Source organism: Burkholderia sp. WAC0059 (assembly GCF_002870125.1).
Taxonomy (GTDB): domain Bacteria; phylum Pseudomonadota; class Gammaproteobacteria; order Burkholderiales; family Burkholderiaceae; genus Paraburkholderia.
This window is the reverse complement of record NZ_PNEO01000002.1, coordinates 57238-114908: the sequence shown is the minus strand read 5'-3', so window position 1 is coordinate 114908 and position 57671 is coordinate 57238. Positions and strand designations below refer to the sequence as shown.

General features: G+C 69.7%; 47 protein-coding genes, 1 pseudogene and 1 riboswitch (1 of these 49 running past the window's edge). Of the genes and pseudogenes, 20 read left to right on the top strand and 28 right to left on the bottom strand.

What is annotated here, in order from left to right; translation table 11 throughout:
• Positions 1-228: 228 nt before the first annotated feature.
• The 14 genes and pseudogenes from CY652_RS02490 to CY652_RS02430 form a co-directional block, all read right to left on the bottom strand.
• The gene (locus CY652_RS02490) at positions 229-717 is read right to left on the bottom strand and encodes a cell wall hydrolase (protein ID WP_180970374.1); all 489 of its coding nucleotides are present in this window, start codon (positions 715-717) and stop codon (positions 229-231) included.
• Positions 718-742: 25 nt separating this feature from the next.
• Positions 743-1303, bottom strand: a complete 561-nt coding sequence (locus tag CY652_RS02485) for a PAAR domain-containing protein (protein WP_102129111.1) — start codon at positions 1301-1303, stop codon at positions 743-745.
• Positions 1304-1317: 14 nt separating this feature from the next.
• Entirely contained in the window at positions 1318-1596 is a 279-nt protein-coding gene (locus tag CY652_RS02480; RefSeq protein WP_102129110.1) for a hypothetical protein, read from the bottom strand.
• Positions 1593-1793 (bottom strand): hypothetical protein, encoded by a 201-nt coding sequence (locus tag CY652_RS24340; RefSeq protein WP_102129109.1) that lies wholly within the window; start codon positions 1791-1793, stop codon positions 1593-1595. Before CY652_RS24340 ends, CY652_RS02480 begins: the two co-directional genes overlap by 4 nt.
• Before the next feature lie 218 nt (positions 1794-2011).
• Positions 2012-2198: pseudogene (locus CY652_RS02470) on the bottom strand (transposase); the annotation flags it as partial.
• Positions 2199-2244: 46 nt separating this feature from the next.
• On the bottom strand, positions 2245-3120 hold the full coding sequence (locus tag CY652_RS02465) for a lipid A biosynthesis lauroyl acyltransferase (protein WP_102129108.1): 876 nt from the start codon (positions 3118-3120) through the stop codon (positions 2245-2247).
• Positions 3121-3557: 437 nt separating this feature from the next.
• Entirely contained in the window at positions 3558-4445 is an 888-nt protein-coding gene (locus CY652_RS02460) for a transglutaminase family protein (RefSeq protein WP_102129107.1), read from the bottom strand.
• The gene (locus tag CY652_RS02455; RefSeq protein ID WP_102129106.1) at positions 4442-7201 is read right to left on the bottom strand and encodes a circularly permuted type 2 ATP-grasp protein; all 2760 of its coding nucleotides are present in this window, start codon (positions 7199-7201) and stop codon (positions 4442-4444) included. Before CY652_RS02455 ends, CY652_RS02460 begins: the two co-directional genes overlap by 4 nt.
• Positions 7202-7223: 22 nt before the next feature.
• Positions 7224-10691, bottom strand: a complete 3468-nt coding sequence (locus CY652_RS02450) for a transglutaminase family protein (RefSeq protein ID WP_102129105.1) — start codon at positions 10689-10691, stop codon at positions 7224-7226.
• A gap of 297 nt (positions 10692-10988) precedes the next feature.
• Positions 10989-11951 carry an alpha-E domain-containing protein gene (locus CY652_RS02445; RefSeq protein ID WP_102129104.1) on the bottom strand — a complete coding sequence of 321 codons (963 nt, stop codon included), beginning with the start codon at positions 11949-11951 and terminating at the stop codon, positions 10989-10991.
• Between the two features lie 131 nt (positions 11952-12082).
• The gene (locus tag CY652_RS02440; RefSeq protein WP_102129103.1) at positions 12083-13555 is read right to left on the bottom strand and encodes a circularly permuted type 2 ATP-grasp protein; all 1473 of its coding nucleotides are present in this window, start codon (positions 13553-13555) and stop codon (positions 12083-12085) included.
• A gap of 275 nt (positions 13556-13830) precedes the next feature.
• On the bottom strand, positions 13831-14055 hold the full coding sequence (locus tag CY652_RS23745; protein ID WP_146010003.1) for a hypothetical protein: 225 nt from the start codon (positions 14053-14055) through the stop codon (positions 13831-13833).
• Between the two features lie 253 nt (positions 14056-14308).
• A complete protein-coding gene (locus CY652_RS02435) occupies positions 14309-15487 on the bottom strand; it encodes an amidase (RefSeq protein WP_102129102.1) in 1179 nt (392 codons plus the stop codon).
• 118 nt (positions 15488-15605) lie between these two features.
• Positions 15606-16259 (bottom strand): FadR/GntR family transcriptional regulator, encoded by a 654-nt coding sequence (locus CY652_RS02430; RefSeq protein ID WP_258002178.1) that lies wholly within the window; start codon positions 16257-16259, stop codon positions 15606-15608.
• Positions 16260-16626: 367 nt separating this feature from the next.
• Between CY652_RS02430 and CY652_RS02425 the strand changes: the two genes are divergently transcribed.
• Positions 16627-17991 carry a YihY/virulence factor BrkB family protein gene (locus CY652_RS02425; RefSeq protein WP_102129333.1) on the top strand — a complete coding sequence of 455 codons (1365 nt, stop codon included), beginning with the start codon at positions 16627-16629 and terminating at the stop codon, positions 17989-17991.
• 123 nt (positions 17992-18114) lie between these two features.
• Here CY652_RS02425 and CY652_RS02420 read toward each other — a convergent pair whose 3' ends face one another.
• Positions 18115-18558, bottom strand: coding sequence for an HU family DNA-binding protein (locus CY652_RS02420; RefSeq protein ID WP_102129100.1), 444 nt, complete (start codon positions 18556-18558; stop codon positions 18115-18117).
• A 707-nt stretch (positions 18559-19265) separates the two neighbouring features.
• Here CY652_RS02420 and CY652_RS02410 point away from each other — a divergent pair.
• The 5 genes from CY652_RS02410 to CY652_RS02390 all read left to right on the top strand — a co-directional run bounded on the left by CY652_RS02410 (position 19266) and on the right by CY652_RS02390 (position 27355).
• Positions 19266-20774 carry a DASS family sodium-coupled anion symporter gene (locus tag CY652_RS02410; protein ID WP_102129099.1) on the top strand — a complete coding sequence of 503 codons (1509 nt, stop codon included), beginning with the start codon at positions 19266-19268 and terminating at the stop codon, positions 20772-20774.
• Between the two features lie 46 nt (positions 20775-20820).
• The gene (locus tag CY652_RS02405; RefSeq protein WP_102129098.1) at positions 20821-21873 is read left to right on the top strand and encodes an Ldh family oxidoreductase; all 1053 of its coding nucleotides are present in this window, start codon (positions 20821-20823) and stop codon (positions 21871-21873) included.
• A gap of 372 nt (positions 21874-22245) precedes the next feature.
• Entirely contained in the window at positions 22246-24111 is a 1866-nt protein-coding gene (treF, locus tag CY652_RS02400; protein WP_258002161.1) for an alpha,alpha-trehalase TreF, read from the top strand.
• Between the two features lie 154 nt (positions 24112-24265).
• Positions 24266-25222, top strand: coding sequence for a glycosyltransferase (locus CY652_RS02395; RefSeq protein WP_180970372.1), 957 nt, complete (start codon positions 24266-24268; stop codon positions 25220-25222).
• Between the two features lie 165 nt (positions 25223-25387).
• Positions 25388-27355 (top strand): PAS domain-containing hybrid sensor histidine kinase/response regulator, encoded by a 1968-nt coding sequence (locus CY652_RS02390; protein WP_102129095.1) that lies wholly within the window; start codon positions 25388-25390, stop codon positions 27353-27355.
• Positions 27356-27391: 36 nt separating this feature from the next.
• Here CY652_RS02390 and CY652_RS02385 read toward each other — a convergent pair whose 3' ends face one another.
• On the bottom strand, positions 27392-28132 hold the full coding sequence (locus tag CY652_RS02385) for a MarC family protein (RefSeq protein WP_102129094.1): 741 nt from the start codon (positions 28130-28132) through the stop codon (positions 27392-27394).
• A gap of 365 nt (positions 28133-28497) precedes the next feature.
• Between CY652_RS02385 and CY652_RS02380 the strand changes: the two genes are divergently transcribed.
• Together CY652_RS02380 and CY652_RS02375 are read left to right on the top strand one after the other, a co-directional pair.
• Positions 28498-28725: a DUF3311 domain-containing protein gene (locus CY652_RS02380; RefSeq protein WP_102129093.1), complete on the top strand. Its 228-nt coding sequence runs from the start codon at positions 28498-28500 to the stop codon at positions 28723-28725.
• Complete coding sequence (locus tag CY652_RS02375; protein ID WP_102129092.1) at positions 28722-30200, top strand: sodium:solute symporter family protein; 1479 nt, start codon at positions 28722-28724, stop codon at positions 30198-30200. Before CY652_RS02380 ends, CY652_RS02375 begins: the two co-directional genes overlap by 4 nt.
• 94 nt (positions 30201-30294) lie before the next feature.
• Here the strand turns inward: CY652_RS02375 and cobM are convergent, their stop codons facing one another.
• The 3 genes from cobM to cbiE all read right to left on the bottom strand — a co-directional run bounded on the left by cobM (position 30295) and on the right by cbiE (position 33204).
• A complete protein-coding gene (gene cobM, locus CY652_RS02370; protein ID WP_102129091.1) occupies positions 30295-31035 on the bottom strand; it encodes a precorrin-4 C(11)-methyltransferase in 741 nt (246 codons plus the stop codon).
• A 116-nt stretch (positions 31036-31151) separates the two neighbouring features.
• Positions 31152-31904 carry a cobalt-precorrin-6A reductase gene (locus tag CY652_RS02365; RefSeq protein WP_102129090.1) on the bottom strand — a complete coding sequence of 251 codons (753 nt, stop codon included), beginning with the start codon at positions 31902-31904 and terminating at the stop codon, positions 31152-31154.
• Between the two features lie 55 nt (positions 31905-31959).
• The gene (gene cbiE / locus CY652_RS02360) at positions 31960-33204 is read right to left on the bottom strand and encodes a precorrin-6y C5,15-methyltransferase (decarboxylating) subunit CbiE (protein ID WP_102129332.1); all 1245 of its coding nucleotides are present in this window, start codon (positions 33202-33204) and stop codon (positions 31960-31962) included.
• A 301-nt stretch (positions 33205-33505) separates the two neighbouring features.
• On the opposite strand from cbiE, the gene cobG reads away from it, so the two are divergent.
• The 4 genes from cobG to cobJ are packed head-to-tail and all read left to right on the top strand — an operon-like array spanning position 33506 to position 38029.
• Positions 33506-34924, top strand: coding sequence for a precorrin-3B synthase (gene cobG / locus CY652_RS02355; RefSeq protein WP_102129089.1), 1419 nt, complete (start codon positions 33506-33508; stop codon positions 34922-34924).
• Positions 34917-35543 (top strand): precorrin-8X methylmutase, encoded by a 627-nt coding sequence (locus CY652_RS02350; protein ID WP_102129088.1) that lies wholly within the window; start codon positions 34917-34919, stop codon positions 35541-35543. The genes cobG and CY652_RS02350 overlap by 8 nt, the downstream gene beginning before the upstream one ends.
• Positions 35544-36275, top strand: a complete 732-nt coding sequence (locus CY652_RS02345; protein WP_102129087.1) for a precorrin-2 C(20)-methyltransferase — start codon at positions 35544-35546, stop codon at positions 36273-36275.
• On the top strand, positions 36272-38029 hold the full coding sequence (cobJ, locus tag CY652_RS02340) for a precorrin-3B C(17)-methyltransferase (RefSeq protein ID WP_102129086.1): 1758 nt from the start codon (positions 36272-36274) through the stop codon (positions 38027-38029). Before CY652_RS02345 ends, cobJ begins: the two co-directional genes overlap by 4 nt.
• Positions 38030-38136: 107 nt before the next feature.
• Here cobJ and CY652_RS02335 read toward each other — a convergent pair whose 3' ends face one another.
• From CY652_RS02335 to cobW, 4 genes are read right to left on the bottom strand one after another with little or no spacing between them, the layout of a single operon-like run.
• Positions 38137-38823 (bottom strand): vWA domain-containing protein, encoded by a 687-nt coding sequence (locus tag CY652_RS02335; RefSeq protein WP_146010002.1) that lies wholly within the window; start codon positions 38821-38823, stop codon positions 38137-38139.
• 26 nt (positions 38824-38849) lie between these two features.
• A complete protein-coding gene (locus CY652_RS02330; protein ID WP_102129085.1) occupies positions 38850-39917 on the bottom strand; it encodes an ATP-binding protein in 1068 nt (355 codons plus the stop codon).
• Entirely contained in the window at positions 39914-43720 is a 3807-nt protein-coding gene (gene cobN / locus CY652_RS02325; protein WP_102129084.1) for a cobaltochelatase subunit CobN, read from the bottom strand. Before cobN ends, CY652_RS02330 begins: the two co-directional genes overlap by 4 nt.
• A 25-nt stretch (positions 43721-43745) precedes the next feature.
• Complete coding sequence (cobW, locus tag CY652_RS02320) at positions 43746-44864, bottom strand: cobalamin biosynthesis protein CobW (protein ID WP_102129083.1); 1119 nt, start codon at positions 44862-44864, stop codon at positions 43746-43748.
• Between the two features lie 299 nt (positions 44865-45163).
• Positions 45164-45444: riboswitch (cobalamin riboswitch) on the bottom strand.
• Positions 45445-45638: 194 nt separating this feature from the next.
• Between cobW and CY652_RS02310 the strand changes: the two genes are divergently transcribed.
• The 4 genes from CY652_RS02310 (at position 45639) to bluB (ending at position 48766) form a co-directional block, all read left to right on the top strand.
• On the top strand, positions 45639-46106 hold the full coding sequence (locus tag CY652_RS02310) for a cobalamin biosynthesis protein (RefSeq protein ID WP_102129081.1): 468 nt from the start codon (positions 45639-45641) through the stop codon (positions 46104-46106).
• 115 nt (positions 46107-46221) lie between these two features.
• Positions 46222-46824, top strand: coding sequence for a cob(I)yrinic acid a,c-diamide adenosyltransferase (gene cobO, locus CY652_RS02305; protein ID WP_102129080.1), 603 nt, complete (start codon positions 46222-46224; stop codon positions 46822-46824).
• 3 nt (positions 46825-46827) lie between these two features.
• Positions 46828-48126 carry a cobyrinate a,c-diamide synthase gene (locus tag CY652_RS02300; protein WP_102129079.1) on the top strand — a complete coding sequence of 433 codons (1299 nt, stop codon included), beginning with the start codon at positions 46828-46830 and terminating at the stop codon, positions 48124-48126.
• Positions 48110-48766, top strand: coding sequence for a 5,6-dimethylbenzimidazole synthase (gene bluB / locus CY652_RS02295; protein WP_102129078.1), 657 nt, complete (start codon positions 48110-48112; stop codon positions 48764-48766). Before CY652_RS02300 ends, bluB begins: the two co-directional genes overlap by 17 nt.
• An 88-nt stretch (positions 48767-48854) precedes the next feature.
• Here bluB and CY652_RS02290 read toward each other — a convergent pair whose 3' ends face one another.
• Together CY652_RS02290 and ribA are read right to left on the bottom strand one after the other, a co-directional pair.
• Positions 48855-49580: a response regulator transcription factor gene (locus CY652_RS02290; protein ID WP_102129077.1), complete on the bottom strand. Its 726-nt coding sequence runs from the start codon at positions 49578-49580 to the stop codon at positions 48855-48857.
• 318 nt (positions 49581-49898) lie between these two features.
• A complete protein-coding gene (gene ribA / locus CY652_RS02285) occupies positions 49899-50549 on the bottom strand; it encodes a GTP cyclohydrolase II (RefSeq protein WP_102129076.1) in 651 nt (216 codons plus the stop codon).
• A gap of 254 nt (positions 50550-50803) precedes the next feature.
• Here ribA and CY652_RS02280 point away from each other — a divergent pair, with 254 nt between their 5' ends.
• Positions 50804-51235, top strand: coding sequence for a CBS domain-containing protein (locus CY652_RS02280; RefSeq protein ID WP_102129075.1), 432 nt, complete (start codon positions 50804-50806; stop codon positions 51233-51235).
• 321 nt (positions 51236-51556) lie between these two features.
• Here the strand turns inward: CY652_RS02280 and CY652_RS02275 are convergent, their stop codons facing one another.
• Entirely contained in the window at positions 51557-51883 is a 327-nt protein-coding gene (locus tag CY652_RS02275) for a DUF4148 domain-containing protein (protein ID WP_102129074.1), read from the bottom strand.
• Positions 51884-52302: 419 nt separating this feature from the next.
• On the opposite strand from CY652_RS02275, the gene CY652_RS02270 reads away from it, so the two are divergent.
• A complete protein-coding gene (locus CY652_RS02270; RefSeq protein ID WP_102129073.1) occupies positions 52303-52698 on the top strand; it encodes a hypothetical protein in 396 nt (131 codons plus the stop codon).
• 120 nt (positions 52699-52818) lie between these two features.
• Here CY652_RS02270 and CY652_RS02265 read toward each other — a convergent pair whose 3' ends face one another.
• Positions 52819-53673, bottom strand: coding sequence for a peptidoglycan DD-metalloendopeptidase family protein (locus tag CY652_RS02265; protein ID WP_258002160.1), 855 nt, complete (start codon positions 53671-53673; stop codon positions 52819-52821).
• Between the two features lie 541 nt (positions 53674-54214).
• Positions 54215-55279 (bottom strand): AI-2E family transporter, encoded by a 1065-nt coding sequence (locus tag CY652_RS02260; protein WP_102129071.1) that lies wholly within the window; start codon positions 55277-55279, stop codon positions 54215-54217.
• Positions 55280-55674: 395 nt separating this feature from the next.
• Here CY652_RS02260 and CY652_RS02255 point away from each other — a divergent pair, with 395 nt between their 5' ends.
• Positions 55675-55962: a DUF3331 domain-containing protein gene (locus CY652_RS02255; RefSeq protein WP_102129070.1), complete on the top strand. Its 288-nt coding sequence runs from the start codon at positions 55675-55677 to the stop codon at positions 55960-55962.
• A gap of 279 nt (positions 55963-56241) precedes the next feature.
• On the top strand, positions 56242-57671 hold the 5' portion of the coding sequence (locus CY652_RS02250) for an adenosylcobalamin-dependent ribonucleoside-diphosphate reductase (RefSeq protein ID WP_102129069.1). Its footprint extends 1126 nt past the window's final position; the window shows 1430 of its 2556 coding nt (coding positions 1-1430); it begins with the start codon at positions 56242-56244; its stop codon lies beyond the right edge, outside the window.

Below are 57671 nucleotides of genomic sequence, written 5' to 3'. Positions count from 1 at the left end.
TGCCACTGAACCTCCGGCAAGACGGGGCCTTTGAAAATCGAAAGAGTTGACCGCCCGTTTTTGAGCGCGGAAACCTCGCAGTCGTCGTTAGTTCCTGCCCCCTTACATTTGACTGCGACCGCCCAACCATTCGGACCTGGATAGACGTGATTTACCGGGTCGTCAGGCCCGTATGGAACAGTAGGCGCAGCGTATCCGGAACCTGCGCCAAAGAGGATCAGAGCCAGACTAGCGAACGTTCTTGTAAAACCGGAAATCATCTTCATCCACATTTGCGGGATTCGGAACCCGTTGGGCGTCTGGGGTAATAAAACTGGGTACAGCCGGATACGTTCCTGGGTATTGGTTGTGCAATGCTTTCTGGCTATTTGGGCTGTAATAGTGCGTGGCACCCGGAACCGGATTGGAAGCAGCGTTGCCATAATAGACGTCTCGTGCAGCCTGAAGGCTATCTTGCCAGGCTTTCTTGTCACCAGGGTGCTGCACTTCCCGGTAATTTGGATCGTGCTTCATCCACGCGTCATATTGACCCCGAGCGGTCACTACTTGACTGTATGTGCTCGCACCATGAAATTTCTGGTCTACGCGGTTACGAATAGTCCAACCCACAGCCACTTTAGATTCGTAATTTTGTCCTCTCGCCTCTCCGTAAATGGTCTTGGCGAGATAGATCAGTTGGGGTGGGTCTGCCTTAATGGTCACGTTCGACTTCGGCATTGTGTTTGTCGTTACTGTTGCCAGATTATTCCCAGCCATCGTTTTCTCCGACGGTGTGATCCAAATCAAGGTTGGTTGCATCGCTCGTGCCAATGCGTATCGTTCGGCCATCAATCCCGGTCCTACCTTTTGCTAACGTCCCATCGTCGCCGCGAAATTGGTAAGGGAAATCAGCCAGGGGCTGACCGGTTTTTCGATCCACGAGAGTGACCTGCTCGTCGAACGCGCCATGAATCGCCGTTTCATCTTTGGGCAAGGGACTTCCGTCCGGTCGTAAGCCCATGGCCGCAAGTTTGCGGGACTCGAAGGACATCGACGCATTGTTCTGCGATGCGATCAATCGGGGCGGCGGGTTGCACTTGCAGATGCAGATGTCGTTTTCAAGCGCAATCTGCTTGCCCTTCAACGTCATGGGCCGATACGGTGGAACGTTGCAGATGTAGCCCACGGTCTTGCATGCAGGGCAGGAAATCCTGGCACCGTGGTATGCCAATGGTTTCCCATGATTCCGCCACGACTCGTCACCCTGAATCACCACGCCGCCGGCCGTTGTCCTGTCGCCCAGCAGAATAAAGTAACGCTTCATGTTGAGCGCTCCTATCAATAAGTCTGTTTGTAGCCGAAATGGACAGCAATATTTCGCGCGCCGTTTGTCTGGTAACGTGCCGTGCGCCCTTCTGAATCGGTCGTGCCGTGCCTCAGTTCGGCGGACGGCAACCTGATCGTGTAATAGGTGTTGTCCAGTTCGTTCCCGCTACCGCCCTTGAGGAGGAACCGCTCATCGAAGATTGATTCTTCAGGGCAAGTCGGCGCGATAGCAACACTGCCCGCACCGTCATCGTTAACAGTCATGACGCTGCGCCCGTATAACGAAATCATCTGACCACATCGAGCGGACCGAGATAGGTGCAGATGAAGCGCTCGCGAGCCGAGCGATGGCTGAGCAACTGCATATCGCCACAATACGTCGTGCCGGCAGGCCTCGATGGCGTGTCGAGGGGCATACGCACCATCGCGTAAAGCCTTAGCGACGAATGAAGAAAATACGGGCAAGCGTCGTGAGTCTCTTCGCTCATGGCCAGGGACGGATGGTTTAAAACGCCATCGTATCGGGACACGAGCCATCAGAATTCGAGTTTCACCATATTTCACTTTTCGCCCGTGGCGAGATGTGAACCTAATCAAGTGATTTGCTCGATCTAGTGTTCTCTTCCAGAAATGACGGTGTATAACCGGGCCACTTTCTGGAGAACGCAATCGGCCGTCGCGGTCCGGATGAACTGGCGATTGGCTGGTCCCGAGGAAAGTCAGCTATGGTCTTGAAGTCCGGTGCCAGACGGTCCGTGAGCCAAATCAACTCGATATTGCGCTGGCATTCGCATTCCAGACGACGACTCGACTGAATCCGGTTGGAAGTAGACGTAGATGTATATCTTCAACAGCACGGCCGGATGCCAGGAGGGGCGACCTGTCTTCGATGGAATAGAACCCGACCACAAACGTCAACCTTTCGTCGAGCCTCCCCCCTCAATACACCGAAGCCACCCCCGGCGGCCGGTGCTTGAAGCGTCGGTGCACCCAGTAATACTGCTCCGGAATCCTGACAATCTGCTCCTCGAGGAACGTATTCATGCGCTGTGCGTCGATCTCGTCGCTGCGCGACGGGAAATCCGCGAGCGGTTCGAAGATCGTCAGCTTATATCCCTGATAATCCGGGAGCACTTCGGTCACGAACGGAACCACCCGCGCGCGTCCCAGCCTCGCGAGACGCGAAATGGAAGTGAGCGTGCAGGCGGGAACGCCGAAAAACGGAACAAAAACGGAGTTCTCGACGCCATGGTCCATATCCGCCGCGAGCATGACGGGTGTGCCGGACCGCAACAACCCTATGATCTTTTTGGCGCTGGTCGCGCGCTCGATCATCTCCGCGCCGAATCTGCCGCGCTGCCGCCTGGCCAGATCGCATAGACCCGTGTTCGACATCCGCGTATACAGCGATGCGACGGGGAGATGCGACGAGTACAGCATGCAGCCGACCTCGATCCCCACAAAGTGGAAACCCATAAAGATGGTGGGCGGGGCCGACGCGTCGTCGAGATCGATTTTGCTGTCGATCTGCACGATATCCTGGATCACCTGCGCACTGCCGAACCACTGGATGCCGCGTTCGAGATAGCTGCGAACCACATGGCCGAAGTGCGCTTTGGCGAGCTGCTGATGGCCATGGCTGGTTTTCTCGGGAAAGCAAAGACGCAAGTTCACCAGAACGATACGCTTGCGGCGGCTCGGAAGCGCGTATAACGCAGTGCCGATCACGGTCCCGAGCCTGGCGACGAATTTGTAGGGAAGTACCGAAAGCGTACGTAGCAACGCCACGATGAGAGCAAGGCTGAGGCGTTTCACAGGGGATTCCCTTGATTTGAGGGTGAGGCTTGGAATGCGAACCATACAGGTCAAGCGTGTCTTCGGGGTTACCGGGACTGCACGCAAAGTTACCGAGTGTAACGGGGGAGCGGCACGCCGAGTGATAATTGCCCGAAATTGAGACGTCGAAGAGACATGGGCCGTGACTAGGGCACGGCGGCCTTACGTTCTCGCCCCATTGCGCGAGATGCCCAGCTTTCTTGAGCTGGCGTTCCCGGATATTTCACGTCACCAGTCCGTAAGAACCCCGAAAAAAACGAATCGCCGCTGTCTGAGCAGCTATGGCATGGGAGAAATGGCGAAAGCGATCGAGGATCGCCGGCATGAACTACGAAATACGCACGAAAGCACGAAGTACGTGCGAAATCCGGATACCCAGGAAAAACGGCAGGAAACCGAAGCAGACGGCAGCCCGCTCAGCGCGCGGCCACGCTCACGCTCACCTCGACCTGGTGCGCCCCGCCGCCGAGTATCGTGCCGCGCAGCAGCGACACATCGCTGTAGTCGCGCCCCGTGGCGAGCGTGATGTGGTCGAGGTCGGCCAGCACGTCGTTGGTCGGATCGAGATCGATCCAGCCGCTGTCCGGACAGCGCACCGAAACCCAGGCGTGCGAGGCGTCGGCGCCGATCAGCTTCGGCTGCCCCGGCGGCGGATCGTTGCGCAGATAGCCGCTCACGTAGCGCGCCGGCAGGCCGAGCGAGCGCAGGCAGCCGATCATCACCTGCGCGAAGTCCTGGCACACGCCGCGGCGCAGCGCAAAGGCCTCGGCCGCCGGTGTATCGAACGCCGTCGTCGCGGACCGGTACTCGAAGTCGGCGTGAATGCGGTGCATCAGGTCGATCGCGCCGGCGACGAGCGGCGTGCCCGGCTCGAAGCTCCGCAGCGCGTAGTCGCGCAACGCGGCCGACGGCACGATGTAGGGCGAGGCAAAGCAGAACTCCACCTCGGGCCTGAAGCCGCCGCCGGCCCGAAAGCGCAGCGCCTGCGCGACCGTCTCCCAGGCCGGCGTCGCGAACGGATCGAGCGCGGCCCAGCGCGGCGCAAGCTCCACGGTCGTCTCGCTCGTCATCTCCAGGCTGTCGTGCGGCGTGTCGAGCGCGAAATAGAGAACGTCGTTGCCGAACGCGTCGAGGCGGCTCGTCAGATACGACGGCGCCGGCGCGATGCGCTCGCTGTGCGCGACGACGCGCTGCCAGTCGCAGCCGAGCGGCCGGATCGTCGCGAGGTGCTTCGCCGTCTCCACCGGCGTCGAGTAGCGGTAGGTCGTCTGGTGCGATACCGACAGCACGATCTTCTCGCTCATGGCGCCCCCCAGGCAGTCGGCGCGCTCGCGTGGCTGAAGTAGCGCGCGCTGATTTCGTTCGAGGCCGCCGCGACGTAAGCGCCGAGCTGCTGGCAAACGTTGGCGAGGCCGGCGTAATGACCGTCCCCGTCGGTCGCGCAAAGTCCCGCGAGATTCGGCAGCGCACTCACGGGCGGCATCAGCTCCGCGAACGGCTTGCGGGACGGATGGCCGGCCGCCTCGCCGATTTCGTCGAGCTTCGCGCGCATACGCGCATAGACGCCGTAGAGGCCGCGCGGATTCGCCGGCTCGATCACGAGCAGGTCGAGCAGCGCCGGCACTTCGAACCGGCCCGGATAGAGCGAGCGATAGGTCAGCGTGCTGTCGAACAGTTCGAGCAGCACGTCGAAGAACGCGGGTTGGCCGAGCTGCCCCTGCGCGGTCACGACGCCGAGGAGCATCGTCATCGTGGAGACCCGCTCGATGTGGCGGCCGACGAACAAGAGCCGCCAGGCCTCGTCGCGCGTCATGCGGTCTCCTTGTGCGCCGCTGATGGCCGAGAGCTGCGTCGCGAGCGTTTCGAGCGCGTCCATCAGCGCGACGCGGTCGTAGCGGCCGCCGTTGCCGACGAGGCGCGAGAGCGCGTCGCGGAAGTCGTTGCGCGCGGCGAGCACGGTGCGCCAGTGGTCGTTCGAGAGGCGCGCGCGAATCTCGCCGCAGGCGTAGGCCTGGCTCGCGAGATTCTGGCCGATGCTCGTGTCGAGGCCGCCCCGCGGGTTCGCGAGGTCATCGCCCGGGTCTGTCCGGTCTGTCCGGTCTGTCCGGTCTGCCTGGTCTGCCTGGTCTGCCTGGTCTGCCTGGTCTGCCTGGTCTGCCTGGTCTGCCTGGTCTGCCTGGTCTGCCTGGTCTGCCTGGTCTGCCTGGTCTGCCTGGTCCGCCGGGCCCCTGAGGCCCGTCAGGCCTGCGATCAGCGCGCGCTCGAACGCGCGCGGCGTGCTGCGCGCGAGCTCGTCGCCCGCGTCGATGAGGCCGCTGCGCGCGGCCAGCTCGGCGAGCGTCGCGAACATCTCCTCGCTGTCGTTGCTTTCGAGCGAGCCGAGAATCAGCCGGCACAGCCGTACGTTGTTCTCGGCGCGCTCGCCGTAGCGGCCGGCCCAGAACAGGTTTTCGGCCGCGCGGCTCGACACGGTCCGGGTGCGGCGCTCGAGGAGGTCGCCCGGCTGCATCGGCGAAGGCAGGAGCGAGAACGACGAGCCGGGCCCGCTCGACAGCACCCAGGTGTCGACGCTGCTGCCTCCGAACTGCATCGAGACCGTCGCCTGGCGCTCGGCCGCGAGACGCGTGAAGCCGCCCGGCATCACGCTCCAGCCGCCGTCGAGCCCGGCGAACGCGTAGACGCGCAACACCGACGGCCGCGAGCCGATCGCGCCGCCGTCGTAGCGCGGCGAACACGAGAACGGCAGCGGCGCCTGGATCGTGAAGCTATCCGGCGCGAGCGCCACGCGCTCGCGCCAGGCGGCAAGCCGCTGCGCGCCGCCCGGCATGCCGGGCGGCCCGTCCTCGCGCGCGACGGGCCAGGTCGGCAGCAGGAACGCGCTGTCGAGCTGCGCGAAGGCCTCCTCGCGCGCCGCGTCCTCGCCGCACCACCAGGTCGCGACAGTCGGCAAGGCGAGCGGCTCGCCGAGCAGCGACTCGGCGATGCCGGGCAGAAAGCCGTGCAGCGCCGGCGATTCGGCGAAGCCCGTGCCGGGCACGTTCGACACCATCACGTTGCCCGCGCGCATGACCTGCAACAGGCCCGGCACGCCGATGGTCGAGTCGGCACGCAGTTCGACGGGATCGCAGAACGCGTCGTCGAGCCGGCGCAGCACCACGTGCACGCGTTCGAGCCCGGCGAGCGTCTTCAGGTAGAGCTTGTCGTCGCGCACCGTCAGATCCTTGCTCTCGGCGAGCGTGATGCCGAGATAGCGCGCGAGGAACACGTGCTCGAAATAGGTCTCGCTGAACGGGCCCGGCGTCAGCAGCGCCATGTGCGGCGCGCCGTGAGCCTCGCCGTCCGATTCGCGCATCGTCGCGCGGGCCGCCTGGGCGAGCGTGCCGATCAGTTGCGAGTACGACGGCGCGAGCCGCGAGACGTGCAGTTCGCGGAACGGCTCGGCGAACAGGCTCGAGACGATGAGCCGGTTTTCGAGCGCGTAGCCGAGCCCCGACGGCGCGTCGGTGCGATGCGCCATGACCGTCCAGGCGCCGTCGGGCGCGCGCGCGAGGTCGACGGCGACGATCTGCAGATACTGGTCCGCGAACGGCCGGAAGCCCTTCACGGGGCGCAGGTAGCCGGGGTGGCCGAACACCAGCGCGGGCGGCAGCAGGCCGTTCTCGAGCAGCGTCTGCGGTCCGTAGACGTCCGCGACGACGGCATTCAGCAAACGCGCGCGCTGGGCGACGCCCTCAGAGATGGCCGCCCACTCGTCCTCGGCGATCAGGAACGGCAGCAGGTCGAGCGACCAGGGCCGCGGCTCGCCCTTGTCGGCATAGACGTTGTAGGTGATGTCGTTGTCGCGCACGCGCCGCGCGACCGACGCCATGCCGTGCCCTAGCTGCGCTACGCCGTCCTCGCCGAGCAGTTCGAAGAAGCGGCGCCACGCCTCGCGCGGCGCGCCCGAGGCCCCGCGCAGCTCGTCCCAGTGCCCCCTGGGCGCGGCCTGCACGGGCAGCAGCGCGAAGACGTCGGCCGGCGAGGCGGCGGGCTCGAAAGGCAGGGTCGACTGGAAAGCCAAGATGAATCGTCTCTGTAAAGGGTCATCGGCGGCGCAAGTCCAGCGTGAACGGGAACTCCAGGCTGCGCTCGGGCGCTTCCGGCACGACCCGCCCCGGCGTGTGGCCGATCGTGAAGAAGCGCGCGCGGCGCCGGCTTTCGGCTTCGTACGCGTTGACCGGGAACGTCTGGTAATTGCGGCCGCCCGGATGCGCAACATGATACTGGCATCCGCCGACCGACCGGCCGCTCCAGGTATCGACGACGTCGAACGTGAGCGGCGCGTGCGCGCCGATGCTCGGATGCAGCGCGCTCGGCTGCTGCCAGGCGCGGAAGCGCACGCCGGCCACGTGCTCGCTCACGCGCCCGGTCGGCTGCAGCGGCAGCGGCACGCCGTTGACCGTCACGACGTGGCGGTTGCCGTTCAGCCCGAGCACGCGGACCTCGAGCCGCTCGACCGACGAATCGACGTAGCGCACGGTGCCGCCGACGGCGCCCTCCTCGCCCATCACGTGCCACGGTTCGAGCGCGTTGCGCACGGTGAGCGAGATGCCGCTCGTGTCGAGCTCGCCGACGAGCGGAAAGCGGAACTCGAAGTGCGGCGCGAACCACTCGCGCTCGAACGCGTAGCCCGCTTCGGCGAGTTCGGCGAGCACGTCGTCGAAATCCATCTGCACGAAGGTGCCGAGCATGAAGCGGTCGTGCAGCTCGGTGCCCCAGCGCGTGAGGCGCGTCGTGTACGGCGTGCGCCAGAAACGCGCCACGAGCGCGCGCAGCAGCAGTTGCTGCACGAGGCTCATGCGCGCGTGCGGCGGCATCTCGAAGCCGCGCAGCTCCAGCAGCCCGAGGCGGCCCGTCGGGCCGTCCGGCGAGTAGAGCTTGTCGATGCAGAACTCGGCGCGGTGCGTGTTGCCCGTCACGTCGATGAGGATGTTGCGCAGCGTGCGGTCGACGAGCCACGGCGGCAACGCGCCCCCTTCGCGCGAGCCGAGCCGGTCGAGTTGATGCTGCAATTCGTCGAACGCGATTTCGAGCTCGTAGACCTGGTCGTTGCGCGCCTCGTCCACGCGCGGCGCCTGGCTCGTCGGCCCGATGAAGAGGCCCGAGAACAGGTACGAGAGCGACGGATGATTGTGCCAGTAGGCGACGAGGCTCGCGAGCAGGTCCGGGCGGCGCAGGAACGGGCTGTCGGCCGGCGTCGCGCCGCCGAGCACGAAGTGGTTGCCGCCGCCCGTACCCGTGTGGCGGCCGTCGAGCATGAACTTCTCGGTGGACAGGTAGCGCTCGTGCGCGGACTGGTAGAGGTACTCGGTGTGATCGACGAGTTCGTCCCAGCTCGAGGCCGGGTGAATGTTCACCTCGATCACGCCGGGGTCGGGCGTGACCTGCAGCATCTTCAGGCGCGCGTCGCGCGGCGGCGGATAGCCCTCGACGACGATCTTCACGCCGAGCTCGGCCGCCGTCGCCTCGACGGCGGCGAGCAGGTCGAGATAGTCGTCCAGCTCGGCGAGCGGCGGCATGAACACGTGCAACAGGCGCCGGCCGCTGCCGAACGCGTCGGCTTCGGCCTTCGGGCCCGCCGCGCGCGCCGGGTCGCGCGCCTCGACGCAGACCGCCGTGCGCGTGATCCAGGCCGCCGATTCGCCGCGCGCCGGCAGGCGCGTCCCGGGCGCGGCGGACGCGTCCGCGTTGCCGCCACGCTGCGCGGACCCGGCCGCGGCACCCGCCCGGCCGGCTTCGTCCGCCGCGCTCGCCGGGCGCAGCGCGTTGGCCGCGCCCTCGCTCGCGTACTGCATGCGCAACTGCGCGGCATGGCGCAGCGGCTGCGGCGGCGCGAACGGATCGTGCTCGTGCAGCCACGGGTAGTCGCCGGCCGAGACCCACGGCAACGAGTCGAGCGGCAGCCGATAACCCATCGGAGAATCGCCGGGAAGAAGGTACATCCGCTCGTCGCGGAAAAACCACGGGCCGCTGACCCAGCGCCCCGACTGCACCGGCACGTCGCGCGCGCGGGAGAGCGGCAGTACGTAGCCCGTCACCGACGAGAGCCCCGCGTCGAACACGCGGCGCAGCCGCGCGCGTTCGAGCTCGTCGTCGAGGCGCGAATCGAACGGATCGACGTTCACGGGCAGGCGCCGCTCGCGCCACAGGTAGTACCAGGTATCCTCGTAGCCGGGCTCGATGTGGTCGGTGTCGAGCGCGAGCTTGCCCGCGAGCCGCTCGATGAAGCGCTTCGCGTCGTCGGACGTGTAGTACGCGTCCTCGCGTTCGTCCGCGAAGAGCGCGGGGTCGTGCCAGCACGGCTCGCCGTCGGCGCGCCAGTAGAGCGAGAGCGCCCAGCGCGGCAACTGCTCGCCCGGATACCACTTGCCCTGGCCGACGTGCAGGAAGCCGTTCGCACCGTAGCGCGCGCGCAGCTTGTCCATCAGCGCGATCGCGTAGCTGCGCTTGGTCGGCCCGAGCGCCTCGGTGTTCCATTCGGGCGCGTCGCGGTCGCGCACCGACACGAAGGTCGGCTCGCCGCCCATCGTGAGCCGCACGTCCTGCGCCGCGAGCTCGGCGTCGACGCGCCGTCCCATCTCGACCACGCGCGACCACGCGTCCTCGGTGTAGGGCTTCGTCACGCGCGGCGTCTCCAGCACGCGCTCGATCGTCATCTCGTGCGAGAACTCGACCTCGCACTCGTCCACGTCCCCCGAGATGGGCGCCGCGCTGCCCGGCTCCGGCGTGCAGGCGACGGGGATGTGCCCTTCGCCCGCGAACAGCCCCGAGGTCGGGTCGAGCCCGATCCAGCCCGCGCCGGGCAGATAGACCTCGCACCAGGCGTGGAGATCGGTGAAGTCGACCTCGGTGCCGCTCGGCCCGTCGATGGCCCGGGTGTCCGGCGTCAGTTGCAGCAGGTAGCCCGACACGAAGCGCGCGGCGAGCCCGAGCTGGCGCAGCGTCTCGACGAGCAGCCAGCCCGAGTCGCGGCACGAGCCCGAGGCGTTGGCGAGCGTTTCCTCCGGCGTCTGCACGCCGGGCTCCATGCGGATCAGATAGCGGATGTCGCGCTGCAGCCGCTGGTTCAGGTCGACGAGAAAATCGGCGGTGGCGCGCGGCGAGCGGTCGATGCTCGCCACGAACTGCGCGAAGCGCGGCGTCGGCTTGCGCTTCACGAGGTAGGGCGCCAGCTCGGCCGCGAGTTCGGGCGCGTAGGCGAACGGGAATTTCTCGGCCGACGGCTCGAGGAAGAAGTCGAACGGGTTGTAGACGGCCATCTCGGCGACGAGATCGACCGTCACCTTGAACTCGCGCGTCGGCTGCGGGATCACGATCCGCGCCTGGTAGTTCGCGAACGCGTCCTGCTGCCAGTTGATGAAGTGCTCCGCCGGCTCGACGCGCAGCGAATAGGACACGATCGGCGTACGGCAATGGGGCGCCGGCCGCAGCCTCACGACCTGCGGGGAAAGCCCGACCAGCCGGTCGTAGCGGTAATGCGTGACATGGTTCAATGCGACGCGAATGGACACACCGGACTCCTCGTTATATTGAATGACGATGCTGCAAGCTACCGCTTCCCGCGCTCCGGGCGCAGGCCGCGCGTCGCGCGGCCTGCGCCCTCTTCCGTTCCATCGGCCGTCCCGTCGCCGCCTTTGACGGCGCTTCGCTGACACTTTGCCGGCGCTTTTCCGCCGATCGGCCTCCGCCCTGCGCCGCCCGATCGCTGACCCTACCGCCCCGCCCTGCCCAGCGTTACCGATCCTGCACCGCTCGCGGGGCAGGCGCATGACGCGCGAATCGCACGCGTCATGCCCGTCGCGGCCCGGCTACGCGCCGGCCGGTCCGGCCAGCGGCACGAGAAAATCGCGGCTCACGCGTAGCGCCAGATCGTTCACGCGCGCGAGAAAATCGGTCAGGAAGGCATGCAGCCCGCCCTTCAGGATGTCGCGAATGCGGCCTTCGCGCAGGTCCGCCCAGAGCTGCGCGGCGAGCTGCTCGGTTTCGACCGAACGCTCGGTGCGCACCTTCGCGATCAACTGCTGCACTTCTTCGAGGCTGGCCGCGAGCGAGCGCGGCCAGTCGCCGTGGAGAATCAGCAGGCCGGCCACGCGCTCGGGCGTGATGACGTCGCGATACACCTTGCGGTAAACCTCGAAGCCCGACACCGAACGCAGCACCGCCGACCAGTGGTAATAGTCGAGCGCGTTCGCGGACGCGCCCTCGCGCTGCTGCTCCAGCATCTCGAACTTCACGTCGAGAATGCGCGCCGTGTTGTCCGCGCGTTCGAGGAACGTGCCGAGCCGCATGAAGTTGAACGACGCGTCCTTGACCATCGTGCCGGCCTGCACGCCGCGCGAGAGGTGCGAGCGGAACTTGACCCACTCGAAGAACTGGCCCGGGTCGCGCTCGAGAATGCCGTCGGCGAGCAACCGCTGGCCGTCGAGCCAGGTCGTGTTGATCGTCTCCCAGAGCTCGGTCGTGATCGCGCCGCGCACGGCTCGCGCGTTCTCGCGCGCGGCCTGCAGGCAGCTCACGATCGACGACAGGTTGGTCGCGTCGCGCGACATGAAGCTGATCACCTCGTCGCTCTTCATGCCCTCGTGCTGCGCGGCATAGAGGCCGCTCAGTTCCGAAATGGCCAGCATCGCGCGCCAGCCCGACTCCGCGTAGGCGTCCGACTGCGGCAGCAGCGACATCTGATAGTTGGCATCGAGCATCCGCGCGGTGTTTTCGGCGCGCTCGGTGTAGCGCGCCATCCAGTAGAGATGATCGGCGGTGCGGCTCAGCATGATGACTCCCTGTCGTGATTGGACGAATCCCCGGCGGCGCATCCGGCCGCGTCCGCCCCGGCATGGCGGGCACGGCGAGCGGCGACGGACGGCGGCGGGGAACGGCGGCGGTTCGGCGGCAATTCGACGGCTCAGCGCTCCAGCACCCACGTGTCCTTGGTGCCGCCGCCCTGCGACGAGTTGACGACGAGCGAGCCCTCGCGCAGCGCGACGCGCGTGAGGCCGCCCGGCACCATGCGGACCTCGTGGCCCGACAGCACGAACGGGCGCAGGTCGATGTGGCGCGGCGCGATGCCGGCCTCGACGTAGGTCGGGCAGGTCGAGAGCGCGAGCGTCGGCTGCGCGATGTACTTGTGCGGGTTCGCGACGAGCGCCGCGCGGAACGCCCCGATCTCGGCGCGCGTCGCGCTCGGGCCCACCAGCATCCCGTAGCCGCCCGCGCCGTGCGTCTCCTTGACGACGAGCTCGGGCAGATGGTCGAGCACGTACTTGAGGTCGTCGGGCCGGCGGCACATCCAGGTCGGCACGTTGTTGAGAATCGGCTCCTCGCCCAGATAGAAACGCACCATGTCCGGCACGTAGGGGTAGATCGACTTGTCGTCGGCGACGCCGGTGCCGATGGCGTTGCACAGCGTCACGTTGCCGGCCTGATAGACCGACAGCAATCCGGCCGCGCCGAGCGCCGAGTCGGAGCGGAACACCGTCGGGTCGAGGAAGTCGTCGTCCACGCGCCGGTAGATCACGTCGATGCGCTGCGGCCCCTGGGTCGTGCGCATGTAGAGATAGGCGTCGTCGACGAACAGGTCCTGCCCTTCGACGAGCTCGACGCCCATCTGCTGCGCGAGGAACGCGTGCTCGAAGTAGGCCGAGTTGTACATGCCCGGCGTGAGCACGACGACGGTCGGGTTGTCCACGCCCTGGGGCGCGGCCGCGCGCAGCGTGTCGAGCAGCAGGTCGGGATAGTGCGCGACCGGCGCCACGCGGTTGCGCGCGAAAAGCTCGGGGAAGAGCCGCATCATCGCCTTGCGGTTCTCCAGCATGTACGACACGCCCGAGGGCACGCGCAGGTTGTCCTCGAGCACGTAGAACTCGCCGGCGCCGGCCCGCACGATGTCGATGCCGGCGATGTGGGCGTAGATGTCGCGCGCGACGTCGACGCCCTGCATCTGCGGGCGGTACTGCGCGTTGTTGAAGATCTGCTCGGCCGGAATCACGCCCGCCTTGACGATGCGCTGGTCGTGATAGATGTCGTGGATGAACATGTTGAGCACGTTCACGCGCTGGCGCAGCCCCGCTTCGAGGGCGGCCCATTCCTGCGCGGGAAAGATGCGCGGGATCACGTCGAACGGGATCGTGCGCTCGGTGCCGACGCCCGCCTCGTCCTTCTCGCCGTACACCGCGAACGTGATGCCGATGCGCCTGAAGTTCAGATCCGCCTCGGCGCGCTTGTTCTGGATCTGCTGCTCGCTCTGGCCGCGCATCCAGTCGAAGAAAACGCGGTAATGGCCGCGCGGCTCGCCCGCCGACATGAAGTCCGCAGCCGGCAGTCCCCTTGCCTCCAGCACGCAGCGCTCGAACATCTCACTGAAGAACTCTTGCGTCATAACCGATCGTCCATATGATGTGCATGCCCACGGCAGCCCGGCTACCCGTTCCGGATTCTCCGCCCGGTTGCACTCGCGGCCACGCGCTTTCGACGTTCGGCTCAACCGGCCCCGCCCCCGTTTGCCGGAGGCCGGAACCTCGCGGCAGCAGGCGGCTGCCGCGTTTCATCGCCCGATCGCGGAATCGTTGGAAGACCGTCTCCCTGAACGGGAGCGCGGCCGCGTCTCTCACGTGGCGGCACGCCGCCACGTGGCACCCAGGCGTTGAACCGGCATCACGCAACTTCCATGCCGAGGGCGACGAACCCCGGCGCCCAAAGCGCATGGCGGGATGCACCGCGATGGCACTCATTGTGCAGCACCATTTTGAAGACGCGGCCGGAATTTTCCGCGCGCCGGCGAATGCCGGAACGGGCTCGGCGGAAAAACCCGGCGGCGGGCGAGCGGGGATCGTATCGGGCGAAACCCGCGCCCTTCCGGGCACTGGCATGTATCGGCATGCACCGACTCCGTGCTCGCCGGGGGCCGGCGTGCACGGAGTTGGCGTGCCGGGCGACGCAAGGGCCCGGCGACGAATGGGGAGGGACGGTCCGGCGATGGCCCGGCAACAGGCCGTTCATTGGCCGCCGCCCATTGGCTGCTCATTGGCCGTGCTCATTGCCGCTCATTGCCCGCCAACGTCCCTGCCAGCCCCGGGATGACCCGACCCGGCAAGCGACCCGGACCATGAAACGAACGGCGCCGCCGCGCCCGTCAGTCCAGCAGCCGGGCCGCCAGCGCGATCAGCGCGCGGTCGCTGCCCGGCGGCCCGACGAGCGACAGGCCGAGCGGCACCCCGTCGATGCCGAGCAGCGGCAACGACAGTTGCGGACAGCCCGCGAGGCCGGCCGGGCACAGCATGCGGATAGCCTGGTTGCGGTAGTCCTCGAGCGAGGCCTCCGAATCCGCGAGACGCGGCGCGACGTCGGGCATCGTCGGCATGACGATGACGCGCCGGTTGCCGAGGAGCGCCAGCAGCGCAGCACGAAACTGCTGGCGCACGCCCTGGTGCTCGTCGTACTGCGCCCGCGTGATCGCGCTCGACCAGCGGAACCGGTCGCTCACGCCCGGCCCGAGCTGGAAGCCGTAGCGCTCGATGTCGGCGCCGTGGCTCTGCCAGGCCTCGTAGCCCTGCACGTAGCGGAATGCCCAGTAGAGCGCGTCGAGCGACGGCGCGGCGACGTGCGCCGCGGCCGGCTTGCCGAACACGTCGGCGCGCTTCGCGACGAAGCCGTCGAACGCGGCGCGCACCGGCGCCGCGAGCCCCGCGAGCAGATCGTCGGGCACGACGAATTCCGGCTGCTCCGGCAGCGTGACCGTGTCCGCGCCGAGCAGCACTTCGCCGACCTTCGCGAACGTCGGCAGATCGCGGGCGAACCAGCCGCAGGTGTCGAAGCCCGGCGAGAGGTCCATGCAGCCCGCGAGGCTCACGCGCGCATGCGTGGGCCGCAGCCCGATCAGCCCGCAGTGGCTCGCCGGCGCGCGCACGGAGCCGCCCGTGTCGGTGCCGAGCGCGAAGTCGCACAGGCTGTTCGAGACGGCCGCCGCCGAGCCCGAGCTCGACCCGCCCGTGATGCGATCGGGCGCGCGGCCGTTGCGCGGCGCGCCGAAATGCGCGTTCTTGCCGTTCATCGAGAACGCGAGCTCGTCCGTGTAGGTCTTGCCCGCGAACACGGCGCCGGCGTCGAGCAACGTGCCCACGGTCTTCGCGTGGGCGGTGCGGATGCCCGAGAGCGCCAGCTTGTGCGGGTTGCCGCAGCCCGTCGGGTAGCCGGCCACGTCGAAGATGTCCTTGACGCCGAACCTCAGTCCGGCGAGCGGCCCGGCGGCCGCGCCGGGCACGGCCGCGGCGGGATAAGGCACGAATGCGCGATACGAATCGATGTCGGTCATGGCGTTCCTTGCAAAGAGAGAAGGGCCTTCCGCGTCGCCCGGACGACGGTCGGCCGGGATGCCGCGGCGCACGGCGCGCGCGGCGAAAACCTCCGGCGGAGAAAGAGACAAGCCGCCGTCATGGGACGACGAGCTCGATGCCGACCCGCCCGGCGGCGCACACGAGATGCGTCTGCATGGCCGCGCGCGCGAGTTCGCCGTCGCCGGCGACGAGCGCGACGACGATGGCGTGATGCTCGTCGAGCGGCTCGCGAAAGCGCGCGCGGTTGCCGAACGGCTGCTGCAGGCTGCGGCCGATGCGGTCTTCGAGCGTGCGGGCGACCTCGATCAGGATTTCGTTGCCCGAGAACGCGGCGACGGTCTGATGGAAAGCCAGATCGGCATCGGCCGCATCGACGAGGTCGCCGCGCGCGAGCGCCTCCCTCATCCGCGCCTGCAGGCCCCAGAGTTTCGCCGCGCCGCCGGCGCCCACCGCGCGGGCCGCAAGCGCGGCCGCCGGCGGCTCGACGACATAGCGGAACTGCATGAGCTGCGCGTAGTTGGCCCCGATCGGGCTCGCCGTGGGCTCGTCGGGCTTGAGCACGAAGGTGCCCTTGCCCGGCACCGGATGCAGGAAGCCGAGCGCCACGAGCATCGAAAGCGCCTCGCGCAGCGCGGTGCGGCTCACGCCGAGTTGCAGGGCGAGTTCGCGCTGACCGGGCAACAGCGTGCCCGGCGCATAGGTGCCGTTCTGAATGCGCTGCTGCAGCGTCTGGGCGACGAGATTGGGCATGCTCAAAGGCAGACTCCTACCGGTATGACCAGTCGGATCAAGCAACTTCGGGGCCAGCCTGGGCTGAGGCAAGAAGCGCGACTTCTCGCGGATCGCGCCGGCGCCCCGGCCGCGCCATGCACCGAATCGACGAGACATGCCGCACGCGCGCACGGATTCCGGGCATCGGCAGACGCATGGCCCAGGGCGGCGCGGCGGAATCGACGGCTCAACGTCAGCCCGCCTCGCGCACCCGCATGCGCGCATGGGACGCGGGCGTCCTCGCGTCGCGCGACCGGCGCGCTTGCTATATTGGTCCCGCCTTGTCCTTGCCGGTGCTTTGCCCGCGCTTTGTCCCGCTTCGTCCCGCCTCACCCCGTCCGCACCGATCGCCATGACCACGCTCTCCCCCCAGCAACTGCATGCCGCCGCCCGTAAGGAAATGTCGTGGGTCGTCGGCGCGTTCCGGCAGTTCTTCGCCGACCGGTGCCCCGCTCTCGCCGCGAGCATCGCGTTCTACTCGGCGTTCTCGCTCGCGCCGACGCTCGTCATGGTGATCGCCGTGGCCGGCTGGTTCTTCGGCGACGCCGCGGCGCGCGGCGAGTTGTTCCGCCACGTCTACGGCGTGCTCGGCAACGAGGCCGCCGCCGGCGTGACCACCATCGTCGAGAACGCGCACCGCAGCGCCCACGCGGGCGGCATCGCGGCCGTGATCTCGTTCGCGATGCTGGCCGTCGGCGCCTCGGCGACGTTTTCGTCGCTCAATTACGCGCTGAACGTCGTCTGGCCGCCCACGAAGCTGCGCGCCTCCACCGTGTTCGCGCTCGTGCGCGTGCGGCTCGTCTCGTTCAGCCTCGTGCTCGGCGTCGCATTCCTGCTGATCGTCTCGCTCGTGCTCGACACGACCATCACGTTCGTCGGGCAATGGCTCCTCGGCCAGTCGCGCTACCTCGTCATCGGCGACCTGCTGCAACTGCTCGTCGGCCTCGTCGTGCTCGCGGTCGCGTTCGCCGCGCTGCTCAAGTTCCTGCCCGACGCGAACGTGCAGTGGCGCGACGCGCTGGTCGGCGGCGGCGTGGCCGCCGTGCTGTTTTCGGCGGGTAAGAAGCTGTTCGCGCTCTATCTCGCGCACGCGGGCATGGCGAGCACATTCGGCGCGGCGGGTTCGCTCGCGGTGCTGCTCATGTGGCTGTACTTCTCGGCGGCCGTGCTGCTGCTCGGCGCCGAATTCTCGGCGGCGCGCGCGAGGCTGCACGACCCGCGCGGCGCCTGGGGCCGGCAGCCCGACGCGCCGCCCGGCAGCCGGGCCAAGCTCGCCTCGGTGCTCGCGGCCTCGACGCTCCCCGGATTGCAGACGAAAGCCGCGCCGCCCGCCCCCGGCGAAACGCCGCCGCCGGACTCGCCCCGCCCGTCGGGCGAGCGGCAACGCACGCACGACAAGACCCCGCCGGCCGACGACGAAGCGGTTTCGCAAAACGCTCGCGCGGCGGCGAACGATGCCGCCCGAAACCCAAACCATGCCGATGCCCCCGGCCAATCCGCGCGAGCGCCCCTCGCGCAACTGGAAGGCAACGCGGCCCGCGCGGCCAGCGCCGCGCACCACTACGTCAGGCAACACTCGTGGCGCTCGGTCCTGCTCGCGGCCGGCGCCGCGATGGCCGTCGCCGCGACGACGACGCGCCGTCATGGCGGCAACGGGGAAAAAGCCGACGAAAGCGGTCATGTCCCCGCCGGCGGCTCCGCCTCGCGATAGACCGGCGGCGCAAAAACGACGGACGAACGACGGACGAAAAAAGGCCCCGCCGGCATGACGCCGGCGGGGCCTTCGTGCAGCATGCAAACATCGACCGGGGAGCCGTGAGGCCCCGCCCGGTCCTCAGCCTGCGGCCGCGTCCTTCAGCTTCTTGAGCGCGCGCGCCTTCACGCGAACGCTCGCCGGCTTCGCCGGAAACCAGCGCTCTTCACCCGTGAACGGGTCCTTGCCGAAGCGCTTCTTCTTCGCCGGCACGGCCTGCACGACGATCTTCAGAAGGCCCGACAGCGTGAACTCGCCCGCGCCCTTCTTGTGCACCGAGCCGAGGATCGTGTCTTCCAGCGCGGCGAGCACGGCCTTCGCGGCCTTCGGCTCGACGCCGGCGCGCTCGGCCACGTGCGTCGCCAACGAGGCCTTCGTGAAGGTGTCCTTGATCGGCGACGGTGCGCCGGACGCCTTCACGGCGACCTTCCTGGCTGCCGCCTGCTTGGCGGGCGCTTTCTTTGCAACAACCTTCTTGGCCGGGGCGGCGGCTTTCTTCGCCACCTTTTTTGCGGAAGTCGGCATGGTTCTCCTACCAGAGTTGGTCAATGAATCCACGAAACGCGCGCGACATGCTCGCGCTTCAACGGCGGATTCTACAAGCGCCCAGCCGTTTTGCGGCACTCTTTTACGCGTACGGCGCGAATTTGTTGCGCAACGCAGACTGCCCGACCGATTTCGATGCTTGTTTACGGGGGTAAACGCGTTGCCGCGGCGCGCGCAAGACGCCTCGTGACGAGCCGAATCCGTGCAGCGGCAGCGGCGAGGAAGCCCGGGCATCGTCCCCCTCTCCGGGAGGATCGGACCGTCGAGGCCAAACCCGACGCGCCTTGAAACATCCTGGCGCGATCGCTGCCACCGCAGCCTTTCAGATTGCAATGCGGATGCGCCGCCGAAGAACCCGGCCGCCGGCAACAACCGCACGCCCCCCGCGATGCAGCGCAACGGCACGGCAAAAACCGGCCCCGGCGATTGCGCGTATGCTCCTATCCGGACTCTCCGCCACCGCTATTCCGACACAAAGGCCTTAGCCGTGCGTTTCGTTTTCCCGAACGAATGGAGCGACGATTGCCAATCCGGACCCTGACCCGCGAGCAGCCCGGAGACGCGCCCGGCATCGACGGCGCGCTGCCCGCCCCTCCACCGCCCGCGCCCGTCGCCCGCCGCGACGCGGGACGCCCGCCGCCGTCCACGCCGCCAGCCGATTCGTGCCGCCTCACGGAGTCCCCCTCATGAACGCCACCAAACCGGACGCTTCGGACACCCCCGCCGCCGCCCAGACCGGGCCCAAAAAGGGCATTCCGATCGGCCTCGTCGCCGGCGTGGTCGCACTCGTCGCCGTCCTGCTGCTGCCGTTGCCCGCCTCGCTGCCGACGGCCGGCCAGCGCATGCTCGCGATCCTCGCGTTCGCCGTCGTGGTCTGGCTCACCGAGGCCGTCTCCTACGAAGCGAGCGCCATCATCATCACGTCGCTGATGGCCTTCCTGCTCGGCCTCTCGCCCACCGTGCAGGACCCGACGAAGCTCTACGGCACGTCGAACGCGATCACGATGGCGCTCTCCGGCTTCTCGAACTCGGCGCTCGCGCTCGTCACGGGCGCGCTGTTCATCTCGGCGGCGATGACCATCACCGGGCTCGACCGGCGCATCGCGCTCGTCACGCTCTCGCTCATCGGCACGACGACGCGGCGCATCCTCGTCGGCGCCATCGCCGTGACCATCGTCCTCTCGCTCGTCGTGCCGAGCGCGACCGCGCGCAGCGCCTGCGTCGTGCCGATCATGATCGGCGTGATCTCGGCATTCGGCGTCGAGCGGCGCTCGAACATCGCGGCCGGCATCATGATCGTCGTGGCCGAGGCGACCAGCATCTGGAACGTCGGCATCCAGACGGCCGCCGCGCAGAACCTGCTCACGGTCGGGTTCATGGACAAGATGCACGGCGCGCGCGTCAGTTGGCTCGACTGGCTGATCGCGGGCGCGCCCTGGGCCATCGTCATGTCGGCCGCGCTCGTCTTCATCGTGCTGAAGATGCTGCCGCCCGAAACCGACGCCATCGCCGGCGGCAAGGAAGCCGTCGAGAGCGCGCTGCGCGAACTCGGCCCCATGACGGGCCCGCAAAAACGCCTGCTCGCCGTCTCGCTCGGCCTGCTCGTCTTCTGGGCGACCGAGGGCAAGCTGCATCCGTTCGATACCACGTCCGTCACCTACGTGGGCCTCGTGCTGCTGTTGCTGCCGCGCTTCGGCGTGATGGACTGGAAAACCCTGCAAAACCGCATTCCGTGGGGCACCGTCATCGTGTTCGGCGTGGGCATCAGCCTCGGCACGGCGCTCCTCACGACCCAGGCGGGCCAATGGCTCGGCGACCTCGTCGCCCATCGCACCGGGCTCGACGCAGCCAGTCCGTTCGCCGTGTTCGCGATCCTGAGCGCGTTCCTGATCGTGATCCACCTCGGTTTCGCGAGCGCGACCGCGCTCACCTCGGCGATGCTGCCGATCCTGATTTCGGTGCTGCTCTCGATGCAGGGCAACTTCGACAAGCTCGGCTTCACGATGCTGCTCGGCTACGTCGTGAGCTTCGGGTTCGTCCTGCCGATCAACGCGCCGCAAAACATGGTGTGCCTCGCCACCGACACCTTCACCGCGAAGCAGTTTTCGCGCGTGGGCATCGTGCTCACCGTGGTCGGCTATCTGCTGCTGTTGCTGTTCGGCGCAACCTGGTGGCGCTGGCTGGGCTGGCTCTGAGCCGCCGTCCGCGCGAGCGCACCCGCATCCGTTACGGGAGCCGGAAATGAAAGTCACCCTCGACGACGCGCGCCGGTTCGCGACCGGCGTGCTGATCAACCTCGACGTGCCCGTCGACATCGCCAACGACGTCGGCCACCATCTCGTCGAATCGGACCGCGTCGGCTACGCAAGCCACGGCCTGTCGATCCTGCCGAACTACCGGCGCGTGCTCAAGGCCGGCTTCGTCGCCGCCGACGCGCGCCCCGAGCGCGTCGTGGACCACGGCGGCCTGATCGGCTACGACGGGCACAACGGCTTCGGCCAGCACATCGGGCGCGTCGTCATGGACGACGCGATCGTACGCGCCCGTTCGCACGGGCAATGTATCGTCACGCTGCGGCACAGCCACCACCTGGGGCGCATGGGCCATTACGGCGAGATGGTCGCGCAACAGGGCTTCGTGCTGCTCGCGTTCACCAACGTGACCAACCGCGCGCCGACCGTGGCGCCCTACGGCGGACGCGAGCCGCGCCTCACGACCAACCCGCTGTGCTTCGCGGGACCGCTGCCGGGCGGGCGGCCGCCGTTCCTCGTCGACATCGCGACGAGCGCGATCGCGGTGAATCGCGCGCGCGTGCTCGCGGACAACGGCGAAGCGGCGCCGCCGGGCGCGCTCATCGACGCGAACGGCGAGCCGACGACCGACCCGTCCGTGCTGCTCGCCGATCCGCCCGGCGCGCTGCTGCCGTTCGGCGGCCACAAGGGCTATGCGCTCGGGCTCGTCGCCGAGCTGCTCGCGGGCGTGCTGTCGGGCGGCGGCACGATCCAGCCCGACAACCCGCGCCAGGGCGTCGCGACCAACAACCTGTTCGCGCTCGTCCTGAACCCGCAGTTCGACTTCAACCAGACGTGGCGCTCGCAGGAGGTCGAGGCGTTCCTCGAGTATCTGCTGAGCTGCCCGCCGCAGGACCCGGACCATCCCGTGCAGTACCCCGGCGAATACGAGGCGGCGAACCGCGCGCGCCATGCCCATACGCTCGATCTGCCGGACTCGGTGCGCAAGCCGCTGGCGGACATGGCCGCCGAGGTCGGCATGCCGCCGCTCATGCCGCTCTGAGCGGCCGCGATATCGCAGGATTGGCCGGGCCGGGCGGTAAATCCTGCGTCCCGCGCGGGATTCCGCTCGCGGCGACGCTAAACAGGCGCACTGAAAAGAGCGCCAACGGGACGAGCAAGGCCGGCCGTCAATCCCGCCGATCCGGCTCTTTCCGGCCGGCAGAACCGCGGACGCCGCCGCGCCCGACCACGCGGCACGGCAACTCGCAACGGGTCCGGAACGCAATTTGCTGCGGCGAGTGTCGTCGCCGCGCCCGCAGGGCGCGCTCGACGTTCCCGTCTCTACGTCCCTACGCCGCCCATGCCGACCCATCGACTCCCGATCTTGTTCCCGTTCCCGCCTTCCGCCGAATCGCCCCGCCCGTCCTCCGCCTTGCCGGCTTGCCGTCCCCCGACGCGCCGTTTCGCGGCCCGTCGTCTGCTGCGCCCGGCGTTCGCGGCCTGCGCGCTCGCCGTCTTCGCGGCAGCGCATTCGCCCGCAGCCTGCGCTCAAGCCGCATCGGCCGCCTCGATCACGACGCAGCCGCCGGCCGCTGCGGTCGCGCCGGCCCCGGACACGGCATCGGCGCCGCGCGCCGCCCAGCCGCCAGGCGAGACCGCCGCCAGCGCCGGCCCGGCCGTCGCCGCGCCGCCTCCGCCCTCCGTGCTGTACGGCAGCCTCTATCGCGAAGTCGAGCTCGCCCAGGTCTTCGACGACAGCAAGACCTTCGCCGACCGCGTGCCGACCGCGCCGCCCGCACAGATCGTCGCCGCCTGGCGCGCCGACGCGCAACTTCACAGCCCCGATTCCGGCACGGCCGACGCCGCCGCGCGCAAGGCCGCCCTGACCGCGTTCGTGAACCGCTATTTCGCGCCGCCGCCGCACACCGTCGATCGCTACGTGTCGGACCCGAACCAGAGCGTCGCCGATCACATCGACACGCTCTGGAACGTGCTGAGCCGCGCGCCCGACACCGCGACGCAGCAGGCGGCCTCGTCACTGCTGCCGCTGCCTTATCCCTACGTCGTGCCGGGCGGCCGCTTCGACGAAATCTATTACTGGGACTCGTACTTCATCATGCTCGGGCTCGAGGCCAGCGGCCGGCACGCGCTCGCGCTCGACGAGCTGAACAACTTCGCCGCGCTGATCGACCGCTACGGCCACATTCCGAACGGCAACCGCACGTACTATCTGAGCCGCTCGCAACCGCCGTTCTTCGCGCAGATGGTGAACCTCGTCGCCGCGCGCGACGGCGATTCGGTCTATCTGCGCTATCTGCCGCAACTGGAGCGCGAGTACGCGTACTGGATGGACGGCGCCGAAAACCTCGCGCCGGACCATGCGTACCGCCACGTCGTGCGCCTCGCCGACGGCACGCTGCTCAACCGCTACTGGGACGCGCGCGACACGCCGCGCGACGAGTCTTATCGCGAGGACGTGCTGACGGCGCGGGCCACGCCGCAGCGCAACGCCGCCGACCTCTGGCGCAATCTGCGCGCGGGCGGCGAGACCGGCTGGGACTTCAGTTCGCGCTGGTTCGCCGACGGCCGCACGCTCTCGAGCATCGACGTCACCTCGCTCGCCCCCGTCGACCTGAACTGCCTGCTCGTCGAGCTCGAACGCACGCTCGCGAAGGCCTACGGCCTCGAGGGCGACGCGCGCGACGCGCAACGCATGACGCAGCGCGCCGCGCAACGCACCGCGGCCATCGACCACGTGCTCTGGGACCCGCGCCTGCACGCGTTCGGCGACTACGATTTCGTCCATCGCCGGCTCACGCACCGGCTCACGGCCGCCGCGCTCTTTCCGCTCTACGACGGCGTCGCGACGCGCGCGCAAGCCCGCGAAACGGCGGCGGCCGTGCGCGCCGGCCTGCTGCGGCCCGGCGGCCTCGCCACCACCGAGGTCCAAAGCGGCCAGCAGTGGGACGAGCCGAACGGCTGGGCGCCGCTGCAGTACGTCGCCGTCGTCGGCCTGCGCCGCTACGGCGACGACGCGCTCGCGCAGACCATCGCGACGCGCTGGATCGCCGCCAACCTCGCCGGATACCAGCGCACGCACAAGCTCGTCGAGAAGTACGACATCAGCGCGGCCGGCGAAAACGCGGCGGCAGGCGGCGGCGAATATCCGCTGCAGGACGGCTTCGGCTGGACCAACGGCGTGCTGCGCACGCTGCTGCTGATGTATCCGCAAGCGGCAACACAGGCGCCTCAGGCCGCGCCGGGCGCAAGCGCCGGCACGGAGACGACGGCGCCGTGAAACATCCCCGGGCACGGCCGTTGCGGCATGTCGCATCGACTCGCGCGGTTGTCGGCGGGTTGTCGGCGCCCTGCAGGGCGCCGGCCAACGGCGTATGCTGAACCGAAACCGCGACCGCGCAGAAAACCATCCGGCCCCACAGCCGTCATCCGCGATGAACGCCGCCCCTCAAGCCTTTCGTCCGCCGCCTGTGCCGCGCGTCACGGTGGTCGTGCTGACCCGCAACCACGTGCGGCAAACCATCGAGACGGTCGCCCGGCTGACCGCGCTGCCCGAAGCGCCCGACATCGTCCTCGCCGACAACGGCTCGACCGACGCCACCGTCGCGCTCGTCGGCTCGCTCTTTCCGCGCGTGCGCATCGTCCAGGGGCTGCGCAACCTCGGCACGGCCGGCTTCAACCGCGCGCTCGCGCTCGTGCATACCGACTATGCGGCCTGCTGCGACGACCGCACCTGGTGGGAACCCGGCGCGCTCGCGCAGGCCGTGCGGCTGCTGGACGCGCATCCGCGCGTGGCCGTGCTCGACGCGCAGGTCGCCGGCGCCGGACATGCAGCGACAGACCCGCCGCCGGGCGGCGATTCTCCGGGCGGCGACCACGACGCGGCGCTGCCCGGCCCCGCGCTCGCGAGCTACGCGGCGGGCGCCTGCGTGCTGCGCGTGAGCGTGTTCCGCGCGCTCGGCGGCTACGACGAACGCCTGCGCCAGGGGGCCGCCGAGGCATTGGCCGCGCTCGATCTGCTCTCGGCCGGCCACGCCATCGTCCACGGCGACGACGTGCTCGCGCATCGCGCGCCGCCGCGCCGGACCGGCAACGCCGCGGCGCGCTGCGCGCTCGCGCGCAACGCCGCCTGGGTCGCCTGGATGCGCCTGCCGGTGCGCGACGCGCTCGGCGCCACGGCCCACGCGCTCGCGGTGTTCGCGCGCCAGCGCGCGCTCGGGCCGGCCGGGCTCGCGCTCTTCGCCGGCACGCGCTGGGCGCTGGCGCGCCGGCACGTGGTGCCGCGCCAGGTCGCGCAACTCTATCGCGCCTGCCGCGCGCAGCGCGAGGCGCACGCCGGCATTCCGGAGCTGGCCGAAAAGGAAGACCGCTCCGGACAACGCGCATGGTGAGCGCACCGGGAAAGCCGCCGCGCGGGGCCTCGGGTAACATGGGGCGCGCAGGTTTGCGACCCGTCGTTACCGTCGTCGCATGCTGCTGCATCGTTCAGGCCGTGTTCCGCCGCATCATCCGGCGCCCGCCGCGCCGCCGGTTCGAAAAACTGGGAGACCACGACGATGTCCGGTTCCGCCCTCCATCCGGATGACGCCCGGGCGCCTGCGGGCGACGCCACCGGGCGCCGCTTCGAGGCGCTCGTGGAGCCCATCGAGGACTACGCGATCCTGCTGCTCGACCCGCACGGCCTCATCACGAGCTGGAACCGCGGCGCCGCGCGCATCAAGGGCTACGAGGCGCACGAGATCATCGGCCAGCACTTCTCGCGCTTCTACCCGCCCGACGCCGTCGCGCAGCGCTGGCCCGAGCACGAGCTCGAGCAGGCGGCGCTGCACGGACGCTTCAAGGACGAGGGCTGGCGCGTGCGCAAAGACGGCTCGATGTTCTGGGCCAACGTCGTCGTCACCGCGCTGCGCGAGCGCGACGGCACGCTCGCGGGCTACGCCAAGATCACCTGCGACCTGACCGCCGAGCGCGGCCAGATGGAGGCGCTGCGCCAAAGCGAGGAGCGCTTCCGGCTGCTCGTCGAGAGCGTCAGCGACCACGCGATCTTCATGCTCGACCCCGGCGGCCACGTCATGAGCTGGAACAGCGGCGCGGCCAACCTGCTCGGCTACCGGCCCGACGAGATCGTCGGCCACCATTTCTCGGTGTTCTACCCGGGCGGCGAAGTCGCCGCCGGCCAGCCCGAGCGCCAGCTCCAGGCCGCCTCGCAGCGCGGACGCTCGGTCGACGAAGGCTGGCAGGTGCGCCAGGACGGCTCGATGTTCTGGGCGAGCGTCACGCTGAGCGCGGTATACGACGGTCACGGCCGCCTCGGCGGTTTCGCGAAGATCACCCGCGACATGACCGAGCGGCGCCGCGCCGACGAGCTCGAACATTCGAGCGAGCAGATGAAGCAGTTCCTCGCGATGCTCGCGCACGAACTGCGCAACCCGCTCGCGCCCGTGCGCAACGCGCTCGGCGTGATGCGCGTAGCCGACGGCGTGAGCCCCGAAATAGCCCGCGCGCGCGACCTGATCGACCGGCAGATCGGCCACTTGAGCCGCCTCGTCGAGGACCTGCTCGACGTCGGGCGCATCACCTCGGGCAAGATCGAGCTGCGCGCGGCGCCCCTCGACCTGCGCGAGGTCGTCTCGCGCGCGCTCGAGGCGGCCCGGCCGTTCACCGACGCGCACGGCCAGCAGATCGACGTGCGCATGCCCGATACGCCGCTGCCGCTCGTCGGCGACGAAACGCGGCTCGTCCAGGTCCTGCAGAACCTGCTGCACAACGCGTCGAAGTTCTCGCCCGACGCGAGCCGCATCGGGCTCGACGTGCGGCCCGGCACGCGCGGCGTCGAGATCGCGGTGCGCGACGCGGGCCGCGGCATCCGCTCCGGCGCGCTGGAATCGATCTTCGGGCTCTTCAGCCAGGAGCGCTCGACCTCCGGCCCGACCGAGGAGGGGCTCGGCATCGGCCTGATGCTGTGCCGTTCGCTCGTCGAGCTGCACGGCGGCACGATCACCGCCGCGAGCGAGGGCCCCGGCGCCGGCAGCACGTTCACGATCCATCTGCCGCCGGGCCGACCGCCGACCGCCCACCAGCGCGCGCCGCGCCCGCCGGCCGCCCAGGCCGTGCCGCCGCTGCGCGTGCTCGTCGTCGACGACAACCGCGACTCGGCCGACAGCCTCGCCATGCTGCTCGAAATGAAGGGACACGAGGTGCGCGTCGCCTACGGTGCCCGCGAGGCCTGCGAGACCTGCGCCGGCGCGCGCGCGTTCGTCCCCGACGCGGCGCTGATCGACATCGCCATGCCCGGCATCGACGGCTACGCCGCGCTGCGCGAACTGCGCGCGACGCTGCCGCCGGGCCGCACGCTGTTCGCGGCGATGACGGGCTTCGGCCAGCCCGCCGACGTCGAGCGCAGCCAGGCGGCCGGCTTCGACGCGCACCTCGTCAAGCCGGTGGACGCCGGGCGCTTCGACGAGGTGCTGGCGTGCGCGGCGCAGCGGCGCGCGCCGTGGCCGGCGTCCGCCGCGCAGCAATGACGGCACGCCGGCGGCGCGGCCGGCCGCGGAATGGAGTCAGCCGGCCGCGTGCGGCAGGCTCGCGATCGGCGCGAGAAATCCTTCCAGCCCGGTCAGCATGATCTGCACGCCGATGCACAGCAGCAGGAACGACGAGACGCGCATCGCCACGTGCGTGCCGTTCGGGCCGAGGTACGCGGCCAGCCGCCCGGCGCGGCTGTAGACCACGTAGATCACCGCCATCACGAGCACCGAGATCGCCACGGACGCCACGCCCGAGATCAGGAACGCCGAGAGCTTGTGGGTGCGGTTCGCGTTCAGCGCGATGGCCGTCGCGATCGAGCCGGGGCCCGTCGTGAGCGGCACGGTCCACGGGAAAAACGCGTTGGCCGCCGCCGCGTCCGTCGGCGGAGCCATCGATCCGGCGGACGCGGCGGCCCCGGCCAACCCGGCGTCGCCCGCGGCCGGGCTCGCGAACGGCGGCTTCGCGGCCCGGGCCGGCGCGTGGTCGGGCTCGTTGAGCATCTTCCAGCCCGCCACCGCGACCGAAAGCCCGCCGCCGATGCGCAGCGCCTCGATCGAAATGCCGAAGAAATGCAGCACCGGCGTGCCGACGAAGAACGCGACGAGCAGCACGAAGAACGCGTTGATCGCGATCTTCTTCGCGAGCAGCCGCCGCTCCTCGTCGGAAAACGAGGCCGTGCGTTCGACGAATACGAACGCGATGCCGAAGGGATTGATGATGCTGATCAGTCCGGCGAAGCCGAACAGAATGTCCGAAATCAGGCTTTCTATCATTGCGATCCGAGATCCGGGGTTGGGCACGGCCGGTGCGGCGCACCGGGTGCTCGCAGTGTACCGGCAAGGCCGCCCGCGTAGTCGCCGCCGGGCCGCCCGCATGGTCACGGCATAACGGCCGCGCGGGTCGCGGCATGACATGCCGCACGACATGCGGCACGACACTGCCGCGCAACCCGCCGCGTGGCCGCCGCATGTCCACCCGTGTATGGCCGGCCGCCTGGCCGTACCCGCATCCCGCGGTGCGTCATTTTTGTCGCTATGGCGCGATTATTTTTGATTCGCTTTACGCGCCGCCGGGGCGGGCATAAAGTCATCCGGATGTCTTGCCCGACGTGCCGCCCCCGCGGACAAAGGAGTCGCCCATGTCACTGAAGTTGCTTGCCGCCCTGCCCTTCGTCGGCATCCTGCTCGGCGTGCCGTTCGTCAACCGCACCGAGCCGTTCGTGCTCGGCATGCCGCTCGTGCTCGCGTGGCTCGTCCTCTGGGTCGTGCTGACCTCGGTCGTGATGGCCGTCGTCTACCGGTTCGATCCCGTCAACCGGGCCGCCGGCGACGACGCGGCGGCCGACTCCGCGGAGGCCCGCTCATGAGCAGCGCCCTCGTCATCATCGCGGCGATCACGCTCGTCGCGCTCTACCTCGGCATGCGTGCGCGGCGCGGCCACGACATGAGCCTCGAGCAGTGGTCGGTGGGCGGCCGCAGCTTCGGCACCGCGTTCGTGTTCCTGCTGATGGCGGGCGAGATCTACACGACCTTCACGTTCCTCGGCGGCAGCGGCTTCGCCTACGGCAAAGGCGCGCCGGTCTACTACATCCTCGCCTACGCCACGCTCGCCTACATCCTCTCGTACTGGATCCTGCCGCCCGTCTGGCGCTACGCGAAGGCGCACCGGCTCATCTCGCAGCCGCACTTCTTCGCGCGCAAGTATTCGAGCCCGGCGCTCGGCGTGCTGGTCGCGATCGTCGGCGTGGTCGCGCTCGTGCCGTATCTCGTGCTGCAGTTCAAGGGGCTCGGCATCATCGTCGCGACGGCTTCCTACGGCGCGATTCCGTCGACGGCCGCCGTCTGGATCGGCGCCGCGGTCGTCACGGCCTACGTGATCGTCTCGGGCGTGCGCGGCTGCGCCTGGAACTCGGTCGTCAAGGACCTGATGATCCTCGCCATCGCGATCTTTCTCGGCATCTATCTGCCGGTCCACTATTACGGCAGCCTCGGCTCGATGTTCCATGCCATCGACCTGGCCAAACCGGGCTTCCTGACCTTCGCCGCGAAGGGCTCGAGCGTCACCTGGTTCCAGTCGACGGTGCTGCTGACGGCGCTCGGCTTCTTCATGTGGCCGCACACGTTCGGCTCGGTCTACACGGCGCGCAACGAGCAGGTGTTCCGCCGCAACTCGATCGTGCTGCCGCTCTACCAGCTCGTGCTGCTGTTCGTGTTCTTCTGCGGCTTCGCGGCCGTGCTGAAGGTGCCGGGGCTCAAGGGCGGCGACATCGACCTGTCGCTGTTCCGCCTCTCGCTGCAGACGTTCGATCCGTGGTTCGTCGGCGTGATCGGCGCGGCCGGCGTGCTCACGGCGCTCGTGCCGGGCTCGATGATCCTGACCACGGCCTCGACGCTGCTCGCCAACGACGTCTATCGCGGCCTGCTGAAAAAGGACGCCGACGACGCCAGCGTCGCGCGGCTCGCGCGCTTCCTCGTACCGGTCGTGGCGCTCGTCGCGATCGGCTTCACGCTGCACGGCGGCGACACGATCGTGGCGCTCCTGCTGATGGGCTACAACTTCGTCACGCAGCTTTTTCCCGCCCTCGTGTGCAGCCTCGGCGCGCGCAACCGCGTCACGAAACAGGGCGCGTTCTGCGGGATCGTCGCGGGCGTGGCCGTCGTGGTCGCCACGACGTCGCTGCACGTGAGCATCGCGCAACTCATGCCGTTCCTGCCCGACGCGCTCAAGGACATCAATATCGGCTTTCTCGCGCTCGGCGTGAACGTCGTGGTGCTGGCCGTCGTCAGCGCCGTCACGCAATCGCGCACGCACGCGGGACATACGCCGGCCCGCGCGCATTGATCGACGCATCGATCAACATCCATTGCCGGCAGGCGGCCGCGCTGCGGACCGCCTGCCGGCAGTACGGCTTCTCCCGCCGCTTTTATCCCCGCTCCTATCCCTTCTTCGCGCCGCCCTTCGCATAGAGCGTCGAATCGGCGAATCCCTCGGCCGCCAGCACGTCGCCGACGAGAATCAGCGCCGTGCGCTCGATGTCGGTCGACTCGACCTTCGACACGATGTCGGCGAGCGTGCCGGTCACGCGCGCCTCGTCGGGCCAGCTTGCGCGATAGATCACGGCGATCGGGCAGTCGTCGCCGTAATGCGGACGCAGCACCTCGACGATCGCCGCGAGATGCCGCACGCCGAGGTGAATGGCCATCGTCGCGCGGTGCCGCGCCAGGTCGGCCAGCGCCTCGCCCTCGGGCATCGCGGTTCTGGTGGCGTAGCGCGTCAGGATCAGCGTCTGCGAGATGCCGGGCAACGTCAGCTCGCAGCCGAGCGCGGCCGCGCTCGCGGCCGTCGCCGTGACGCCGGGCACGATCTCGTAGGGAATGCGAAGCGCGCGCAGCCGGCGGATCTGCTCGCCGATCGCGCCGTAAAGCGACGGGTCGCCCGAATGCACGCGCGCGACGTCCTCGCCGCGCGCGTGCGCCGCGGCAAGCAGCGCGACGATCTCGTCGAGCGTGAGCGGCGCCGTATCGACGACCTGGTGCGCGGCGTGACCGGCCAGCACCGCGGGCGGCACGAGCGAGCCGGCGTAGAGGATGACCGGGCAATGGCGCACGAGGCGCTGCCCTTTCACCGTGATCAGCTCGGGGTCGCCCGGACCCGCGCCGATGAAGAAAACCGTCATGCCTGACTCCGTGAGGTCGGGAGCGTGATTCTACGGGTTCGTTACCGGACCGGGGCCGGCCGGCGGCGATGGCCGGACATGCGCCGCGCCTGTCGCCTCGCGGCGGGTAGCGCGCGTCAGTCCGGCAACGCGTCGAGCAACGCCAGCTCGGCGAGCAGGGCGTCGGGCCCGTCGAACTCGCGCGCGGCCGGCGGCAGCGCGGGCCGCGCCAGCATCACGACCGGCAGCCCCCGTTCGCGCGCCACGGCGAGCTTGGCCTCGGTCGCGCCGCCGCCGCTGTTCTTGCTCACGACCACGTCGACGCATCGTTCCTCGAACAGCGCGCACTCGCCCTCGGCCGTGAACGGGCCGCGCGCGTCGATCACGCGCGCGCGCGCGTGGCCCGGATGCGCGTCGAGACAGCGGATCGTCCAATGTTGATGCGCCGGCACCGCGTCGAGATGCGCGAGCGGCTCGCGGCCCAGCGTGAAGAGCGGCCGCGCGAACGGCGCCAGCGCGGCGACGATGCCGGCCCAGTCGTCCACGACGCGCCAGTCGTCGCCGGGCTGCGCCCGCCACGGCGCGCGGCGCACGGCCCAGTAAGGCACGAGCGCCGCGTCGCAGGCCTGCGCGGCGTTCGCGCTGATGCGCGCCGCGTAGGGATGAGTCGCGTCGACGACGAGCCCGATCGCCTCGTCGGCCAGATAACGGGCCAGCCCGGCCGCGCCGCCGAAGCCGCCCACGCGCACCGCGCAGGCGAGTTCGGCCGGCACGCGGCCGAGCCCGGCGAGGCTGTAGACGTGATGCGGCGCGAGCCGGCGCGCGATGCGCAGCGCGTCGCCGGTGCCGCCGAGCAGCAGGATGCGCGTCACGACGCGGCTCCGGTGCATGTCGCATCGGGCGCGACGAAAACGCGGCGATTCCCGCTACGCGCGGTCGTGTACTTCATGGCTTGCGCGCCTCCAGCAGCGTCACCGGCAGCGCCTGACGCCAGGTGTCGAAGCGACCGAGCGGCTGCGCCTCGCCGAGCGCGATCCGCGTGAGCGTGCCGCCGTGCCGCGCGCGCCAGGCGACGAGCGCCGCTTCGCCTTCCAGCGTCACCGCGTTCGCCACGAGCCGGCCGCAGCTCGCAAGACGCGCCCAGCAGGCGTCAAGCACGCCGGGCACGCTCGCGCCGCCGCCGACGAACACCGCGTCGGGCGTCGCGAGGCCGTCGAGCGCCTCGGGCGCCCGGCCCGCGACGAGCTGCAGCCCCGGCACGCCGAGCGCGTCGCGGTTGTGCTCGATGAAGCGCTGCCGCTCGGCGTTCGCCTCGATCGCGATGGCGCGACACGCCGGATGCGCGCGCATCCATTCGATGCCGATCGAGCCGCTGCCCGCGCCGACGTCCCAGAGCAGTTCGCCCGGCGCGGGCGCGAGGCGGGCCAGCGTGACGGCGCGCACGTCGCGCTTCGTGAGCTGTCCGTCGTGACGATAAGCCTCGTCGGGCAAGCCCGGCGTCAGCGGCCAGGCGCGCGCGCCGTCGCCGGCCGCGCATTCGAGCGCGACGAGATTCAGCGCGGCGATGCCGGGCACGGCCCGCGTGTCGCCCCGTTCGTTGCGCCATTCGTCAGCCCGTGCGTCGATGCGCCGCTCGAGCGGGCCGCCCAGATGCTCGAACACGCTGAGGCGGCTCGCGCCGAAACCGCGCTGCGTCAACCATTGCGCGAGCGCGGCCGGCGTTTCGCCGTCGGCGCTCAGGACGAGCACGCGCGCGCCGGCGCGCAGATGCGTCAGCAGGCCGGCCAGCGGCCGCCCGACGAGCGAGACCGTCGCCACGTCCTGCAGCGCCCAGCCCAGCCGCGCGGCCGCCAGCGAGAGCGACGACGGCGCCGGCAACACCGTCATCTCGCCGGGCGGCACGCGCCGCGCAAGCGTCGCGCCGACGCCGTACAGCATGGGATCTCCGCTCGCCAGCACGCAGACCGGGCCCGCCTCGCGATACGTCAGCAAGGGCTCGACGCTGAACGGCTGCGGCCACGGCACGCGGCGCGCGCGCACGCGCACGGGCAGCATCGCCAGATGACGCGCACCGCCGACGACCACGACGGCGTCGAACAACGCGCGCCGCGCCGTGCGCCCGAGGCCGGCATAGCCGTCGTCGCCGATGCCCACCACGGTCAGCCATGCCTCGCGTCTTTCGTCCTGCATGCGGTTTTCGCCTTCTTTCATGGGCCCGGCGGGCAATCCCACGCGCCTCGCCGTTCCCGTCGTTCCGAAAGCGGGCATAATAACGCGTTCGTCGGCGCCCCTCGGGGCCGACCGGCAAGGCTTGCGCGGCGGCACGATCCGCGCCGGGTCGGGCCAGGTCGAGTCAACCGGCCGGCTGCTCACGGCTTACGGTCTACACGTCCCTGGGGTATCCCGACGAATGCCGCAATCGCGCCCGCGCGACGGGCGAGCCGCCCGTCGGAACGCGTCCGGATGCCGGCCCCCGAACCCCGTCTCGCCGATGACCGCCCTGCACTCCGCCCCTCCCGACGCTCCGCACTCCGCCACGCCCCGGCCGTCCGCGTGTCCGGGACTGCTGCGCATCGTCGCGGCGCGCGACGGCGGAATCTGCCGGATCAAACTACCCGGCGGCCGGCTGGACGCGAGAAAAGCCCGCGCGATCGCCGACGCCGCCCGCCGGCATGCCGGCGGCACGCTCGAACTGACCAACCGCGCCAATCTGCAGATACGCGGCGTGCGCGCCAGTCACGAGGCCGTGCTCAGCGACGCGTTGCTGCGCGCCGGACTCGGGCCCGAGGCGGCAGTCGGCTCCCATTCGGAAACCGACGTCGCAACGGCCGACGATCTGCGCAACCTGATGCTGAGCCCCGCCGCGGGCCGCGATCCCGATGCGATCTTCGACACGACCGGACTGATCGCGCCGCTCCTCGAACGCCTGCAAAACGAAGCGCGCTTCGCCGCGCTCTCGCCGAAGTTCGCGCTGCTGATCGACGGCGGAGAGCGGCTTGCGGCGCTCGATCATCCGCACGACCTCTGGCTGACCGCGACGCGCGACGTCCCCGATGCGCAAGACGTGCGCTTCGCGTTCGGACTGGCCGGCTGCCCGCCCATCGAAGGCGACGACCGGCCGGCCTCGGTCGCGCTGGCGACGGTTGCGCCCGACCAGGCGCCGGCGCTCGTCGGCGCGCTGCTGCATGCGTTCCTCGACCTCACCGCGCCCGGCGACACGCGCATGCGCGACGTGCTCGCCGCCCACACCGCCGCGGCGGTGCTCGAACGCGCGCAGCGGCATCTCGGCTTCGCCCTGCCGCCCGACCCGTCGCTCGCCGCCTGGCGGCGCGCACGCGCCGACGCCGCGCTGCGCTTCGGCGCGCGTCCGCAACGCGCGTCCGGCACCTGGCAGGTCGGCGGCCAGCCCCCGCTCGGCCGCCTCGACGCCGCCACGCTCGAGGCGCTCGCGACGCTCGCCGAAACCGCCGGCAACGCCACGCTGCGCCTCACGCCGTGGCAGGGCGTGCTGCTGCCCGACGTCGCAACGCGCGCCGTGCCCGACGTGCTGACCCGGCTGAATGCGCTCGGCCTCGTCTGCGAGGCGAATGCGCCGCTCGCGAGACTCGTCGCCTGCACCGGCTCGGCCGGCTGCGCGAAGGGGCTCGCCGATACCAAGGCCGACGCGCTGCGCCTCGCCGCGCGCCTGCCGGCCGGCGTCGAGGCGCATCTGAGCGGCTGCGCGCGCTCGTGCGCCGCCGCGCATTGCGCGCCCTGGACGCTGCTCGCCACGGCGCCCGACCGCTACGACCTCTACCGCCGCATGACGGACGGGCAAGACGGCTTCGGCCGGTGCCTCGCCCGCGGCCTGCCCCTCGACGAAGCCGCCGACGCGCTCGCGCGGCTCGCCCGGAGTTTCCCCGATGACTGACTACCTGCGCGACGGCGCGCAAATCTACCGCCAGTCGTTCGCGACCATTCGCGCGGAGGCCGACCTCTCGCGCATCCCCGCCGACCTCGAAAAGCTCGCCGTGCGCGTGATCCACGCCTGCGGCATGGTCGACGTCGTCGACGACCTCGCGTTTTCCGACGGCGCGGGCGCAGCCGGGCGCGCGGCGCTCGCGGCCGGCGCGCCGATTCTCTGCGACGCGCGCATGGTCGCGCACGGCATCACGCGCGCGCGCCTGCCAGCCGCGAACCCGGTACTTTGCACGCTCGACGACCCCGCCGTGCCCGAACACGCGCGCGCGCTCGGCAACACGCGCTCGGCCGCCGCCGTCGAACTGTGGCAGCCGCATCTCGCCAACAGCGTGGTCGCGATCGGCAACGCGCCGACGGCGCTCTTTCACCTGCTCGACCTGCTCGCGGCCGGCGCGCCGCGCCCCGCGCTGATCCTCGGCTTCGCGGTCGGCTTCGTCGGCGCGGCCGAATCGAAGGCGCTGCTCGCCGAACGGAACCACGGCGTGCCCTACGTGATCGTGCGCGGCCGGCGCGGCGGCAGCGCGATGGCCGCCGCCGCCGTCAACGCCCTTGCTTCGGAAACCGAATAAATGAGCGAAAAAGGACGTCTCGTCGGACTCGGCGTCGGCCCCGGCGACCCGGAACTGATCACGCTGAAGGCGCTGCGGCTCCTCAAGGCCGCGCCCGTGGTCGCCTATTTCGTCGCGAAGGGCAAGAAGGGCAACGCGTTCGGCATCGTCGAGCCGCATCTGGACGACGCGCAATTGCGGCTGCCGCTCGTCTATCCCGTCACGACCGAGGCGCTCGAACCGCCGCTCTCCTACGAGGCGATCATCGCCGACTTCTACGACACGGCCGCCGGCGTGCTGGCCGGGCATCTGGAGGCGGGCCGCGACGTCGCCGTGATCTGCGAGGGCGATCCGTTCTTCTACGGCTCCTACATGTATCTGCACGACCGGCTCGCCGCGCGCTTTCGCGCCGAGGTCGTGCCGGGCGTGTGCTCGATGCTCGGCGGCGCGGCCGTGCTCGGCGTGCCGCTCGTCTACCGCAACCAGAGCCTCGCGGTGCTCTCGGGCGTGCTCGCCGAGGACGAACTGCGCCGGCGGCTCGCCGACGCCGACGCCGCCGTCGTGATGAAGCTCGGCCGCAACTTCGAGAAGGTGCGCCGCGTGCTCGTCGAACTGGGCCTCGCGCAGCGCGCGCTTTATGTGGAGCGCGCGACGATGGCGAACCAGCGCATCGTGCCGCTCGACGAGGTCGACCCGATGGCCTCGCCCTACTTCTCGCTGCTCGTCGTGCCGGGGGAAAAATGGCAAGGATGACGACGCCGCCCGCCATCGTGATTCTCGGGCCCGGCGCGCTCGCCACCGCGCGGCGCGTGCAGGCCGTGTGGCCGGGCGCGCAGGTTCACGGCCTCGCCGGCCGCATCGAAAACGCCGACGTCGGCTTTCGCGAGCTCGGCGCGCATCTGCGCGAGCTCTATGCGCGCGGCACGCCGATCGTGGCGCTCTGCGCAGCGGGTATCGTCATCCGCTGCGTGGCGCCGCTGCTCGACGACAAGGGCGCCGAGCCGCCCGTGCTCGCGCTCGCCGAGGACGGCAGCGCCGTCGTGCCGCTGCTCGGCGGGCTCGCCGGCGTGAACGTCATGGCGCGCGAGATCGGCGTGGCGCTCGGCATTGCGCCCGCCATCACGACGAGCGGCGAGCTCCGCTTCGGCACCTGCGTGCTGAATCCGCCGCCGGGCTACGCGCTTGCGAACCTCGAGCAGGGCAAGCGCTTCGTGTCGGACCTGCTGGCCGGCGCCGGGACTCGCATCGAAGGGCATGCGCCGTGGCTCGACGAAGCGGGCCTGCCGCGCGACGCGTCGGCGCCGCGCGCGATCCGCGTGAGCCCGCTCGCCTGGGACGGCAGCACCGACGCGCTCGTCATTCATCCGCGCAGTGTCGTGGTCGCCGTCGACGAGACGGCGTGCGATAAGGCCCAGGATAGCGCCCCGAACACGCAGGACGGACAGCCGCTCGCCGCGCGCATCCGCGCGATGCTGCGCGCGCACGGCCTTGCACCGCTCGCGCTCGCTGCGATGCTCGCGCCGTCCGGCAGGATGAGCGACCGCGCGCTGCGCGAGAGCGCGGCGGAACTCGGCGTGCCGCTGCGATTTACCGATGCGCCCGGCCCGGCGCGCGCGCGCCTCGAAGCCGCATTCCGTGGTGCCGGCCATCCCGGCCATCCCGCCGAGTTCCCCGCCTCCGACGACGCCGGCCTCGCGCTCGCCGTCGCGTCCGCACCCGTCGATCCCGACACGCTCGGCCGCGCGCGGGGCAAGTTGACCGTGATCGGCCTCGGCCCCGGCCGCGCGGACCTGATGACGCCGGCAGCCCGCGCCGCGCTCGACGAGGCGACCGACGTGGTCGGCTACGCCACCTACGTCGAGATGGCCGGACCGCTGCGCGCCGGGCAGGCACGGCACGCCACCGACAACCGCGAGGAATTGCAGCGCGCGCGCCACGCGTTCGAACTCGCGAGCACGGGCCGGCGCGTCGTGGTCGTCTCGTCGGGCGACCCCGGCGTGTTCGCGATGGCCGCCGCCGTGCTCGAAGCGCTCGAAGCCGCCGACGACGCGCGCTGGCACGCCGTCGAGCTCGCCATCGTGCCGGGCGTGTCGGCGGCGCTCGCCACGGCTGCGCAGGCCGGCGCGCCGCTCGGCCACGACTTCTGCATGCTCTCGCTCTCCGACAACCTGAAGCCGTGGGCCGTCGTCGAACAGCGCCTCGCCCACGCCGCGCAGGCCGACCTCGTGATGGCGTTCTACAACCCGCTCTCCCGCGCGCGGCCGTGGCAGCTCGAACGCGCGCTGGAAATCGTGCGCGCGCATCGAAGCGACGACGCGCGCGTCGTGCTCGGCCGCGACATCGGCCGGCCCGGCGCGACGCTGACCACGACGACGCTCGGCGCGCTGCGGCCCGCCGACGTGGACATGCGCACGATGGTGATCGTCGGGTCCTCGACGACGCGCGGCTTCGCGCGCGCGGACGGCGGCGAGTGGATCTATACGCCGCGCTGGTACGGGAAGCAGTAGCGACGAACGCAGCGGCGGGAGAGCCGCAAGAAAAAGCGCCCGGAAGATACCGGGCACGCCGGCCGGGCGGCGTCAATCATCGCAATCGCGCAGTTCGCGGTCTGCGGTCAATCCGCCGAAAGCCGGCGAGCCTGCGCAAGCAGCGTCTCCGGCATGACGCACTCGCCGCCCCACGCGCGCGCCAGTGCATCGCAACGGCCCAGACGCACGTCGGCCAGTTCGAGATCGACGACCCTCACGTGATCCGCGCGCCGCGGCCGCACAGGCAACTGCGTGCTGCGGCCGTCGCTCATCAGCCACAGCACGCGCTGCTGCGCGGGCTTGCGGCGGCAGGCGGCATCGAGCAGCCTTGACGCCGCGTCGATGCCGGCGCCCAGCGGCGTGCCGCCGCCCGCGCCGACGGGTTCGAGCCAGCGCTCGTTCCACCAGCGCGGTACGGCCGGCCCGAAGCGCACATGCGCCTCGTCACCGCCGAAGCAGATCAGCGCGGCCTCGGCCCGCTCACGGCGCGCGCGATCGAAGAGCGCGATCAGGAGTCCCTTCGCGAGCGCAAGCTGGCCGTGCGCGAGCATCGAGGCCGAGCAGTCGAGCACGAAGCAGTGCAGCACGCCGCTGCCGCGTTCGCGCGGCGCGAAGCGCAGATGCGCGCCGCGCAGCGGCTGCGGCCCTTTCGTCGCCAGCGTCGGCCACCAGGCGATGCGCGAGCCGGGCTCGGCCCGCGCCGCGCGACCGCGCGCCGCCCGATCCTCGCGATCATCCGGACCCTCGTCGGGCCGCCGGACGCCGCCCGGCATCGGGGCGGCGGTCCCTGTCCGGCGGCTCAGCGTTTTTTTGCGGACAGCGGCACCACGCCCTTGACCGTCGCGGCCGCCACCGGCTCCGGCGCGAGATAGCCCCAATCGCCGTCCGCCGCGGCGGAATCGGCACCGTTCGCCCCGCCGCCGTTCGGGCTCGCCTGCCCGGCGAACGTTTCGCCCTGCCGCTGCGCATCGCCACGACGATCGGCCGATGCGGTCTCCGGCTCGCCGGGCGCGCGCCGCCGATGCGCGAGCACGGCCGGTGCGACGCGATCGACGTGCGCCGTCGTGACGGCCGGCGCGCCTTCGAGTGCGGCCAGCGCGCGCGCCGCGCGCAGCATCACGAGATCGGCACGCAGACCGTCCACGGCCGCCTCGATGCAGTGCGACGCGGTCCGCTCGTGCACGTCGTCGCCGAACGACAGCCCGGCCAGCGCGGCGCGCGCCGTCCGGATGCGCTGCGCGAGCACGCGTTGCCCGGCCTCGTGAGCCGCGCGAAACGCATGCGGATCGGCATCAAACGCGAGCCGCGCCCTGACGATGCACTGGCGCACCGCCGCGTCGAACGCGTTGCGCAGCTCGACCATCAAGCCGAAGCGGTCGGTCAGTTGCGGGCGCAGCTCGCCCTCTTCCGGATTCATCGTCCCGACCAGCACGAAACGCGCGTCGTGGCGATGCGAAACGCCGTCGCGCTCCACCGTGTTGACGCCGCTCGCCGCCGCGTCGAGCAGCACGTCGACGAGCGCGTCGGGCAACAGGTTCACCTCGTCCACGTAGAGCACGCCGCCGTGCGCGGCGGCGAGCAGACCCGGCGAAAACCGCACCGCACCGTCGCGCAGCACCGCTTCGAGGTCGAGCGTACCGACGACGCGCTCCTCGCTCGCGCCGAGCGGCAACGTGACGAACGCGCCGTCTGGCAGCAGCTCGGCCAGCGCGCGCGCGGCCGTCGATTTGGCCGTGCCGCGCGGCCCGCTCACGAGCACGCCGCCGAGCGCCGGATCGATCGCCGCGAGCAGCAACGCCTGTTGCAGCGGCGCCTGGTCCACCAGCGCGGCAAACGGAAACGCCGGGGGCGCAGCCGGATCGTTCATGGTCGGGTTCCTTCGAGATGCTGCCCGGCTTCGAGCAGACGGTTTTCGAGCTGCGCGCGATAGTCGCCGGGCTCGCGCCACAGGCCGCGCTGGATCGCTTCGAGCAGGCGCTCGCAGATCGCCTGCAGCGCATGGGGATTGTGCTCGCGCAGGAAGGCGCGCGTGGCGTCGTCGTTCACGTAGGCGTCGGTCACGAGCGCGTACTGATGGTCGCCCACCACGCGCGCGGTCGCGTCGTAGCCGAACAGGTAGTCGACCGTCGCGGCCATTTCCGCCGCGCCGCGGTAGCCGTGCCGCTTCACGCCGTCGATCCATTTCGGATTGACGACGCGCGAGCGGACCACGCGCGCGATCTCCATCGAAAGCGGCCGCACGCGCGGCGCGGCCGGATCGCTGTGGTCGGCGTGATAGACGTCCGGCTGGCGGCCGGACAAATGGCGCGCCGCGGCCGTCATGCCGCCCTGGAACTGGTAGTAGTCGTTCGAGTCGAGCAGATCGTGCTCGCGGTTGTCCTGGTTCTGGAGCACGACGTCGAGCGCCGCGAGCCGCTCGCCGAACGCCTCGCGCGCCTCGTCGCCGGCGCTGTTCTGCGCGTAGGCGTAGCCGCCCCACGCCCGGTACGCGTGTGCGAGATCGGCATCGGTCTGCCACTGGCGCTGGTCGACGAGCGACTGAAGGCCCGCGCCGTAGGCGCCGGGCCGCGCGCTGAACACGCGCCAGCCGGCGCGGCGGCGCGCCTCGTCGGCGTCGAGGCCGCGCGCCATCCAGGCGTCGCGGTCACGCCCGACGCGCGCGCGCAGCGCGTTCACGTGTTCCGGCTCGTCGAGTTCGGCCACGGCCTGGACGGCGGCGTCGAACAGATGCATGACGTTCGGAAACGCGTCGCGAAAGAAGCCCGAGACGCGCAGCGTCACGTCGATGCGCGGCCAGCCGAGCGCATCCGTCGGCAGGATCTCGAAATCGACGACGCGCTGGCTGCCGGCGGCCCACTTCGGCCTCACGCCGATGAGCGCGAACGCCTGGGCGATATCGTCGCCGCCCGTGCGCATCGTCGCCGTGCCCCAGACCGAGAGGCCCACGGCGCGCGGGTAGTCGCCGTGCTCCTGCAGATGGCGCTCGATCAACTGCCGCGCCGACTTCTGCCCGAGCACCCAGGCCGATTGAGTCGGTACCGCGCGCGTATCGACCGAATAGAAGTTGCGGCCCGTCGGCAACACGTCGGGCCGGCCGCGCGAGGGCGAGCCGCTCGGGCCCGGCGGCACGAAACGGCCCTCCAGCGCGCGGCGGAACTGGCGCATTTCCTCGGCGCCGCAGGCGTCGAGCTTCGGCAGCACGTCGGCGCGCAACCGTCCGATCACGGCCGCGGCCTGCGGCAACGCACAGAGGCCGGGCAGCGGCCGGGCGTCCGTCTGCTGCTCGCCGCATTCCGCGCCGAGCAGCGCGAGCGCGAGCGCTTCGAGCCGCTCGCGCGTGTCGCCCGCGTGGCGCCACGGCGCGTCGCTGACCGCCGCGAGCCACGCGGGCCGCGGCCCGGTCCAGGGCACGGCCGCGTCGAACCCGGCGGCGTCGAGCAGCGGGTCGATCTCGAAGTCGCGCGCGAGCGCCCCGATCAGCCCCGCGTTCGCGCCCTGCCCTTCGCCGCACGGATAGCGGCCGAGCGCGAGCAGCGTGTCGAGCCGCTGACGGCCTGCCGGCGAAACGCCGAACGTGTGGAGCCCGTCGCGGATCTGCGCCTCCTTCAACTCGCAGAGATAGGCGTCGGCGCGCGTGAGCAGCGCGTCCTCGGCCGCCGGATCGGCCGGCAGACCGACGCTCAGCTCCTCGTGCAACCGGTGCTCGACGATCGTCTCGAGGATGGTCCGGCGCAGCAGCTTCGCGCGGCGCGGGTCGACCATCAGCGCGTCGTAGTACTCGTCCACCTGGCGCTCGAGGTCCTGGAGCGGGCCGTAGTTTTCCGCGCGCGTGAGCGGCGGCATCAGGTGATCGACGATCACGGCCTGGGCGCGGCGCTTCGCCTGGCTGCCCTCGCCCGGATCGTTGACGATGAACGGATAGAGATGCGGCAGCGGCCCGAGCGCGAGGTCGGGCCAGCATGCGTCCGAGAGCGCCACGCTCTTGCCCGGCAGCCATTCCAGATTGCCGTGCTTGCCGACGTGGGCGATCGCGTCGATGCCGAACGCGTGCCGCAGCCAGAAATAGAACGCGAGATAGGCGTGCGGCGGCACGAGTTCCGCGTCGTGATAGTTCGCGTAGGTATCTTCGCCGCGCGAGCGCGAGGGCTGGATGCCGACGAACACCTGGCCGCAGCGCCAGCCCGCGATCATGAAACGGCCGCGCCGCACCGTCGGGTCCTGCTCCGGCGCACCCCAGCGCGCGATCATCGCGTTCTGCGCCTCGGCCGGCATCTGCGAGAAATGGCGGCGATAGTCGTCGAGCGAAAGGCTCTGCCAGGCGGGGCGCAACGCGCGCGTGTCGGGGTCGTTCGTCACGCCCGAGGTCAGGAGGCGCATCAGCGCGTCGCCGCTTTCGGGCACATCGGCCACGCGATAGCCCTCGTCGCGCAGCATGCGCAGGATGCCGAGCACCGAGGCCGGCGTGTCGAGCCCGACGCCGTTGCCGATCCGGCCTTCGCTCATCGGATAGTTCGCGAGCACGAGCGCGAGCTTCTTCTGCGCGTTCGGCAGCCGGCGCAGCCGGCACCAGCGCCGGCTCAGCTCAGCCACGAACGCGAGGCGCTCCGCGTCGGGCTGATAGCGGACCACGTCGACCTGGGTGTGCTCGCAGTAGTACGCGAGCCCCTTGAAGCTGATCGCCCGCGTGACGATGCGCCCGTCCACCTCGGGCAGCGCGACGTGCATGGCGATGTCGCGCGCGTTCAGGCCGTGGTTGTCCTTGAGCCAGTCGGCCCGGTTGCTGCCGCTCAGGATGACCTGGAATACCGGCGCGTCGCCCGCGAGTTCGATCGGCGCGTCGTCGCCGGGCGACGAGGCCGCGAACGCGGTCGTGTTGAGCACGAGCGAGACCTCGTGCTCGCGGCACAGGCGCTCGATGACGTCGCGGCTCACCGCGTCCTTCAGCGAGGTGACCGCGATCGGCAGCGGATTCATGCCGCGTTCGAGCAGCGCCTCGTTCAGCGCGTCGAACACCTCCGTGTTCGCGGACTGCAGATGGGCGCGGTAGAAAAGCAGCGCGACGACGGGCGCATCCGCGTGCCAGCGCGCGCGCCAGTCGTCGAGGGTCGCCACGTCGTGCGCGGGGTGATAGAGCGAGGCCGCGGGCAGGATCAGCGGCGGCGCGGGCTCGCTGCCCCAGTCGAGGCCGCGCCAGGCCAGTGCGCGCAGGAAATTTCCAGCGTTGGCCGCGCCGCCTTCGCGCAGGTAGCGCCAGAGCAGCCGGCAAAACGCGGGCGCCGCGCGACTCTTCGCAAGGAGGTTCGGGTCTTCCTGGAGGTCGCCCGAGAACATCGCGAGCAACTGTCCGCGCCGCTCGGCCAGCGCGACGACCTGTTCGATGCCGTAAGGCCAGTACGCCTCGCCGCCGAGGTGATCGACAACGACGACGCGCGCGTGCTGCAGCACGTCGTCGAGATAGAAATCGACCGAGGCGGGCTGGCGCAGATAAGCGACGTTCGCGAGCCGCACGCTCGGGAAGCCTTCCGGCAGCCGGGACACGACGCTCGCCAGCAGCGCGAGCGTCGTGTCGGCGGAACTGAGCACGACGATCTCGGCCGGCTGCTGGTCGATGCGGATCACGCCGGCCGTGTCGTCGACGAATCCCCCGGGCGTGGTGCGCAGCAGATGCATGGCGAGGCGGCTCGGTCCTGCGCGTTCAGCGCGCGGCTGTGGCTATGGCGAGCGACGCCGACGCGGCCCCGCCCTGCGCCAGCGCCGCGTCGAACGCGCGCTGCAACGCGGCCGCGTCGAGATCCTCGCCGATCAGCACGAAGCGCGAGAGCGGCTGCGCGGCCAGCTCGCCGGCCTGCCAGCGGCGATCGAAGTAGCTGTCGAAGCGCCGCCCGACGCCCTGCACCACGAGCCGCATCGGCGCGCCCGGCAACGCGGCGAAGCCCTTCACGCGATAGATCGTGTGCGCGTCGACCAGTTGCCCGAGCGCGGCCAGCACGGCCTCGCGCGAAGGCGCCGGCGCGCTCACGACGACCGAGTCGAACTCGTCGTGGTGATGGTCGTGATCGGGATCGTCGGCACTGCCGTGATGATCGTGGCGCAGATGGATGCTTTCCTCCGATGCCGATTCGAGGCCGAGCAGCGCGTGGAGGTCGAGCGCGCCGCGCTGCGCGCGCACGATCTTCACCTGCGGCGGCAGTTCCTTGCGCAGTTCTTCGACGAGCGCGTCCTGCCGGGCGACGTCGAGCAGGTCAGTCTTGTTGAGAATCACGAGGTCGGCCGCGCAAAGCTGGTCTTCGAACAGTTCGTGCAGCGGCGACTCGTGGTCGAGATTCGGATCGGCGCGGCGCTGCGCGTCGACGGCCTGCGGATCGTCGGCGAACTGGCCGCTCGCGGCGGCGGGCCCGTCGACCACGGTGACGACGGCATCGACGGTAAAGCTGTTGCGGATCGACGGCCAGTTGAACGCCTGCACGAGCGGCCTGGGCAGCGCGAGGCCCGACGTCTCGATCAGCACGTGGTCGATTTCGCCACGCCGCTCGACGAGCTGCTCCATCACCGGGAAGAACGCCTCCTGCACGGTGCAGCAGAGGCACCCGTTGGCGAGCTCGTACAGTTGACCCAACGCTTCGCTGCCGTCCTCGTTGCAGCCGATCCCGCAGCCGCGCAGGATCTCGCCGTCGATGCCGAGTTCGCCGAACTCGTTGACGATGACCGCGATGCGCAGCCCGCCCGCCTGTTCGAGGATGTGGCGCAGCAAGGTAGTCTTGCCGCTGCCGAGAAAGCCCGTCACGACCGTGACCGGAATCTTGCGTGTCTGCATTCGTCATGCTCCTGTGGCGCGCCGCGGGTTGGCGCTGTTCGCGCCGTCCGCGCCTTCCCGTTGCGACGATCCCGCGCCGTATGGCGCCATGGCGCCGGCCGGCATCTGCCGGCGCGGCGGCTCCCGTGCGGACGACGGCCGCCCGCGCGGTGCGCAGCGCGGCGACCGACGCGGGACGCGACGGCACAAACCAGGCGAACGACGGGCAAACGGACGGGGACGACCGACGGCAGTACGGCACGGGCCGCCTCTCGCGGCCGCGATGAAATTCACGAAGCCGATGCCGCATCCCCGCGGTATCGGCTCCTTCCTCTCCGGCCGGTATCCGGACTGACGAAACGCCGCTTCGCCTTCCCGCGCCGCGGGCCCGAAGGGCCTCGCCGCGCAGTGGCTGCCGGCGTGCACGGTGATGCGCACGCGTCGAAGTCGGCTCTGCATCGCTCGCGCGATGCGCTCGTCGTACCGTTGCGGGGGCAGTTCAGGTTGGCCGGCTCGCCGATATGAAGAGCGGCTCCCTGATTCCCGTTTAACTGCGCGCGCAAGGAAAGCGCGCGCGGGCACCGAAGTGCGTGCGAGTGTAGGCGCGGCGGGAACGGGCGTCAAGGAACGCCCCGGCGGCGCACGGGTTTCGGCGCGACGGATGCCGAAAGCGCCGGAAACCGTCCGCGGCATCCGGCATCGAAACTCGTGAAAAAAGCCTGTGGTATCGTAGCGCGCATTCGCGCCGGCCCTGCCGGAACGTCCCCGGCGCCCCGCCCCGGTCTCGCCCGCATCGTGAATCGTCCCGCCCCGTCCGTCCCCGAATCCTCGCCCCCGACCTCGTGCCGCGCAGCGGCAACGCTCGTGCTCGGCATCGGCTGCCGGCGCCACGCGAGCCTCGCGCAGATCGAGGCGGCCGTGCGGGCCGCGCTCGGCGAACGCCCGCTCGGCGACGTCGGGCTCGTCGCGACCGTCGAAAACAAGGCCGACGAACCGGCCCTGCTCGCGTTCTGCGCGGCGCATGCGCTGCCGCTTCGCGTCTTCGCCCGCGCGCGGCTCACGGCCTGTCCGGCGTCGGGCGCGCCGTCGCCGGCAGCGCGCGCGCATCTGGGCGTCGACGGCGTTTGCGAGCCCTGCGCGCGGCTCGGCGCCGACGGCGGGCCGCTCGTGCAGGGCAAGATCGCGCGGGACGGCGTCACCGTCGCGCTGGCGAGGCGCCTGCCTAGCGAGCGCGACGACCGGCATCCGGCCGGCGCGGCATGAGCCCGGTGCCTGCACGCCGAACGTCGCGCATAATGGCCCGCCCGTCAAAACCGCCCGAACGCCCGCCGTATTCGCCGCCCGAGGCGGCATCCATCACAGATAGAACCCGACACCGATGAAGACCGACCCCGAATCGCATCTGCGCATGACGCAACGCCGCCGCGAAGGCCACGAGAAGAAGCAGGCCGCCGCCACGATCGAAAAGGGCCTGCTGATCGTCCACACCGGCAACGGCAAGGGCAAGAGCACGGCTGCGTTCGGCATGGCCGTGCGCATGCTCGGGCACGGCATGAAGCTCGGCGTCGTGCAGTTCATCAAGGGCGCGCTGCACACGGCCGAGCGCGATTTTCTCGGCGGCGTCGCGCACTGCGACTTCGTCACGATGGGCGACGGCTACACCTGGAACACGCAGAACCGCGACGCCGACGTCGCGACGGCCCGCAAGGGCTGGGACGCCGCGCGCGCGATGATCGAGAGCGGCGATTACCGGATGGTGATCCTCGACGAGCTCAATACGGTGCTCAAGTACGAGTATCTGCCGCTCGACGAAGTGCTCGGCGTGCTCGCGGCGCGCCCGCCCTTGCTGCACGTCGTCGTCACGGGCCGCCACGCGCCGGACGCGCTGATCGAAGCCGCCGATCTCGTCACCGAGATGCGGCTCGTCAAGCACCCCTACCGCGAGCAACACGTCAAGGCCCAGGCCGGCGTGGAGTTCTGAGGCATGGGCGCCTGTCCTGCGCTGCTGATCGCCGCGCCCGCCTCCGGGCAGGGCAAGACCACGCTGACGGCGGGGCTCGCGCGCCTGCATCGGCGCCGCGGGCGGCGCGTGCGCGTCTTCAAGGTCGGGCCGGATTTTCTCGACCCGACGATCCTCGAGCGCGCGAGCGGGGCGAACGTCTACTCGCTCGATCTCTGGATGGTCGGCCGCGAAGGCTGCCGCGCGCTGCTCGCGCAGGCGGCACAGAGCGCCGACCTGATCCTGATCGAAGGCGTGATGGGACTCTTCGATGGCACGCCGAGCAGCGCCGACCTCGCCGCCGCGTTCGGCGTGCCGGTGGCCGCGGTGATCGCCGCGAAATCGATGGCGCAGACCTTCGGCGCGCTCGCGTTCGGCCTCGCGCACTTTCGCGCCGACGTGCCGTTTCACGGCGTGCTCGCCAACCGCGTCGGCTCGGCACGGCACGCGCAGGTACTGCGCGAGGCGCTGCCGGCCGGCCTGCGCTGGCTCGGCCATATCGGCAGCGACGATGCGTTCGCGCTGCCCGGCCGCCATCTGGGCCTGCACCAGGCCGACGAGGTAGCCGATCTCGACGCGCGGCTCGACCGCGCCGCCGACGCGCTCGCGCAGACCGCGCTCGCCGAACTGCCGCCTCCCGTCGATTTCGGGACGACGCCGGACGTCGCGCTGCCGCGCCTGCTCGACGGACAGCGCATCGCCATCGCCCGCGACGCCGCGTTTTCGTTTATCTATCCGGCCAACATCGAGCTGCTCGAAACGCTCGGCGCACGCATAAGCTATTTCTCGCCGCTCGCCGACGAACCCGTGCCCGACGGTGCCGATGCGCTGTACCTGCCCGGCGGCTATCCCGAGCTTCACGCGCCGAGGCTGTCGCGCAACGCGCGCAGCGCCGCGTCGGTGCGCGCCCACGTAGAGGCCGGCAAGCCGCTCGTCGCCGAGTGCGGCGGCATGCTCTATCTGCTCGACGCCCTCACCGACGCCGACGGCGCAACGACTCCGATGCTCGGCCTGCTGCCCGGTTCGGCGGCCATGCAGCGGCGCTTCACGGCGCTCGGCATGCAGCGCCTCGACGGCGCGCCGGGCACCCTGACCGGACACACGTTCCACTACTCGCGCGTCAGTACGCCGCTCGCGCCGGCGCTCACGGCCGTCCATGCGACCACGGGCGCGCCCGGCGAACGCGTGTACCGCCACGGCCCGATCGTCGCCACCTATTTCCACGCCTACTGGCCCTCCTGCCCGGCCTTCGCAGCCGCTATCTTCCATGGCACAGCCTTTTGACGATGCACAGCGCGCGGCCGTCTACCGCGCGATTTACGAACGCCGCGACATGCGGCATTTCGTGCCGGACCCGGTCGATCCGGCCACGTTGCGGCGGCTGCTCGACGCGGCTCATCACGCGCCGAGCGTCGGCTTCATGCAGCCGTGGCGAATCGTACGAATCACCGATCCCGCCTTGCGCTCGAGCCTGCAGGCGGGCGTCGAGCGCGAGCGCATCGCCACGGCTGACGCGCTCGGCAAGCGCCGCGACGAATTCATGAAGCTGAAGGTGGAAGGCATGCGCGAGTGCGGCGAGCTGCTCGTCGTCGCGCTGATGGACCAGCGCGAGCCGCACGTATTCGGCCGGCGCACGCTGCCCGAAATGGATCTGGCGTCGGTGGCCTGCGCGATCCAGAACCTCTGGCTCGCGGCCCGCGCCGAGGGGCTCGGGATGGGCTGGGTGTCGATCTTCGACGTCGACGAAGTGCGCGCGCTGCTCGGCATGCCGGCCGGCGCGAAGCCGGTGGCGATCCTGTGCCTCGGCCACGTCGACGCATTCTACGAGCAGCCGATGCTGGAAATGGAGCATTGGGCCGAGCGCCGGCCGCTCGACGAATGCGTCGGCGAGAACCGTTGGCCCGACGCGAAGACGACCGGCTGAGCGGAGACGCGCGGGCCGCCCAGCCTCGAACGCGTAAGGGGAAGGCGACGGCGGAGCGGACGACGGGTTCGCCGGCCTCAACCAACCTTTAGCGCCCCGACGCCGCCTCCGTCTCCACAGCCGAGGCGGCATCCACGCGTTCGAGCCGGTATCCGTAGCCGTAGATCGGCGTGAGCCTGAAGCCGTTCTCGGGGCGCAGGTTCAGCTTCGAGCGCAGCACCGATATGTGGGTGTCCATCGTGCGCGACGGAATATCTTCCGCCTGCCGCCAGATCGCCTCGAAGATGTGCGCGCGCGACAGCGGCTGGCCGAGCCGCTGAAACAGCATCAGCGCGAGATCGAACTCCTTGTGCGTCAGATACACCGGGCAGCCGTCCACGCTCGCCTGCCGCGCCGCCAGATCGAACGCGTACACGCCGAAGGTTTTCGTCAGCTCCGGCTGCTGCGACCCGTAGGCGCGCCGCAGCAGCGCCCCGACCCTCGCCGTCAGCACGAGCGCCGAGACCGGCTTCACGACGTAGTCGTCGGCGCCGCTGTTCAACATCAGCGCGACGTCGATGTCGCGCCCGCGGTTCGTCATGAAGATGACGGGCAGCGACGCGCGCTGGTTGAGCCGGACCCAGCGCAGCACCTCGTCGCCGCCGACGTCGGGCACGAGCCAGTCGAGCACGAGCAGATCGAAGGTTTCGCGGCGCAGCCGCTTGAGCAGATCCTCGCCCCGGGAAAAGGCGTGGCAGGCATGGCCCGCGATCGTCAACGCCTCGCAGACAAACTCGAGCTGATCCGGCTCGTCATCCAGAACGGCAATTCTCATAAAACTCCACAGCACCAACTCGCGGCCTGCTCCGAACCCAATTTGCAGACCGCACGCGATCAAGCTCCAATTATCGCGTATGGGATACGACGACCCCTATTGTATAGCCATCCTATCTATTGAGCCCCATCAACATCGGGCCGACCGATGCGCAGACCGCGAGGTCGGCCCCGGATCAACGGCATACCCGGACAGGGCGGACAGACGAGCGACCTGTCCGGCGCGGACCCAGTTCATGGCCGGACATACCGCCGCCATGCGCCGCCGCCCTGAACCGATGGAACCGCTGAGACCAGTGGGGCGTGACGCCCCCCGGCCTCATTCGTTTTCTTCGAAATAGTAGTGTCCGAACTTGGCCTGCTTGGTCCGGATGTAGCGTTCGTTTTCCTCGCGCATCGGAATGGCCAGCGCCACCCGCTCGTGCACCGGAATGCCGTGCTTCGCAAGCGTATCGAATTTCTTCGGATTGTTGCTCATGAGCCGGACCGAGGACACCTTCAAAAGACGCAGGATGGCCGCCGCCGAATCGTACTCGCGCGCGTCGTCGGGCAAGCCGAGGTCGAGGTTGGCCTCGACGGTGTCGCGCCCCTGTTCCTGGAGCGCGTAGGCGCGAATCTTGTTCGACAGGCCGATGCCCCGGCCCTCGTGACCGCGCAGATAGAGCAGCACGCCGCGCCCCTCGGCCGCGATGTAGCGCAATGCGAGATCGAGTTGCTCGCCGCAATCGCAGCGATAGGAGCCGAGCACGTCGCCCGTCAGACATTCGGAGTGCAACCGGGTCAGCACCGGCGCGCCGCTGCCGACGTCGCCCATCACGAGCGCCAGGTGCTCGGCCCCGCCCTCTTTCACGCGAAATACGCAGGACCGGAAAATGCCGTAGCGCGTCGGCAGCGTGGCAGTCGCGTCGAGCGCGACGCATTCGTTGGCGTGGTCGCCGTCGGCATTCGACGGACCGGAAAACGTAGGCATGTTCAGAAAACGGTGACAGGCAGGAACCGGCCGGGCCGGAACAGGTGCGGAAACGGAGTGTACCGCCATTTGCGGGATACCGCCGGCCGCGCCGCGCGAGGTCCTGTCGAGCCGCGCGGTACCGGAGACCGCGCTGCGCCGGCCGCGCATTCACGGAACGCGCCACCCCGGCGCCACCTATACTGAAGGCATTCCGTCGGCCGCGCGTCAGGCGCTGCGCCGCACCATAAAACGGAACGACATGGAGACATCCGATGACCTGCGTTGCCCAGATCCTCAACTCGAAACCGGATTGCACCGTCCACACGATCAATGCATCCGATTCCGTCTACGACGCCATCCGGCTCATGGCGCAGAAGCAGATCGGCGCGCTCGTCGTCACCGACCGCGACGCCATCGTGGGTATCGTCACGGAGCGCGATTACGCGCGCAAGGTCGTGCTGATGGACCGTGCGTCGAAAACGACGCTAGTGAGCGAAATCATGAGCACGCAGGTGCGCTTCGTGCAGCCGGAGCAGACGACCTACGACTGCATGGCGTTGATGACGGAGCGGCACATGCGACACCTGCCCGTGCTCGATCAGGGCAAGCTTATCGGCATGGTGTCGATCGGCGACCTCGTCAAGGAGATCATCGCCGAGCAGCAATTCACGATCGAGCAGCTCGAGCACTACATCCGGAGCTGAGCGCGCCGCGGCGTTTTCCCCTGGGCCGAGGAACCGCGCGACAGGCAAAAAGCGCCCAATCCACGCAAGGGAGTCGGGCGAAGTCGCCTCGCGGCGACGGAGGTTTTCGGGACGAAAAAACGCGCAGAAGCCAGCGACCGTTTGTCGCAATCGCCCTCTGCCTCGCGCGGCACGGCAATTTCCCGCGCCCGCGACGAAATCCGGATGAAACGTGGCCGGCAGCGGTTACGGCCTGCCGGCCACGGTACATCGCCTGCTACAGCACACTACGCGGAAAAACGATCCGGACAAATCACGCCGCCCGTCGCTTTTCCCGACTGCTTAGTGACCGAAATACACGGAATCATGCGGCGTGACCTGCTCGAGCTGGCCCGATTGCGACGAGCCCGACGTCGACGGACCGTAACCGGTGTCGGCGGCCTGGCTATCGGCCTGCGTGCTCGCGATGCGGGCTTCGGCGGCCTGGATGTCGGCCGGGTAGGTCGCGTTGCCGGCCGTCGCCGGGTTGTAGCCGGCCTGTTCGACACGGACGAGGTCCGCGCGCACTTCAGCACGGGTCAGCGGGGCCTGCTCTTGAGCGAACGAAAGGGCAGGAACGGCAACCGCAGCAGCAACGACAGCGGCCTGGATCAGAGTACGGGTCTTCATGGTGTATTACCTCCATAACTTGTTCTTGCTCCGCCCGACACACCATGTGTCGAACGAGTGATTCCAGTTTATTGAGACAAACGCTAGGGGTAAACCCTTAATCCGTACAAATACTGTTTCGAAAACATAAACAATAGCTGAATATTGATCGTCAATTTGTTACAAAATAGAAACAAATTGGGAGGCGACTGTCAGGTGCAGCCTGCGTCGGGCCGCACGGGAATGCCCCGGATCGCGAGGCGCTGGCGAGCCGTTTCAGCGGCGCGTCGGGTCGAAAACGCGAAAGCGGCAGGCCCGCGCTACCATCGTCCGGATCGCCATGCCGCCGGCGCGTCAGCAGGTCGATCGAAATGTGGCGGCATGCAGATCCTCAGGACAACGGAATAGAACCGACGATCCCTTCCTGGAGCCCCATCATCATGGACGAATCTCGCGCCCTGCAATTCCTGAACGACGTGCGCCGGCCGCTGTTGAACGCACACAAGGCTATTCTCGATCACGAGCGCGCGGCCTACGAGCGCGAGTTCGGCCCGACGACGCCGGCGGCCTTCCTGCAGGTGCTGATCAACGGTCCCGCGTTTCGCTGGATCATGCCGCTCTCCACCGTGATCGCGAACGTCGATGAGACGCTCGACGCCAGCGACGGGCAGGCGCAGGACCGGATTGCGGCCGCGCAATCCGTCGCCGCCCTGTTCCGTGGAGAAGCGCCCTACGAAAGTTTCTTCGAGCACTATCAGATGCTTCTGCAAGCGGCGCCCGACGTGCTCCACGCGCATGCGGCACTCGCGCAGGTGCTGCGGGGCCTGAAATCCTGACGATTCGATGGTTTGAAGCGCAGACGCCCCGGGGAGGCGGCATGCGGCCTCCCGGGGCGCGATCTATCGGGACAACTGCAGATGCGACCGCAGAACCAACCGCCGGAGCGACTGCGGCGCTCAACCGTTGCGCTGCGGCAGATAGGGCATCGGATCGATCGGCTTGCCGTCGTGGCGCAGTTCGAACACCACGGCTACGCGCGAGTTGTCCTCGTTGCCCATCTCGGCGATTTCCTGCCCCTGCCGGACGAAATCGCCGGTCTTCACGAGCAGCTTGCGGTTATGCGAGTACGCGGTCAGAAAGTCCTTGTTGTGCTGGACGATGATGAGGCTGCCGTAATCGTTCAGGCCCGTCCCGGCGTACATTACCCGGCCGTCGGCCGCTGCGAACACCGGGTCTCCGGCGTTGCCGGCAATCTCGATGCCCCGGTTCTCGCCGGGCTCGAACGGCTGGACGACCTGCCCCTGGGCCGGCCAGACGAGCGACACGTCGCTGGCGTGACGCGCGACCTCGGCGCTCACCTGCCGCACCTCGGCCGCGCTGGCCGTCGCGCCGCCGGCGCCGTCGTTGCCCGCGGCCGGAGCCGCCGCCTGCACCGTGACGGTCTTGCGCGACACGATGCGCAGTCGTTCTCCCGCGCGCAGCCGGCTCGACGATCTCAGATGATTCCACGCCAGCAGATCCCGGACGGAGCAACCGTGAGTCTGCGCGAAGTGCCTCAACGACTCCCCGCGTCGGACCCGATACCAGGTCGTCTGCACGACGACGCGGGTCGTCTCGACAGGTTGCGCCGCGTCCTGTTCCGGCGCTTGCGCAACGTCGGTCGACGACGGCGTCCGGGACGCCTGCGGCTGCGCGCCCGAACCGCCCGCGGCGGGCGCCGTCTGCCCGGCCGCCGCCTGCTGGTCGGGCTGAGGTCCGGGTTGCGGCCCCTGGGGGGCCAGATTCGCACACCCGCCCAGCAACGCCGCCATCCAGATACCCGCCCAACCTCCTACACCTGCTCCAAAACGACTTCTCGACATATGGGTTCAACTCCTGCTCACTGCGCTGGCGGATCCGACGCAAAGGGAACCCGGCGAGGCACGGCGCGCTCCCTGCGCCGCCCGGCCTGCCCGTCACACCTCATGCGACCGCCTCCGGCCGCCTCGTCGCGACCCGCTGCAGCATTACTCAACCACCCTCTTCTCCAGCGAAAAGGCGCGCTTCATTCATTAACCGCCGATCAATTTCCAATAATCAGCCAGCAGCAATCTCAAAAAATAGCCAGACCATTGTAAAGGTCATCGGACCCAAAGCCCTCGGCCCGCATATTTTGATACAAATGTTAATTAACCGTTATTCGGACTTGATCCATCGCTATCTTGCAGGCTTGCAAGCATACCCGCGCGATTCCCGGTCCAGTCGGTCGAGATTTGGGGCGGTCGAAAAACCCGGATCGCGGCCGTAACGACCGTCGTCCCGCGAAACTTGAACCGAACGCGGGGACTCGTCGACCCGCCCCATCCCGTCCCGTCACTGCACCCAGTTGGCCCAGAGCACCATCAGCACCGTCATCAACGCCGGGCCGATGAAGATGCCGAGCAGCCCGAACGTCGTCGCGCCGCCGAGGATGCCGAACAGCACGAGCAGGAACGGCAGGCGCGCCGAATTGCCGATCAGCACGGGCCGCACGAAATGCTCGGCGACGAAGACGATCACGAATCCCCAGACGACGAGCCCGATCGCGCCGACCGTCGAGCCCTGCACCAGCAGCCACAACGCCGCCGCGCAGAACACGACCGGCGCGCAGAACGGCAGCATCGCCGCCACCGCCGTCACGGCGCCGAGCAGCGCCGCATGCGGCACGCCGGCCAGCATGTAGGCGAAGCCGAGCAGCACGCCCTCGCCGAGCCCCACCACGACGAGCCCCGCCACCGTGCTGCGCACGGCCGACGCCATGCGCTGCATCAATTGCGCGCCGTCCGAGCCGAATGCGCGCCGTGCGCCGCGCAGCACGGAGCCCGAGAGACGCGGCCCGGCCTGGAAAATCACGAACAACGTCACGAGCATGAAGCCGAACAACACCAGCCCGTGTGCGGCCCGCACGCCGAAATGCCGGCCGAACGAGACGACCGCGTCGCTGTGCAGGCCCTTCATCGCAGGCGAGGCCTTCAGCGGCTGGGAGAGATTGTCCTGCCACCACTGGGCGATCGGCCGGCCGGCGGGCAGATGCGAGATGAAATCGGGCATCGGCAACCCGTTCTCCTGCACCGTGCGCAGCCAGAGCGTCAATTCGTGCGCCTCGCCGATGGCCTGCACGACCGCGAGCGCGATGGGCAGCACGACGAGGAGGGCGATCGCGACGGTCAGCAGGACCGCGATGGTCGTGGTGCGACCGTGAAAGCAGCGCCGGCTCTCGATGGCCTGATAGGCCGGCCACAGCGCGATGGCGATCACGCAGGCCCAGGCGACGGCCGGGATGAATTCGCGCACGACCCACAAGGCCAGCAGGACGAGGGCCGCAAAGAGGACAGCGGAAGCGATCCGCTGCGTTTTTCGCTGAGTGGTGGAGTTCGGAGCAGACGGGCGTTGAATCATGTAATCTTCGGAAAAATCATCGGTGAGCCCGGTTCAAGGCAAATATCCTGGCGAAAGGCCGACGCCGCGTCGACCGTGCCGCCCGCCGCGCCAAGGGGGCCTCGCGGTCCCCTCGCAGCGATCTTGCGGCAACCTCCCCGGCCAGCGCAAAACCGCCCATTCCGGACGAAGCCCGCGCGCTATTTCCCTCCCCAGCCTGTCGCGCCAGGCACAACACTGCGTTGCACAAATTTAATAGCTCGTACCGGATCGTCCGCAAACGCCCATTCCTTCGTCGGGTACAGGATGTGGCGAACATATTGTTGCTGAAGACGGAACAGTGTTTCAACCGGCACACAATGGCACTTAACGCCGCACGGTACTACATTCGGCACACCCCATCTACGGAGCCGATAATGAAAACCAAAGAGTGCCTTGCACTTGACGGTGCCAACGGCGTGAGAATCGAAATACTCGAGCGCTCCGACACGACGCTGGTCATCCGTTGGGTCGAACCGGGCCGCTGCCACTACGGCGAGCAGCGCTGGCGACGACGCTCCGCCCACACGTCGGGGACCTGCGCCGTGTCGCGCCGCAAAATCCGTCGGGGCGACGCGGTGTTCAAGCCGGCCGAACGGCCCGCGCCATCGAACGCTTCCGTCATGATCGCCGCCGAGGTGTTCTGCAATCTGGGCACCGACTGACCCCCTCCCGAATTTCTCCCCGACCTCGAATCCCACCGCAGCACGTTCCCGTCCGGAGCAGACGGGAACGTCCCGCTTCGAGACGCAAGGAAACGGCCGTCCCCGACTACGCCGGACGTGACGGCGCGCAAATTGCGGCCCGTCCCCGCGTGCAGTATGGTTGGCCTCACGGCGACCGGCGCCGGGGCAGCGAGCGGCACGACACTTGCCGCCTCCGTCCTGCACCGCTGACCGTCAGCCAACCGGCGCCCGCCGCGGGCGCGCTCACCGGGACCTGCCATGGCCGTCAATGCTCCGCCCCTGAACCTCGCTCCCCAACCGTTCTCCGACGACGTCCTGCTCGAGAAATACGCCAAGGGCGACGAGCGAAACGCCGACGACATCTACCGGCGCGTGGCGCGCGGCGTCGCGATGGCCGAGCCGCCCGAACTGCGCGAGGCCGTCGAGGCCCGCTTCACCGATAACCTGCGACACGGCGCATTCGGCGCCGGGCGGATCATGAGCGCGGCCGGCGCCGGCATCGCCGCCACGCTCATCAACTGCTTCGTGCAGCCGGTCGGCGACAGCATCCAGGGCACCGACGACGAAGGCCGCCCCGGCATCTACGTCGCGCTGCTGCAGGCCGCGGAGACGATGCGCCGCGGCGGCGGCGTCGGCTACAACTTCTCCGCGATCCGGCCGCGCGGCGCGTGGGTCCGCTCGACGGGATCGAGTGCGTCGGGCCCGTGCAGCTACATCGACGTGTTCGACGCCTCGTGCCGCACGGTCGAAAGCGCCGGCGCGCGGCGCGGCGCACAGATGGCCGTGCTGGACTGCGACCACCCCGACCTGCCCGAATTCATCGAAGCCAAGCATTCGAAGGGACGCTGGAACAACTTCAACGTCTCGGTGGCCGTGACCGACGCGTTCATGGAAGCCGTGGAAAACGACCGGACCTGGCAGCTCGTGCACCGAGCCGAGCCGTCGCCGGCGCTGCGCGCGGCACTCGACCTGAGGCGGCGCGGAGACGGCCTCTGGGTCTACGCGGAAAAGCGCGCCCGGGCGATCTGGGACGCCATCATGCGTTCGACCTACGACGTCGCGGAACCCGGCGTCGTCTTCATCTCGCGCATGAACGAGGACAACAACCTGCGCGCGCTCGAAACGATCCGCGCCACCAATCCCTGCGGCGAACAACCGCTGCCCGCCTACGGCTGCTGCAATCTCGGGCCGCTCGATCTGAGCCGGTTCGTCGTCGCGCCGTTTGCCCAGCTCGAAGGCGGCACGCCGTCGTTCGACTGGAGCGCGTTCGCCGAACGCGTCGCCACCCAGGTGCGCTTTCTCGACGACGTGCTCGACGTCACGCTCTGGCCGTTGCCCGAGCAGCAGGCCGAAGCCGCCGCGAAACGGCGCATCGGCGTGGGTTTCACGGGTCTCGGCGACACGCTCGTCATGCTCGGCCTGCGCTACGACTCGGAAGCGGGCCGGGAATTCGCGGCCCGCGTCGGCCGCGCCATGCGCGACGCCGCCTATCGCGCCTCGGTCGAACTCGCGCGCGAGCGCGGTCCGTTTCCGCTATTCAAGGCCGACGCCTATCTCGCCGACGGCACGTTCGCCTCGCGCCTGCCCGACGATCTGCGGGATGCAATCCGCGCGCACGGCATCCGCAACAGCCACCTGCTTTCCATCGCGCCGACCGGCACGGTGAGCCTCGCCTTCGCCGACAACGT

What these genes read in the sequence shown, in the direction of transcription:
- CY652_RS02405 (WP_102129098.1), top strand. Translation starts at nt 20,821, where the DNA reads ATGAAAGTCACCCTCGACGACGCGCGCCGGTTCGCGACCGGCGTGCTG.
- bluB (WP_102129078.1), top strand. Translation starts at nt 48,110, where the DNA reads ATGGCACAGCCTTTTGACGATGCACAGCGCGCGGCCGTCTACCGCGCG.
- CY652_RS23745 (WP_146010003.1), bottom strand. Translation starts at nt 14,055, where the DNA reads ATGCCGATACATGCCAGTGCCCGGAAGGGCGCGGGTTTCGCCCGATAC.
- cobM (WP_102129091.1), bottom strand. Translation starts at nt 31,035, where the DNA reads ATGACGGTTTTCTTCATCGGCGCGGGTCCGGGCGACCCCGAGCTGATC.
- CY652_RS02290 (WP_102129077.1), bottom strand. Translation starts at nt 49,580, where the DNA reads ATGAGAATTGCCGTTCTGGATGACGAGCCGGATCAGCTCGAGTTTGTC.
- cobJ (WP_102129086.1), top strand. Translation starts at nt 36,272, where the DNA reads ATGACGACGCCGCCCGCCATCGTGATTCTCGGGCCCGGCGCGCTCGCC.
- CY652_RS02460 (WP_102129107.1), bottom strand. Translation starts at nt 4,445, where the DNA reads ATGAGCGAGAAGATCGTGCTGTCGGTATCGCACCAGACGACCTACCGC.
- CY652_RS02390 (WP_102129095.1), top strand. Translation starts at nt 25,388, where the DNA reads ATGTCCGGTTCCGCCCTCCATCCGGATGACGCCCGGGCGCCTGCGGGC.
- CY652_RS24340 (WP_102129109.1), bottom strand. Translation starts at nt 1,793, where the DNA reads ATGAGCGAAGAGACTCACGACGCTTGCCCGTATTTTCTTCATTCGTCG.
- CY652_RS02300 (WP_102129079.1), top strand. Translation starts at nt 46,828, where the DNA reads ATGGGCGCCTGTCCTGCGCTGCTGATCGCCGCGCCCGCCTCCGGGCAG.
- CY652_RS02485 (WP_102129111.1), bottom strand. Translation starts at nt 1,303, where the DNA reads ATGAAGCGTTACTTTATTCTGCTGGGCGACAGGACAACGGCCGGCGGC.
- cobN (WP_102129084.1), bottom strand. Translation starts at nt 43,720, where the DNA reads ATGCATCTGCTGCGCACCACGCCCGGGGGATTCGTCGACGACACGGCC.
- CY652_RS02440 (WP_102129103.1), bottom strand. Translation starts at nt 13,555, where the DNA reads ATGACGCAAGAGTTCTTCAGTGAGATGTTCGAGCGCTGCGTGCTGGAG.
- CY652_RS02275 (WP_102129074.1), bottom strand. Translation starts at nt 51,883, where the DNA reads ATGAAGACCCGTACTCTGATCCAGGCCGCTGTCGTTGCTGCTGCGGTT.
- CY652_RS02265 (WP_258002160.1), bottom strand. Translation starts at nt 53,673, where the DNA reads ATGGCGGCGTTGCTGGGCGGGTGTGCGAATCTGGCCCCCCAGGGGCCG.
- CY652_RS02445 (WP_102129104.1), bottom strand. Translation starts at nt 11,951, where the DNA reads ATGCTGAGCCGCACCGCCGATCATCTCTACTGGATGGCGCGCTACACC.
- CY652_RS02385 (WP_102129094.1), bottom strand. Translation starts at nt 28,132, where the DNA reads ATGATAGAAAGCCTGATTTCGGACATTCTGTTCGGCTTCGCCGGACTG.
- CY652_RS02375 (WP_102129092.1), top strand. Translation starts at nt 28,722, where the DNA reads ATGAGCAGCGCCCTCGTCATCATCGCGGCGATCACGCTCGTCGCGCTC.
- CY652_RS02480 (WP_102129110.1), bottom strand. Translation starts at nt 1,596, where the DNA reads ATGATTTCGTTATACGGGCGCAGCGTCATGACTGTTAACGATGACGGT.
- cbiE (WP_102129332.1), bottom strand. Translation starts at nt 33,204, where the DNA reads ATGCAGGACGAAAGACGCGAGGCATGGCTGACCGTGGTGGGCATCGGC.
- CY652_RS02420 (WP_102129100.1), bottom strand. Translation starts at nt 18,558, where the DNA reads ATGCCGACTTCCGCAAAAAAGGTGGCGAAGAAAGCCGCCGCCCCGGCC.
- CY652_RS02380 (WP_102129093.1), top strand. Translation starts at nt 28,498, where the DNA reads ATGTCACTGAAGTTGCTTGCCGCCCTGCCCTTCGTCGGCATCCTGCTC.
- CY652_RS02335 (WP_146010002.1), bottom strand. Translation starts at nt 38,823, where the DNA reads ATGCCGGGCGGCGTCCGGCGGCCCGACGAGGGTCCGGATGATCGCGAG.
- CY652_RS02255 (WP_102129070.1), top strand. Translation starts at nt 55,675, where the DNA reads ATGAAAACCAAAGAGTGCCTTGCACTTGACGGTGCCAACGGCGTGAGA.
- CY652_RS02350 (WP_102129088.1), top strand. Translation starts at nt 34,917, where the DNA reads ATGACTGACTACCTGCGCGACGGCGCGCAAATCTACCGCCAGTCGTTC.
- cobW (WP_102129083.1), bottom strand. Translation starts at nt 44,864, where the DNA reads ATGCAGACACGCAAGATTCCGGTCACGGTCGTGACGGGCTTTCTCGGC.
- CY652_RS02365 (WP_102129090.1), bottom strand. Translation starts at nt 31,904, where the DNA reads ATGCACCGGAGCCGCGTCGTGACGCGCATCCTGCTGCTCGGCGGCACC.
- CY652_RS02430 (WP_258002178.1), bottom strand. Translation starts at nt 16,259, where the DNA reads ATGCCCAATCTCGTCGCCCAGACGCTGCAGCAGCGCATTCAGAACGGC.
- CY652_RS02410 (WP_102129099.1), top strand. Translation starts at nt 19,266, where the DNA reads ATGAACGCCACCAAACCGGACGCTTCGGACACCCCCGCCGCCGCCCAG.
- CY652_RS02490 (WP_180970374.1), bottom strand. Translation starts at nt 717, where the DNA reads ATGCCGAAGTCGAACGTGACCATTAAGGCAGACCCACCCCAACTGATC.
- CY652_RS02270 (WP_102129073.1), top strand. Translation starts at nt 52,303, where the DNA reads ATGGACGAATCTCGCGCCCTGCAATTCCTGAACGACGTGCGCCGGCCG.
- cobO (WP_102129080.1), top strand. Translation starts at nt 46,222, where the DNA reads ATGAAGACCGACCCCGAATCGCATCTGCGCATGACGCAACGCCGCCGC.
- CY652_RS02395 (WP_180970372.1), top strand. Translation starts at nt 24,266, where the DNA reads ATGAACGCCGCCCCTCAAGCCTTTCGTCCGCCGCCTGTGCCGCGCGTC.
- CY652_RS02330 (WP_102129085.1), bottom strand. Translation starts at nt 39,917, where the DNA reads ATGAACGATCCGGCTGCGCCCCCGGCGTTTCCGTTTGCCGCGCTGGTG.
- CY652_RS02345 (WP_102129087.1), top strand. Translation starts at nt 35,544, where the DNA reads ATGAGCGAAAAAGGACGTCTCGTCGGACTCGGCGTCGGCCCCGGCGAC.
- CY652_RS02435 (WP_102129102.1), bottom strand. Translation starts at nt 15,487, where the DNA reads ATGACCGACATCGATTCGTATCGCGCATTCGTGCCTTATCCCGCCGCG.
- CY652_RS02260 (WP_102129071.1), bottom strand. Translation starts at nt 55,279, where the DNA reads ATGATTCAACGCCCGTCTGCTCCGAACTCCACCACTCAGCGAAAAACG.
- cobG (WP_102129089.1), top strand. Translation starts at nt 33,506, where the DNA reads ATGACCGCCCTGCACTCCGCCCCTCCCGACGCTCCGCACTCCGCCACG.
- ribA (WP_102129076.1), bottom strand. Translation starts at nt 50,549, where the DNA reads ATGCCTACGTTTTCCGGTCCGTCGAATGCCGACGGCGACCACGCCAAC.
- CY652_RS02280 (WP_102129075.1), top strand. Translation starts at nt 50,804, where the DNA reads ATGACCTGCGTTGCCCAGATCCTCAACTCGAAACCGGATTGCACCGTC.